General features: G+C 36.2%; 46 protein-coding genes (1 of these 46 running past the window's edge). 5 read left to right on the plus strand and 41 right to left on the minus strand.

All coding sequences use genetic code 11. The annotated features are described in order from the left end of the window. The 13 genes from AACZ92_RS00005 to cyoE all read right to left on the minus strand — a co-directional run. Positions 1-383 (minus strand): TolC family protein (locus tag AACZ92_RS00005; protein ID WP_339695367.1); only part of this gene is annotated, 383 nt, incomplete at its 3' end. Positions 384-445: 62 nt separating this feature from the next. Then, a complete protein-coding gene (locus AACZ92_RS00010) occupies positions 446-1,600 on the minus strand; it encodes an efflux RND transporter periplasmic adaptor subunit (RefSeq protein WP_339695370.1) in 1,155 nt (384 codons plus the stop codon). A gap of 47 nt (positions 1,601-1,647) precedes the next feature. Further along, positions 1,648-2,913: an ABC transporter permease gene (locus tag AACZ92_RS00015; RefSeq protein WP_339695742.1), complete on the minus strand. Its 1,266-nt coding sequence runs from the start codon at positions 2,911-2,913 to the stop codon at positions 1,648-1,650. 1 nt (position 2,914) lies between these two features. Then, positions 2,915-4,159 carry an ABC transporter permease gene (locus AACZ92_RS00020; protein ID WP_339695373.1) on the minus strand — a complete coding sequence of 415 codons (1,245 nt, stop codon included), beginning with the start codon at positions 4,157-4,159 and terminating at the stop codon, positions 2,915-2,917. Beyond that, complete coding sequence (locus tag AACZ92_RS00025) at positions 4,152-4,874, minus strand: ABC transporter ATP-binding protein (protein ID WP_339695376.1); 723 nt, start codon at positions 4,872-4,874, stop codon at positions 4,152-4,154. Before AACZ92_RS00025 ends, AACZ92_RS00020 begins: the two co-directional genes overlap by 8 nt. Before the next feature lie 140 nt (positions 4,875-5,014). After that, positions 5,015-5,239: a hypothetical protein gene (locus tag AACZ92_RS00030; protein WP_339695378.1), complete on the minus strand. Its 225-nt coding sequence runs from the start codon at positions 5,237-5,239 to the stop codon at positions 5,015-5,017. Between the two features lie 4 nt (positions 5,240-5,243). Further along, positions 5,244-5,774: a DUF420 domain-containing protein gene (locus AACZ92_RS00035; RefSeq protein WP_339695380.1), complete on the minus strand. Its 531-nt coding sequence runs from the start codon at positions 5,772-5,774 to the stop codon at positions 5,244-5,246. Position 5,775: 1 nt separating this feature from the next. Beyond that, positions 5,776-6,468, minus strand: coding sequence for an SCO family protein (locus AACZ92_RS00040; protein ID WP_339695383.1), 693 nt, complete (start codon positions 6,466-6,468; stop codon positions 5,776-5,778). 29 nt (positions 6,469-6,497) lie between these two features. After that, the gene (locus tag AACZ92_RS00045; RefSeq protein WP_339695386.1) at positions 6,498-7,157 is read right to left on the minus strand and encodes a hypothetical protein; all 660 of its coding nucleotides are present in this window, start codon (positions 7,155-7,157) and stop codon (positions 6,498-6,500) included. A gap of 134 nt (positions 7,158-7,291) precedes the next feature. Next, positions 7,292-7,678 (minus strand): cytochrome C oxidase subunit IV family protein, encoded by a 387-nt coding sequence (locus AACZ92_RS00050; protein WP_117158673.1) that lies wholly within the window; start codon positions 7,676-7,678, stop codon positions 7,292-7,294. Between the two features lie 19 nt (positions 7,679-7,697). Then, on the minus strand, positions 7,698-8,678 hold the full coding sequence (locus AACZ92_RS00055; RefSeq protein WP_339695395.1) for a cytochrome c oxidase subunit 3: 981 nt from the start codon (positions 8,676-8,678) through the stop codon (positions 7,698-7,700). A gap of 46 nt (positions 8,679-8,724) precedes the next feature. Then, positions 8,725-9,306 (minus strand): cytochrome c oxidase subunit 3, encoded by a 582-nt coding sequence (locus tag AACZ92_RS00060; RefSeq protein WP_339695398.1) that lies wholly within the window; start codon positions 9,304-9,306, stop codon positions 8,725-8,727. Then, a complete protein-coding gene (cyoE, locus tag AACZ92_RS00065; protein ID WP_339695401.1) occupies positions 9,306-10,205 on the minus strand; it encodes a heme o synthase in 900 nt (299 codons plus the stop codon). The genes AACZ92_RS00060 and cyoE overlap by 1 nt, the downstream gene beginning before the upstream one ends. 117 nt (positions 10,206-10,322) lie before the next feature. On the opposite strand from cyoE, the gene AACZ92_RS00070 reads away from it, so the two are divergent. Then, complete coding sequence (locus AACZ92_RS00070; RefSeq protein WP_339695404.1) at positions 10,323-11,300, plus strand: MBL fold metallo-hydrolase; 978 nt, start codon at positions 10,323-10,325, stop codon at positions 11,298-11,300. A 22-nt stretch (positions 11,301-11,322) separates the two neighbouring features. Here AACZ92_RS00070 and AACZ92_RS00075 read toward each other — a convergent pair whose 3' ends face one another. The 10 genes from AACZ92_RS00075 to ruvB form a co-directional block, all read right to left on the minus strand. Beyond that, positions 11,323-13,413: a gliding motility protein RemB gene (locus AACZ92_RS00075; RefSeq protein ID WP_339695407.1), complete on the minus strand. Its 2,091-nt coding sequence runs from the start codon at positions 13,411-13,413 to the stop codon at positions 11,323-11,325. Positions 13,414-13,506: 93 nt separating this feature from the next. Beyond that, entirely contained in the window at positions 13,507-14,298 is a 792-nt protein-coding gene (locus tag AACZ92_RS00080; RefSeq protein ID WP_339695409.1) for an energy transducer TonB, read from the minus strand. Between the two features lie 105 nt (positions 14,299-14,403). Next, the gene (locus AACZ92_RS00085) at positions 14,404-15,129 is read right to left on the minus strand and encodes an energy transducer TonB (protein ID WP_339695412.1); all 726 of its coding nucleotides are present in this window, start codon (positions 15,127-15,129) and stop codon (positions 14,404-14,406) included. A gap of 65 nt (positions 15,130-15,194) precedes the next feature. Next, entirely contained in the window at positions 15,195-15,596 is a 402-nt protein-coding gene (locus AACZ92_RS00090) for a VanZ family protein (RefSeq protein ID WP_339695415.1), read from the minus strand. Next, positions 15,562-15,942 carry a glycine cleavage system protein GcvH gene (gcvH, locus tag AACZ92_RS00095; protein ID WP_339695418.1) on the minus strand — a complete coding sequence of 127 codons (381 nt, stop codon included), beginning with the start codon at positions 15,940-15,942 and terminating at the stop codon, positions 15,562-15,564. Before gcvH ends, AACZ92_RS00090 begins: the two co-directional genes overlap by 35 nt. Before the next feature lie 33 nt (positions 15,943-15,975). Continuing rightward, positions 15,976-23,196 carry a cell surface protein SprA gene (gene sprA, locus AACZ92_RS00100; RefSeq protein WP_339695745.1) on the minus strand — a complete coding sequence of 2,407 codons (7,221 nt, stop codon included), beginning with the start codon at positions 23,194-23,196 and terminating at the stop codon, positions 15,976-15,978. Positions 23,197-23,250: 54 nt separating this feature from the next. After that, positions 23,251-23,832 carry a Holliday junction branch migration protein RuvA gene (ruvA, locus tag AACZ92_RS00105; protein ID WP_339695420.1) on the minus strand — a complete coding sequence of 194 codons (582 nt, stop codon included), beginning with the start codon at positions 23,830-23,832 and terminating at the stop codon, positions 23,251-23,253. 86 nt (positions 23,833-23,918) lie between these two features. Continuing rightward, positions 23,919-26,225, minus strand: a complete 2,307-nt coding sequence (locus AACZ92_RS00110) for an NADP-dependent malic enzyme (protein WP_339695422.1) — start codon at positions 26,223-26,225, stop codon at positions 23,919-23,921. Between the two features lie 100 nt (positions 26,226-26,325). Next, complete coding sequence (queG, locus tag AACZ92_RS00115; protein WP_339695425.1) at positions 26,326-27,249, minus strand: tRNA epoxyqueuosine(34) reductase QueG; 924 nt, start codon at positions 27,247-27,249, stop codon at positions 26,326-26,328. Beyond that, positions 27,246-28,268, minus strand: coding sequence for a Holliday junction branch migration DNA helicase RuvB (ruvB, locus tag AACZ92_RS00120; protein WP_339695428.1), 1,023 nt, complete (start codon positions 28,266-28,268; stop codon positions 27,246-27,248). The genes queG and ruvB overlap by 4 nt, the downstream gene beginning before the upstream one ends. A 112-nt stretch (positions 28,269-28,380) precedes the next feature. Here ruvB and AACZ92_RS00125 point away from each other — a divergent pair, with 112 nt between their 5' ends. Next, on the plus strand, positions 28,381-28,890 hold the full coding sequence (locus AACZ92_RS00125; RefSeq protein WP_339695430.1) for a peroxiredoxin-like family protein: 510 nt from the start codon (positions 28,381-28,383) through the stop codon (positions 28,888-28,890). 330 nt (positions 28,891-29,220) lie between these two features. On the opposite strand, the gene AACZ92_RS00130 is transcribed toward AACZ92_RS00125, so the two are convergent. From AACZ92_RS00130 to AACZ92_RS00165, 8 genes are all read right to left on the minus strand, one after another. Further along, complete coding sequence (locus AACZ92_RS00130) at positions 29,221-31,047, minus strand: cbb3-type cytochrome c oxidase subunit I (RefSeq protein WP_339695433.1); 1,827 nt, start codon at positions 31,045-31,047, stop codon at positions 29,221-29,223. A 20-nt stretch (positions 31,048-31,067) separates the two neighbouring features. Further along, the gene (locus tag AACZ92_RS00135) at positions 31,068-32,144 is read right to left on the minus strand and encodes a cytochrome c oxidase subunit II (protein ID WP_339695436.1); all 1,077 of its coding nucleotides are present in this window, start codon (positions 32,142-32,144) and stop codon (positions 31,068-31,070) included. Positions 32,145-32,168: 24 nt separating this feature from the next. Next, the gene (locus AACZ92_RS00140; RefSeq protein ID WP_339695439.1) at positions 32,169-33,560 is read right to left on the minus strand and encodes a quinol:cytochrome C oxidoreductase; all 1,392 of its coding nucleotides are present in this window, start codon (positions 33,558-33,560) and stop codon (positions 32,169-32,171) included. 24 nt (positions 33,561-33,584) lie between these two features. Then, complete coding sequence (locus tag AACZ92_RS00145; RefSeq protein WP_339695442.1) at positions 33,585-34,274, minus strand: cytochrome c; 690 nt, start codon at positions 34,272-34,274, stop codon at positions 33,585-33,587. A gap of 1 nt (position 34,275) precedes the next feature. Continuing rightward, on the minus strand, positions 34,276-34,812 hold the full coding sequence (locus tag AACZ92_RS00150; RefSeq protein WP_339695445.1) for a DUF3341 domain-containing protein: 537 nt from the start codon (positions 34,810-34,812) through the stop codon (positions 34,276-34,278). A gap of 4 nt (positions 34,813-34,816) precedes the next feature. After that, the gene (gene nrfD / locus AACZ92_RS00155) at positions 34,817-36,586 is read right to left on the minus strand and encodes an NrfD/PsrC family molybdoenzyme membrane anchor subunit (protein WP_339695448.1); all 1,770 of its coding nucleotides are present in this window, start codon (positions 36,584-36,586) and stop codon (positions 34,817-34,819) included. 26 nt (positions 36,587-36,612) lie between these two features. After that, the gene (locus tag AACZ92_RS00160) at positions 36,613-39,696 is read right to left on the minus strand and encodes a TAT-variant-translocated molybdopterin oxidoreductase (protein ID WP_339695451.1); all 3,084 of its coding nucleotides are present in this window, start codon (positions 39,694-39,696) and stop codon (positions 36,613-36,615) included. Positions 39,697-39,770: 74 nt separating this feature from the next. Beyond that, positions 39,771-41,105: a cytochrome c3 family protein gene (locus AACZ92_RS00165; RefSeq protein WP_339695453.1), complete on the minus strand. Its 1,335-nt coding sequence runs from the start codon at positions 41,103-41,105 to the stop codon at positions 39,771-39,773. Positions 41,106-41,319: 214 nt separating this feature from the next. Between AACZ92_RS00165 and AACZ92_RS00170 the strand changes: the two genes are divergently transcribed. Continuing rightward, positions 41,320-41,715 carry an SPOR domain-containing protein gene (locus tag AACZ92_RS00170; protein WP_339695455.1) on the plus strand — a complete coding sequence of 132 codons (396 nt, stop codon included), beginning with the start codon at positions 41,320-41,322 and terminating at the stop codon, positions 41,713-41,715. 211 nt (positions 41,716-41,926) lie between these two features. Here the strand turns inward: AACZ92_RS00170 and infB are convergent, their stop codons facing one another. The 3 genes from infB to rimP are packed head-to-tail and all read right to left on the minus strand — an operon-like array spanning position 41,927 to position 46,480. After that, positions 41,927-44,719, minus strand: coding sequence for a translation initiation factor IF-2 (infB, locus tag AACZ92_RS00175; RefSeq protein WP_339695458.1), 2,793 nt, complete (start codon positions 44,717-44,719; stop codon positions 41,927-41,929). Positions 44,720-44,776: 57 nt separating this feature from the next. Next, on the minus strand, positions 44,777-46,009 hold the full coding sequence (gene nusA, locus AACZ92_RS00180; protein WP_117158649.1) for a transcription termination factor NusA: 1,233 nt from the start codon (positions 46,007-46,009) through the stop codon (positions 44,777-44,779). Positions 46,010-46,015: 6 nt separating this feature from the next. Beyond that, entirely contained in the window at positions 46,016-46,480 is a 465-nt protein-coding gene (rimP, locus tag AACZ92_RS00185) for a ribosome assembly cofactor RimP (protein ID WP_339695464.1), read from the minus strand. Between the two features lie 164 nt (positions 46,481-46,644). Here rimP and AACZ92_RS00190 point away from each other — a divergent pair, with 164 nt between their 5' ends. Continuing rightward, positions 46,645-47,466 (plus strand): universal stress protein, encoded by an 822-nt coding sequence (locus AACZ92_RS00190; RefSeq protein ID WP_339695467.1) that lies wholly within the window; start codon positions 46,645-46,647, stop codon positions 47,464-47,466. Next, entirely contained in the window at positions 47,466-48,044 is a 579-nt protein-coding gene (locus tag AACZ92_RS00195) for a hypothetical protein (protein WP_339695470.1), read from the plus strand. The genes AACZ92_RS00190 and AACZ92_RS00195 overlap by 1 nt, the downstream gene beginning before the upstream one ends. Here AACZ92_RS00195 and AACZ92_RS00200 read toward each other — a convergent pair. The 7 genes from AACZ92_RS00200 to AACZ92_RS00230 all read right to left on the minus strand — a co-directional run. Then, positions 48,041-49,744, minus strand: a complete 1,704-nt coding sequence (locus tag AACZ92_RS00200) for a helix-turn-helix domain-containing protein (RefSeq protein ID WP_339695472.1) — start codon at positions 49,742-49,744, stop codon at positions 48,041-48,043. The genes AACZ92_RS00195 and AACZ92_RS00200 overlap by 4 nt on opposite strands. Positions 49,745-50,008: 264 nt before the next feature. Continuing rightward, the gene (locus AACZ92_RS00205) at positions 50,009-51,298 is read right to left on the minus strand and encodes an AMP-binding protein (RefSeq protein ID WP_339695475.1); all 1,290 of its coding nucleotides are present in this window, start codon (positions 51,296-51,298) and stop codon (positions 50,009-50,011) included. Continuing rightward, on the minus strand, positions 51,298-52,971 hold the full coding sequence (locus AACZ92_RS00210; protein ID WP_339695478.1) for a C45 family peptidase: 1,674 nt from the start codon (positions 52,969-52,971) through the stop codon (positions 51,298-51,300). The genes AACZ92_RS00205 and AACZ92_RS00210 overlap by 1 nt, the downstream gene beginning before the upstream one ends. Beyond that, entirely contained in the window at positions 52,964-53,848 is an 885-nt protein-coding gene (locus AACZ92_RS00215; protein ID WP_339695482.1) for a cupin-like domain-containing protein, read from the minus strand. Before AACZ92_RS00215 ends, AACZ92_RS00210 begins: the two co-directional genes overlap by 8 nt. A gap of 6 nt (positions 53,849-53,854) precedes the next feature. Further along, positions 53,855-56,275, minus strand: coding sequence for an MMPL family transporter (locus AACZ92_RS00220; RefSeq protein WP_339695485.1), 2,421 nt, complete (start codon positions 56,273-56,275; stop codon positions 53,855-53,857). Beyond that, a complete protein-coding gene (locus tag AACZ92_RS00225) occupies positions 56,268-57,497 on the minus strand; it encodes a DUF2062 domain-containing protein (RefSeq protein WP_339695487.1) in 1,230 nt (409 codons plus the stop codon). The genes AACZ92_RS00220 and AACZ92_RS00225 overlap by 8 nt, the downstream gene beginning before the upstream one ends. Beyond that, positions 57,484-57,671, minus strand: partial view of a 3-hydroxyacyl-ACP dehydratase gene (locus AACZ92_RS00230; RefSeq protein WP_339695489.1) — the end only. The gene runs 205 nt beyond the window's last position; the window shows 188 of its 393 coding nt (coding positions 206-393); its start codon lies beyond the right edge, outside the window; its stop codon occupies positions 57,484-57,486. The genes AACZ92_RS00225 and AACZ92_RS00230 overlap by 14 nt, the downstream gene beginning before the upstream one ends.

Below are 57,671 nucleotides of genomic sequence, written 5' to 3' on the forward strand. Positions count from 1 at the left end.
GAAAGCTTGGAGCGTTGCAATTCGCGAACATTTCGTAATCCATCAAACAAAGTCAAACTTGAATTAATACCCGTGGTAAATGATGAGAATGTTTCATTTTCAAAAGCATTGGTTACTGGGTTAATACTTGCTCCTGTATTGGTAGTGTAAGATGCATTACCATTTAAAGAAGGAACAAAATTACCTATCGCTTCTAGTTTTTCCGTATCGGTAACTCTAACGTCTAACTGACTTTGCTTTATGGAAATATTGTTCTCCAACGCATATTCAACACATTCTGTTAAAGTCCATTCTTTATTATCTTGGGCTTGCCCGGTAAATCCGAAAGCAAGAAGTAATACTATAACCGCTAATTTTTTCATATTTGATTGTAGTTGATGCATAAGTCTTTAGTTTCTTGAAAGTGTTACAGGTATTTTAAAAAAATATATAAAACCTATTCTCTTTACATAGATTGTGCAGGTTTTATTTGGTTCCAAACCTTGATTTTATCTTCTTTTGAAATTCCACTTAACACCTCTACTTTTATTCCGTCACTCACACCCAATTCAACATCTTTTCGTTTAAATTCTTGATCACCAGTTTCAACTTCAACATAGGGTTGTTGTGTTTTAGAATCATACTGAACTAAAGCTTCATTAATTGCCATAACATCATCTGCACGCGCTAAAATAATAGAAGCGTTGGCACTTAAACCAGCACGAATAAAAGTGGTAGTATCGATTCTCTTTAAAGTTCCTTTAATTTCAAATTGAATGGCACCGTTTTCGTCTACACCTTTTGGAGCAATATAGTCTAACACCGCATCGAATTTCTGATTTTCAATAGCTCCGACAGTAATTTCCAGAGGAAGACCTTCTTTAATTTTTCCTACTTCGCTTTCATCTACTTTTCCTTCAAAAATCATTTTATCCACATCGGCCAGAGTAGCAATGGTAGTACCATCGTTAAAGTTGTTCGCCTCGATTACCTGATTTCCTGTTTTTACGGGAACATCAAGTATCATCCCTGAAACAGTAGCTTTAATTTCGGTATTTGCTGAAGCCCCTAAACCGCTGGTAGTACCCGTTTTTACAATATCGTAGTTTTGGCGAGCTCCCGTAAGATTTACTTCTTCTTGCTTAAAACGTTGTTGTGCTTGATTATATGCTAATTGTGCATTGTCAAACTCATTCGCCGAAACTACGCCTTTTTCAAATAATTCTTTTTGACGATTGTAAATACTTTTTTGGTTTTCAAAAGCCAATCGCGCCGTTTCCACTTGTGTACGGGCAGCATTAATATTGTTTTTTGCACTAGTTAAAGATGAAACATTAGGAACCACCTTAACCTTTGCTATTAAATCACCACGCTCCACAGTATTCCCCGCTTCAACAAAAATTTGATCTATAATACCTGAAATATTTGGTTTGATCAACACTTCTTCTTTAGGCACAATACTTCCTGTTGCTACGGTCTTTTTTATAATACTATCAGTTGTAGGCGATTGCGTTTCATAAACAATAGGGTCTTCTGCATTTTTTTGCCATAACCAAAACATAGCCACGGAAAATAGCAGTACAATACCAACGAGAATTACAATAGTTCCTGTTTTTTTCATCTTGAATGCCGGTGCAAACCGGTATTTTTAAAGGTTAAACGTTTAATTTATTCAGTCCGTAGCGCATCTACGGGTTTTACTTTTATTGCATTTTGTGCAGGTATTAACCCTGCCAATAATCCTGAAACTATCAATATTATTAGCGCAATCATTACCACACCTATATTTACTGAAGGGTTTAAGAACATCATTTCACTAGTGTCCATTCCTTCCATAACATAATTAACGAGTGCCAAAACTCCGGAAGCCAAAACAATACCAGCCATTCCTGAAATAATGGTTAAGAAAATTGATTCTAATAACACCTGAGAACGGATACTCCAAGGCGTTGCTCCCAACGCTCGACGGATGCCTATTTCTTTAGTTCGTTCTTTTACTACAATCAACATAATATTACTTATCCCGATTATTCCAGAGAGCAATACTAGTATACCCACAAAGTAGGCTACAAAATTAAGTGCTACAAAGAGGCCATTTATTTTACTATACTCTTCATATAAATCGAAATTACCCACTGCACGATCATCTTCAGGATGAATGGAGTGTCGCAGTTTTATAACATCGAATACTTGTTCTTTCAACTTAGTAATAGAAGATCCATCTTGAGCAGTAATAGCCATCCAGCCTACCGTTTCGCCCATATTAAAAGCTTGTGAAAAAGAAGTGAACGGAACATAAATTTCTTTTTGAGCCTCTTCCGCATCTCCTCCACCGTTTGATTTCTTTTTATAAGTGCCAATTACCATAAAGTTTACACCATTGATTTTTATATAGGTCCCTATAGGCTCTTCACCTGGATCATACAATCCTGTTTTCACAGATTCCCCTATAATGGCTACTTTACGTTTTTCATTAATATCAGAATAATTTATAAACCGCCCAGAAGTAATATCCATGGGCTGTTGTTTTATAATTTCAGGATAATCACCATATACATTGTACGCCCCGGTTTTTAAACCACGAGTAACGTTGTTAGCACCTCTAAAGCCACCAAGCTGATTTCGAGGAGAAACGTAGCGTAGATTTGGCACGTTTTGTTTTATGGCAGCCACATCTCCTGTTTTAAAATTGTACCGACGGCCTTTTGGCAATCCCTTGTAGGGTTTTGATGCTGTTTGGGCCCACATAAACATAGAGTTAGTCGCCATTCCGCTAAATCCTTGTTTAACGCCATTTTCAAGACCATTACCAGCAGCTAATAATATAACGAGGATAAAGATGCCCCATAAGACGCCAAAGGCAGTCAAAATCGTCCTAAACCAATTTGAACTTAGCGCTTGTATTATTTCGCTCCAACTATCCCTGCTAAATATCTTACTCATCACGTAATGCTACTATGGGTTTAATAATTGAGGCTCTATAGGCAGGAAAAAATCCAGCAATGGCTCCTGCGATTACCAGAATAATAACCGTAGTGATGGCTACACCAAAATCTACTGATGGATTGCTTATAAAATTGGTTTCTATCAATGGGCCCACAAACTCGATTAGGAGTAGGCCAGAAATTAAACCAATAAATCCAGCAATGGCGGTTACAAAAACCGATTCGTGTAAAATCATTCCTATTATAGACAAGGGTTGTGCGCCAATAGCTTTCCGTATACCAATTTCTTTAGTACGCTCTTTTACAATAATGAGCATGATGTTACTTACACCTACAACTCCAGCAATGATGGTGCAAATACCAACACCCCAAAAGAAATAACGAATCATATCCATAAGGTCGTAAAATCGTTTTGCGTTTTCTAAAGAGTTATTGACGTTTATAGCACGTTCATCAGTGGGAGCAACAGTATGACGCGTTTTAAGATCACTTTCTAATTGATTGGAGAATGCTTCGGAAGCAGCCACGGCATCTTCAAATTTATCTTCAGGTTTTAATGTAAAAACCAAGGAACGCAAGTTATTTCCTGCGTTAAAAACCCGTTGTGCCGTCGTTAGCGGAATAAACATTCGTGTTTCTTCGCGTTCTCCACCCGGATCTGTATAAATACCAACTACTTTAAACTTTATTCCTGTAATTGAAATATACTCCCCAATGGCATTTTTTCCTTTAAAGAGATCTTGATAAACCCGATTTCCTAAAATGGTTACTTTTTCATATCCATCTAAATCACTTTGATTGATGTAACGCCCCGCAACAATGCTTTCATTTTCCAAGAATTGATAATCACCACGAACACCTTCAACTCGGTACGACCCTGTTTCACCATTATAGGATGTTAAGACACCCCAATTACTAAAAACCCCTGATTTGTATTCCAGCTTATCGCTATTTTTGGCTTCGGCCAACTCGTAATCTTGGTTATCTAACTGTATACGGCGACCAGGGTTCATCCCTTTATATTCTTCTGAAGTAACATTTGCCCATACCTGAATTCTATTTGCAGCATCGTTTTCAAATTCCGAAGAGATACCATTTTGCATTCCTTGCCCAATTGCCAAGAGTATGACTAATATAAAAATACCTGAAGCGACGGAAAGACCCGTTAAGAAAGTCCGCAATTTATTTTTGCGGATTGTTTCGAATATTTCTTGCCAGCGCTCTAAATTAAACATGAGCCAATGCTTTTTCTTTTGCTTCTTTAGCGCGCACTTGTTTGACTACGGAATCATCTAAAATAATACCATCTTGCAAGTTTACGATACGTTTGGTCATATGAGCTATATCGTCTTCGTGAGTTACGACCAAAATAGTTTTGCCTTCATCGTTAATGCCTTGTATTAATTCCATTACTTCATAAGAAGTCTTCGTGTCTAATGCTCCGGTAGGCTCATCTGCTAATAGCACCTTGGGGTCGCTGGCAAGTGCGCGAGCAATCGCTACACGTTGTTTTTGACCACCAGAAAGTTCATTAGGTAAATGACCGGCCCAATTTGCCAATCCTACTTTTTCCAGATAATGCATCGCTTTTTCGGTACGAGTATTCCTTTTTTCACCTTGATAGTATAGCGGCATAGCAACATTATCCAGCGCAGACTTATAATTGATAAGGTTAAACGACTGAAAAATAAAACCAAGAAATTTGTTTCTGTATTTTGCGGCTACTCGCTCATTAAGATTTTTAATTTCGGTACCATCTAAGTGGTAAGTACCTTCATCGGCTTCATCCAAAATACCCAAAATGTTGAGTAAAGTAGATTTTCCTGAACCTGACGACCCCATAATAGAAACCATCTCTCCTTCAGAAACATTAAAATTTATCCCTTTTAAAACGTGAAGCGAATTGCTCCCCATGTGATATGATTTATGTAAGTCTTTGATTTCTATCATAGTAAATAAATAAAACACAAAGAAATACTATTAAAGGATTAATTTGTGAAATTTTTGATAAGACTTACAGGCTTGGTTGGCAAGAGTCTTTGTATATAAGACTATTTTAAAACCTTTTTGTTACAGGCTCGATGTTAATTTTAAGCTTTTTTTGCTTTTTTCCGCATTTTGTAAATAGCATAACCAATACCGCCAATTAATAAGTAAGGAAAAATCATAAGGTACACAATACCATTGTTAATCCCTTTGGCCGCACTGCCTCCGTCTTCATTTTCTAAAACTGCACGACACATTGCACATTGAGCATCTGCGGGAAGAACTACTACAAATAGAATAAATATGAGTACAAAAAATTTAGTTTTCATAATCTTAATAATAAGGAGAAATCATTAGATACACGATTACTCCAGTTACTGCAACATACAACCAAAGAGGAAAGGTTATTCTTGCTATTTTTTTATGCTTTTGAAATTGCCCTGAAATTGCCCGGACATACGTTAACAATACAAAAGGTATAACAGTAATTGATAATACAATGTGAGTTATTAAAATAAAGAAATATACATACCGTATTGCTCCTTCCCCTCCATAAGGAGTAGAATCTGAAGTCATATGGTAGATTACATACATTATTAGAAATAATGCCGATAAAACAATACTCGATTTCATTAACAACTCATGCGTATTGCGATTCCCTTTTTTTATTTGAATAACAGCTAGAACCAACAAAATAGCCGTAATGGCATTAGTTGTTGCATAGATTGGCGGTAAAAAATCAAGCCTCTCCACCCCTGGTATCCGCACGGTAAAGAGGACCGCAACCACAATAGGAATAACTATAGACAGTATCCAAATCCAGATATTATATCTTTTTGTGCTTTTTGAAGTATTTTGTGACATGCTACAATAATTTTTTAATATCTTCAATTAGCATCTGTATGCCTTCCTCTTCTAAGCCATTGTAATAGATAATCGGATTTCCGTTTTTATCGATTCTAGAACGGATATTACCTTCTTTATCTATAAGAGCGAACATTCCTGAATGCTCAAAACCACCTTCTGCCTCAGGGCTTTCAGCGGCGTATAGCTTAAAACCATCATTAGAAAGCTTTAAAATGTCTTTTTTGTTTCCAGTAAGAAAATTCCAATGCGGATGCTCGACACCATAACTATCAGCATATTCTTTTAAAACCTGTGGTGTATCGTGTTCGGGATCAATAGTAAAAGAAGCAATTCCAAAATCATTTTCATTTTTAAAAACCTCTTCCACTTTTAGCATATTCGTATTCATAACGGGACAGATGCTTGGGCAGGTAGAAAAGAAGAATTCAACTACATACACTTTCCCTTGGTAATCTTTGTTTGAAATAGTGTCGTTATTTTGATTTACGAACTTAAAATCAGGGATTTTATTGATAGTAACCATCTCATTTTCATCAGCGCTATTAGAAATACCTGAGATATTCGCTTTATTACTCATCCGATCATTTTCAACAACATCTCCGTGGCTTAAGCGATCGATTATTTTTGGAATAGCCCATATCCCAAAAATTAATATAATGGCGGTAATCCCTATGTATGAATACTTTTTCAAAATATATACTCTTTAAGTTTAGTACAAATTTAAATTTCCCGTTTGGCATTATTTTTCTTTAAAGCCAAACGATATTCTGCCAACACTATTTTAATATCGTCGCTCATTTTGTTATTAATCTCAGCTATTTCCCTAGAGTCATAACCATACAACTTACCTACATCTTCATCTTCGTTTCTTCCACGTAAGTTTTGTTCCTTATCTATTATAAAAACATAAGGAGTAGCCAAAGAGCTATTTAAATCAAAGTTACTTTGTAGGGAAGTGAAGACAGTTTCGATTGCTTGTGGAGAACCATAGGCGAATTTCCAGTGGTCTGTATCTACAATTTCAGCTAACTTAGTTTCTAACTCTAGAGATTGTTGTTTTGCTTCTTCAGGAACTATAAAAATAATCTGGAAGTCTTTAAACTCATGGTTTTTTTTATAGATTTTATGAGCCAAGTTATAAGCCCCCACTTTAGCTACCATTGGATCTTTACCAAAGAACCCTAAAACTGTAATGTTATTTTCCAAATGCACTGGAGTACCGTCTTTCAATTTAAATTCATTGAGGCTCTGTACAGACTTTGTTAAAGTAGGAAGTTTCGCAAAGTTATTAACGCCAGAAGCAAAAAACATATAGGCCGTAATAGGTAGGGCAAACAAAATAAAAATAACCAAATATTTCTTGAACGAATGTTGCTTCATAACATCATATTTTGGAATGCAAAAATACAGGGTAAAAGGTGTATGGGCAATCTTTTAAAGTTAATTTTTAAATACTCTAAAAACAAAAAGTCCGGTTTATCACCGGACTTTTTTATATAGATTTATAGAAAAGGCTAGAAGTCAAATTTAACCGCTCCGTTTTTATACACTTCATAAATATAATCCCCTTCAATTAATAATATCAATATAAGGTAAGCTATTAAGAAAATAGCTGTCCATACTACTGAACGACGTAAACCAGATTTCTCGTCGCGCATGTGCATAAAGTCCCAAGTAATATAATATGCCTTAACAATTGTAAGTATTATAAACACCCAGTTTAGCAGTTTCATTGCCAAGAATGTATTCTCGGTTAAAGATGCTGGTTTAATAATACCTAATACAACTTCTATTATAGTAACTATAGAAAGGAAAACGAAGACGCCCCATATTTTCTGTTGGTTACTTTTAAACTTAACTGCTCCTCTAAAGATTGCTAAATTATGATTGTCGTGTGCCATTTTTTAATTTTTAAGCTGCTTAAACAAGGTAAAAGAATGTAAATACAAACACCCATACAAGATCTACAAAGTGCCAATATAGACCTACTTTTTCAACCATTTCGTAACTTCCTCTTCTTTCGTAAGTACCAATAACCACATTAAAGAATATAATAATATTAATTACAATTCCTGAGAAAACGTGAAAACCGTGGAAACCTGTTATAAAGAAAAAGAAATCTGCAAATAGTGGTGGACCATATTCATTATGTTTAAGGTTTGCACCTTCTACCACTAGTTTTCCGTCATTCGCTATTTTATCAACAGACTCTTTTCTAGAAAGCACAGTAGGCTCTCCGTGTTCATTAAGGTATTGTGTTCTAACTAATAAATTATCATTAGCCAAGAATCCAGCTTTCACTTCTTCAAAAGTAAAAGATGTTTGTGTTGGTTCGGCATTATACCAAACCCCTTCACTTTCATTATGAACTTGTCGAGCTGTTGGAATGTGTGTTGCAAAATCTGCAAGAGCCACACGCTCTCCTTCTGTATTTAAAAATTGAAGAATTTTACCTCCATTAGTTTCTACCGCACCATATTCTCCTTTAATGAAAGTATTCCATTCCCAAGCTTGAGAACCTACGAAAATAAGACCTCCAATGATTGTTAGGAACATATAAAAGGTTACCTTACTTTTTTGCATTTTATGCCCTGCATCTACCGCCAACACCATCGTAACCGATGAGAATATCAGTATGAAAGTCATAAAAGCCACATAATACATAGGTGCTTCTACACCATGTAAAAAAGGAAAGTGTGTAAACACTTCATCGGCTATTGGCCAAGAGTCTATAAATTTGAATCTTGAGAATCCATAAGCGGCAAGAAATCCTGAAAAAGTAAGGGCATCAGAGACAATAAAGAACCACATCATCATTTTGCCATAACTGGCTTTTAATGGTCGGTTACCTCCTCCCCAAGTTTTTCCTTCGGTACCTGTTTCAACAACGGTAGCTTCCATACAAAGAATTTGGTTTAAAAATAGGGTTCAAAAATACGATTAATTTTTATCTAACGAAATAGAAAAACAAAAACAGGTAAATCCATAGTATATCAACAAAATGCCAAAAAGTAGCAGCTAGTTCAATTCCAAGGGTTTTGCCGTTTGTATATTTTAGTTTATAATGATTATAAATTACAACTAGTATTGAAATTAGCGCCGCACTAACGTGGGCTAGGTGCAATAACACCACTAAATAAATAAACGAGGTAGTAATAGTACTTTCGCTTCCAGTAAAATAATATCCATTTGCTATTATCTGTGAAAAGCCTCTAAACTGGAAAAAAACAAAAGCCGATCCTAATAAAAGAGTAGCTATTAAAAAGAGCATTCCCTTTTTATTTTGTTCTTTGGTTATGGCCATTTTCGCTAAATGAACCGTAATACTACTTAATAAAATTACTACAAGGCTACTATAAAACGCCTGCGGAATTTGAAAATCGGTTAACCAATCTGGTCGCTCTTTACTTACTACATAAGCACTAGTAAGCCCAGCAAAACTCATTGACAGACTTATAATGCCAAACCAAAGCATCATTTTTTTGGCACGCTTTATTTTATGTTGTTCGGTCCCTTCCGTATAATCCATTATCGTATAAATTTATCTAGCACATACACCACCTGCAGTAGTGTAATATAACTAACACTTGCCAACATTAGCTGTTTGGCAGCTTTATTTGTTTTTTCTTTGAATAGGCGAATAGCATAATATAATAATCCTACCCCCAATAATCCAATAATTACAGCACTTACTGGGGTCACATAAAGTTTACCAGTTACTCCAAAGGCAGGAATCAATGATGCCAATACAGTCCAAATAGTATACAAAACCACTTGTATGGCTGTTCCTTTATCTCTTTTTCCTGTAGGCAACATAAAGAAGCCTCCTTTTTGATAATCTTCATACAAAAACCACCCTATGGCCCAAAAGTGAGGAAATTGCCAAAAAAACTGCACCATAAACAAAGTACCTGGCTCAATACCGAAGTTATTTGTAGCTGCAACCCACCCCAACATATAAGGTATCGCTCCTGGAAAAGCTCCTATAAATACCGACAAGGGAGTTTTAGTTTTAAGTGGCGTGTACAAGCTTACGTACATAAATATTGAAATAGCCCCAAACATGGCCGTAATAGGGTTAATACTATATAAAACCACTAAACCTATAATAGTCAAAGCAATTCCTAATACAAGAGCTGAATTTACCTGCATCCGGCCAGCTGGAATGGGACGGTCTTTTGTCCTATCCATTAAGGCATCCAGATCGCGTTCAATAATTTGATTGAAAATATTGGAAGCTCCTACCATACAATAACCTCCCACGCATAGCAGCAGTAAAATATAGTAATCAACAGTTTCGGCCCCTAACAAATAGCCTGCTACAGACGAAAATACCACACTGACTGATAACCGAAACTTGGTTATCTCGGTAAAATTCCTGACAAGGGTTTGAGGAACAGTTTGTGTTTGTGTTACGGACAAGCTCATTTTTTTTGCGCTGCAAAGATACAGCAACTACCCAATTTCCACAATTTATTCTATCTTTTCTTAGTGCTTTATTTATACTTTTTTATTATTTTAATACCCTAATAAAATCCATAAAAGATGAACATTAACAAAACAATCCTTTCATTACTTCTATTATGTACAACTGTTGTTTTTTCACAAACCGACTCAGGTGAAAAAACAAACCTTAAAATTATTAATGTCAATGGCGATGTATACATGCTGCAAGGGAAAGGTGGTAATATTGGGTTAAGCTTCGGAAAAGAATCTATTTTAATGATCGATGACCAATACGCAGAACTTTCAGAAGATATACTTAAAGCTGTTAGAAAAATCAGTAAAAACCCAATTAAAATGTTGGTTAACACTCATTTTCATGGTGATCATACCGGCGGAAACATGGCGTTTAACAAAGAAGGAGCTGTTATTTTCTCGCATGAAAAAGCACGAGAACGACTCGCTAGTATCGCAAATTCTGATCAAAAGAAAATTGATGAATCTGCTTTACCCATGGTTACTTTTACCAACAACTTAGAATTTCACCATAACAATGAAACTATAAAAGCTTTCCATATTGAAAACGCCCATACCGATGGTGATGTAGCTATATATTTTCCAAAAACCAATGTAATACATACTGGCGATGTTTTTGTTAATGGATCCTATCCTTACATAGATTCCGAAAACGGCGGTTCAATTGATGGATACTTAAAGGGACTGAACACAATAAAAATGATGATAAACGAAGAAACTAAGATTATTCCTGGTCACGGCGGCATAGGATCTATTGACGATCTTACTTTTACCATTAATATGCTTAAAGACATATATAAAGAAGTCAGTTTTCATTACGCAAAAGAAAAACCGCTTCAAGACATTCTTGCCATGAAAGATATCACTTCACAATATGACGAAAAGGGGTATGGAAAAGGTTTTATTTCGACTGATAAAATGCTCACGACTATTTACAATGAAATAAAAAAGACAAAAGGTCCAGTTGACAACCGAAGTATGGAGGAGCGATTACAAGAAAAGTATAAGCAACAGCAGAAAGAGAAAAAAGAAAAAAAAAGATAATTAATTGATTATCCTATTTTATTTAAAAATCATAATACCAATTAAACAGATCGGTGCGTAAACCGAAGTTTAACCAAGTAGTCTGATTTTCAAAAACGGTTTCAGTATCAACCTCCGGTTTAAAATCGCGAACGATTAAACTTGCATATATTTTAAGATTCGTGGCTGGGTTTATTAAATATCCAGCCTGCAATTCGCCGTGGAAAAAATCAGCTGTGTTACCTTGCGCCACTTCATTACCATTATCTGATACTCGATTGTCTTCTGTTCCATAGATGTTTCCGCCGTAAAAGAGGCTATCTTCCTCTGTGTTGAATTCAAAACCTCGCTTGGCAACTATCAACTTTAAATCCCCAAAAATTCGTCCTTTCTGGTACCGAGCAATGCTAATAAATTCTGAAAAATTAGAACCCAACGTATGTGCCATTGATTGGTTGTTATGCCCATAATTTAAAATAATGGAATTGTGCGAATACGTATATGGTCGCACCCGGTTGTATTCTGCTTGTAGATACAAACCATCTACTCCAAAGGCATCGTAATACTTGGCTCCAAGCTGGTAACCAATCTTATTTCTATAACTTCCCTCGCCTCCAAAAATATCGCTGGAAGAAAATTCATCAATAATCAATTGCCCATAAGCATTTATGCGATCGGTAAATTTATATTTTGAAGTAAGACCTATCAAAGCATTTCCACCACGCGGTCCTGTAGAGAACTCAATAGCCCTGTAAAAAATAACTGGATTTATGTAGTTAAAATCAAACCCACGGTCGTTATCATTTTCCCAAACAACAGATTCAAACAATCCAATATTCAACCGTTTTGTTACATTGTAACTTAGGTAATGATTGGCAAAAAATTTGGTGCGAAACGACCCCCCATCTTGAACTTCTGGCCTAACATCGCGCAGCGACATCCAAGTATTGGTGTATTTAAGTTTCCAGAAAGTTGTATTTATCTTTAAATATGGATACGGACTTGCATTGTCGCTTAATAATAACGATCGATACCCATCACCAAAAAAGTTTTTTCCGTGACCCAATTGAAAATTAAAATACTTTGAAGGTGCATAAGAAATATGCCCTGTTGCAATTGGGTAATCATAGGAATCACTCCTGAATTTTTTAGCTATGCCGTGACCAGGTATTAAAGCAGGGTTACCGCCAGCAGGTCTTCTAGCTTCAGCAAAGCGGTTAAAATAATCAGCAAAGCGCCCTTGGCTTTCATAGATTACTGCAAAAAAATTGAAGTTTTTACCCAAACCTCCTTGGGTATAAACCAAACGCGTATTATTATAGGTATCAATATCGGTATCGAAATCTTTTCCTACTTGCAGGTCGACTCCAGCATCTAATGTAATCCAATAGTTTTCATCTTTTATTGTAACCAAATGTTCGTTCCACAATTTCTTACCAAACCAAGACGATTTATCCTTTAGCAGCTTTTGGTTTTCAGCCTCAAAATTGTAGTATTTATTAACTTCAGCATAAACATACGGCTTTTGTGCAGTATGATTGTTTTGCCCTACCCGGTTTAACGCAGGATCGAATAAGCTATAATTATGATGCGAAAAAGGAATGTTTATCTGGCTGGTATATTCTTCGTTGTCATACGGTAGGTTTTTAATTTTGTCGTATTCGTTTTTAAGGGTTTCCACTTTTTTTGTTTCTGAAACAGCTGCTTCATCTTTCATTTGATCGGGCACCGCTATGATAGGAATTGGGATAGACATGGTAAACTGCACATAAGCAGGATTACTGTTGTAGGTAGCAGGTTTTATCTGTGGAAGAGATTCAAAAACACGTCTCGTTTCTTCTTTAAGTTCATTGTACATGGCGTCAACATATAGTACTTTAAACTCTCCTTCTTTTGTGACTTCGAAAAAGACTGATACGTTGCCTGTATAGTTCTCCTCAGTCACTACTTCCGGTACTTTGAAATTTGAAAATACTTTTGATCGCAACGTCATATCAAAACAATTTTGAAGGTTGTCGATGGATTGATTATCGCATTCGGGGAAAACAGGATATTTTTCAAAGGTTCCGCTTACCTTTTGAGCCAACGCGGGGAGACAAGCCAATATGAGCAAAACTGAAAAAAAACGCTTCATTGTAGGATACAAATTTTGTTGAAAGATACGGTTTTTTCGTTTTCTGAAAAGATAAAAAGAAAAAGCCCTTCGAAGAGAAGAGCTTTTAAAATTTTAATACCCCATTTTAAAAACAATGGGAACGTTGTACAACACATCTACGCTTCTGTCACCTTGTTTACCCGGAATTATTACGGGCAGTTTATTAATAACCCGAATGGCTTCTTTTTCAAAAGGTTGATATTTAGACCGTGCTTTAATTTCGGTTACTTTCCCAGCGGCATTAATTTGAAATTGAACATCAATGCGGTGTACCTCACCATTATCGATAGCACCCGAAAATTGTTCAGTTTTAAAGTTTTTATTTATAAACGTTTTGATTTTTGATGAAAAACAAGCAACCCGTTCTTTGTTTGTCTTTAATGCTTCGCAACCAGGAAATATAGGAACAAACTCAACTGTATTCGCAAAATACTTTTTCTTTGACTCCGATGGTTTGCTAGTATGAGACGTAGGTACATTTATAATCGGGCTGTCAGTTCCTGCAGTAGGAGTTTCTGTTATAGTTGGGGTTGTATTGTCTACTACTTTAATTGTATTTTTTATCACAGCGATTTTCGGCCTTTTAGGTTTTTGTATGGGCGTTTGTTTAGGCTTTGGAAGCTCTTTTATAGGCTCTTCCACTACAAAATCCATCATAGCAGGTTCTGATAGATAAAAATCATTATCTGGAACTTTACTTATAGTAGTAGAGCCGATACTGCTTTCAGCAATAAAGAAAACCAATGCCATACTGACTATAATCCCTAATTGAAAAAAAAGACCTGAATTCCATGGAATGTTAATGCTCTTTTTGTCGGCTCTTTTTGAAATGTTTTTTACTTGTTGTTCATTTGAAGATTTCATAACAGTTGTATTTAATGGTTACTATATAAAACCTAATACAAGGGTTATGCCAAATAAAAAACGCCTTCATTTCTGAAGGCGTTTGTAACTCTATATTTAAAGCGTTTAGTTCTGTACTTGGAATAAGATAGGCAGTGAGTATAAAACCCCAACTGCTTTCCCTCTTTGTTTTCCAGGTGTCATTTTAGGTAATGACTTTACAACATCAACTGCTTCCCTTTCTAATCTTGGGTGTGGAGCACGAGCACGTACATCTACTATATTACCACTTTTGTTAATCTTAAACTGAACAAAAATACGTTGTTTCCCGTCCAATCCTAAATCATTAGCAAGCTCTGTGTCAAATTTTTTCTGTACAAATTTTTGTACTTTTTCTGACATACACCTCTTCTTCGCGTTATTTCCACTTTCGTTTTCACAACCTGGGTACACTGGTACGTTTTCAATAACAGCAAAAGGTACATCAGCAATTTCTTCTTCTACTTCTTCTTCTACAATTTCTTCTACTTCAACGATATCTTCTTCTTGACTTGCTTCGGTAGATTCTATAATGGTTTCCTCCACTTCTTCTTCATCTTCCACAACCTCAATCACTTCAGGTGCTGGTGGTGGTGGTGGTGGTGGTGGTGGTGGTGTTAATTGTTGAGTAATTGGTACTTCTTCTTCCAGATCATCACCAACATCAACCATTCCGGCGTCTAGATCTGATTTATCGTACGTTTTCCATTCAATAGCTTGCCATGCTAACAAAAGCATCAAAATCATTCCTATTTGAAAGAACAATGTGCTCTTGCGATTCATGTTCGCTTTAGGGTTTTTCTTCGGTTCCATAATAGAGTATTTATTATATTGCTAAAATATAGAAATTCTAGTTCAATTGAAAACTAAAATACTATTTAGTTGTAAATTTTGTCTTTTACCTTTCTAAAAAGGCCTACACCTATAAGTAGTCCTATTACATTTGCCACTACGTCAAGCATATCTGCTTGTCTATAGGTTGTAAACATATACTGTAGGGCTTCAATTATTATGCCATACAACAAACAAACAGCAAAAACTGCATATATAGTTGTTATTGCCATCATTTTGTTTTCTTTTATATAAAAAAACAAAAGCCAAAACATTATTAATATGCAATTAATAATTAAATGAGCTGCTTTATCAAACGGGATGCCATCTTGTTTAGGCAACAAGCCTTGTGAAGGCACCAGCAACATAATGGTTATAAAAGCTGTATAAGCTATGGCTAGTATGCCAAGCGTTTTAGGCTCCGATAATCTCTTTATAAGCTGCTGCATCTAATAAATCTTCAACCTCTTCGGGATTTGATATTTTAATTTTTATCATCCATCCTTCGCCGTATGGATCAGAATTAACTTTCTCTGGTTCTTCTTCAAGATTTTCATTGAACTCCACAATCTCTCCTGAAAGGGGCAAAAAGAGGTCAGATACCGTTTTAACTGCTTCTACGGTTCCGAAAACTTCTTCTCTTTCCATAGTTTCATCTACAGTTTCTACTTCCACATAAACGATATCTCCCAATTCTCCTTGGGCAAAATCGGTTACACCAACCGTTGCAATATCGCCTTCAATTTTTATCCATTCGTGGTCTTTCGTGTATTTTAGGTCTGCTGGTAAATTCATAATATATAATTCTTAAAAAGTTTATTTTGTTGTTTAGTTTCCGAAGTTATAGCGAAGGGTTATACCGCTTCTAATTGTCGTTTGTGGGAATGCAGTTGAAATGGCATATTCTGAGAACGTATGATCGTAGTAAAACAGTGCCGTCAAATTTTTACTCAACGCATAGTCTGCCGAAAATTGAAGACCATAAATAGTCTGCCCTGCTGTCGTTTGGTTATTTTCAATATCTAAGTAACGAATAATAGTTTTGTTATCCCTTCTAGAAAGATCCATTTTAAAGTTTAAATCACTTTTAAGTATTTTTTTATTACCACCAAAATTAGTTCCAATAGTAAGATCCTTCAACCTATAACCTAAACCAAGAATAATTTCATCTCCTTGTATCTCAGTAAGTAAGTTGTTAGCAAAACTTAAAGATAGCGCTCTGTCTTTTCTATACTCAGCAAGAATTTTTATTGAGTTTTTCATCTCAAAGTCTACACGAAGTAACGGTGAAAATTGTTCAGTAAGGTTTACATTACTTAATAAAGTTTCACTTTTAAAGTTTCCTGCTTGGTCTACAGCACCAGGGTTAAAGCGGTCGTAATCCAAGTTACTTTGAAATTGATTTACTGTGTAACCAGCTCTATAACCGTGTTGCAACGAAAAACGTTTAAATCGTTTTTTAAACCAATCCAAGTTCATTAAACCAGTGTATTTTATATCCCAGTTTGGCAATGGAACGTCTCTTAAAAAGCCTTTCTTTTCACTAGAAGCATCGCTTCCTTTATAAGCTGCTAGAAATGCTGGCAGTAATACATTTTGACTAGTTCTACCAAAACCTACTGGATATCCAGTGTCGGGATCACGTGGAATATTTCCGCCGCCATAATAATCTTCAGCGAGTCGGTTTGCAATAACAAGCCTATTACTTCTGAAATCATCAAATGCTTCAGAACTATTTTCATCACTGGCGCTAAATGCTGTTTTTATTAATAAAGTTGAAATATTAAAGTTTCCAAAAGTATTTGGCGTTAACGAACGATATTGCCCATCTTCAACTATATAGTTTTCGGCATAATTTTCAGAATATAAACGGTTTCCGTTAATATCTATGGTAAGATCATTTAAGGGCTCTAAATTCACTTGAACATCCATTTGCCTATTTTCTACTTCGGTATATTGCTCATTGAATTCCGGATACAACGTAAGCCACCCTTTACGTGCCGCTTCTTCTCTTATTTCAGCTTGGCTACCGAAAGTAAAAGCGGTTGTAGGTCTCAACGTACCAATGAAACCTATGGATTGAGTATATCCTGGAAGGAAAATACCTTGGTTTTCTTGATAATTGAACTTAATTTTCTTAATAGAAGTAACCAACCCAATAATAGTATTAACAGCTTTATCGCCAGTACTTAATGAACCGCCACCTGTTTGAGCGCCACCTTGGTTACCCAATACATTATTATTTGTACTAACAGAAAAAGAGTTGTTGTTTTCTTGTTCTTCTCCGTCTTTACCGGCTTTGCCGCCATTGCGCAATCCTTCCATACCCCCACCAGCGGGATTACCCTGTCCTGCACTACGGGCGTTTGCTCCATTATTGCTTTTAGTTTTCTTAGTAAGACCGACATAACGATAAAAGCCACTCATATCAATATTAGAATTAATGGCATGCGTCATTGCGTTTTGGACTGAGTTTCCTAAATCATACACTTGACTACCTGTACCATCATTATTTGGTATTGAAATATTGTTAAACAAATCACTACCATCCTGCCATTGGAAATCGCCCGTATAGGAGTAAGTTGCCCTAATAAATTTCAAGAACGGAAATTTGTCGAAAGGTAAATCGTAATTCAACTGTAAAGACTGAAAATGTTGATTAGGCTCTCCAATATCAAAAAATCCATCCCATATACCAATACTATCATCTGAAAAACCTTGATCATCCAAATAATTGGTTACAAGCCTGTTGTTTGATGAAGTAAAATTGAAACGTAGTGATTTAGTTAAATTATAATTGATATTGTACTCCCAATCAAACAAGAAATTACGTTGATATAATGTAGGAATACCAATGTTACCTGGTAATGTGTTCAATTCCCTAAATTTCTGTTCATTATATTGACGAACTATGTTTGAACTTACCGATACATTTGTTGGTTTATAATTGATATTAAAATCTTTCAAAAACTGCCAATACTTGCCAGTAAAAAGAGAATCATTCTTTTTAAAAGGTTCGTAAGGTTTTTGATCAAAATTAAAATTATACGTTCCACCTAAACGCACATTTTGATCCAAGGCATCTTCGATTTCAAAATCATGGTGATCTACCTGATTGTAAGAATATGAAAAGGTAAAGTTTTCAATATCATACGGCATAGGCTTTTTATCACCAGTCCTATCTTTCCGAACACCTATAAAGTTTATACTTTGTCGCTTAGTATAATCTACAGATCGTTGCCTAATATCTTCTTTCTCATCTTCATCGTCGGTATTATCAAGACGCGTGTCTAGTTCAATATCCTGAAATTCGGGATCGTATTGTGGGGTAATCAATTCTTCAGAACGACCGTAGTTAAATGGCAACTGGATACCCCATTTTTCTGGAAGTAATTGTCCTAAGTTAAAGTTAGTAACAACATCATACTGTTTTATGTCTTCACGGCTTCTTTGGTTTGGTCCTTGTTCTACAGAGCCGAAACCAACGGTGCTTCTTCTTCCAGTTGCACTTACGTTCATAAAGTCGGCCATATTCGCATCAAGCGTAGCAACTGCTGCCCAACCGCCTTCATTTTTAAGTTCAGAAAGGCGCAATTCGTTAAACCAAACTTCTCCAGCAATATCGCTAGTATTGGTTTCTCTATTTTTCATACCCAACATAATAGTACGTACATTACCAAAACTCGGGTTTCCTTTAATACCAATACGCATTTCATTTTCAGGACCTGAGTAATTAGGGTCGAGTTCCGACTGATCAAAATAAACAGGTTGCGTTAGATCTTCAGGTGGTTCTGTTGCTCCCAATACGCGTGTTTTTACTTCTTGAAGCAACGCCAACGGTAAGTTTATTCGGTTTTCAGCAGGCCATACTTCTTCTCGAGAAGTTGATCCAAAAGAGGTTGGGTTTAACGGGATTTCAATTTCGTAGTAGTTTTGTGAAAGGTCATTCCCCAAGCGCATAAACGCAACCATTTCACCATCAGCCAAAGCTGCTTCATTCTGTAACGACTCTGCGTGGATAAACATTTCTAAGTTTTTATACTGACGCATATCCACGTTGAAATTTTTATAAACTCCACGGCCATCGCCAGGCTCCAATCCATTAACCCGTAGCGCAAGGGATTGCTCGTTTTGACGAATCAAGTTGTTGTTGTTATTCAATTGTTCACGCAACACTCCAGGAGGCAACACATAAGGAATTGGTTGTCTGTTCTCGTTTTCTTCAATATTAACTGCTTCACTTTCAAAGACAGTATCATCCATTTCAGGATCTTCTCCGGTTAAATCGAGTGTTTGTGTATATCTTCTATAATCACCTCGCACCAATTCTAGCGTACCAAAACGTAACACTGTCGCTTCAGAGAACTGTGAAAGATACATTCGCATAAAACGGATAGATCTAAAATCTGAAATTCCATTAATGGTCTGGTCTGGGTCACTAATTGGTATTTTAAATTGTACCCAACGAGCATCGATTGTTTCGTTGTTAGGTGTGGTTACTTGTATTTCTTTTACATCAGTAATATATTCGTTATTACTTTTATCCATCCCTGGAAATACTGGAACGTTATATTCAAAATAGGCATCTACCGTATTCATGGTATTATCACGGTTAATGTCTTCCACGTCTGGTTGTGTGGTTGAACCGCGATTAACGTCTGTAACTTCTACAGGAGAGTTACCTTCAGTTCCGTTATATTGACGGTATCTATTAATCACATCGCCATCTGCTTGTAGAAAGTATTGATAATTATCATTCGCAGGATCGGCAAGGTTACCGAAGTCTGTGAACATAGCAGCCTCACCTGCATCATTAAGCCCATCATAACCTATGTCTTGATTGGTACGTTCTTGTCCCTCGGTATCAAATGTATAAACAAGTGATTGATTGGTTGGTACTTTTCCAAAAATGGTAGGGATGGTATTCTCATCACTGCCATTTTCAGGTAATCCGTTTTCATATTGCTTTCTTCCATCTTTCAGTAAATCTTCGGAAATATTACCTAAATTAAAATTGATGGATCCACCAGTCTGTCCGCTTGTTTCTTCATAGATATAGGGATCCATTACCCAAAATTGAATATACTCTACATTAGACCGTTCAAAATCTGTGGTGGTCAATTGTCTAGAAATACCTGCAAACCTATCTTGAGGGTTTGGCAATGTATTTCCGCCTGAAGCTTGTGGGTTAAAGTTATATGGTCCTCTTTCAGAAGGAAAATAAGCTAAATCCAACGAAAACAAAGCCTGTGTTTGCCCTTGTATAATATCTTGTTCAGGAAAAATTTCGTCTCTAAAAATTCTTCTTGTAAAAGGAGATGAAAGGTCTTCATCTGTTATTCCTTCTGGACGTTGTGAACTATAAAAAATAGGGTCTATGGTATACCAAGCCAATCGTGCCCGATTGTAGTTATAGGATAATTCGTTTGAAATTTCTCCACCAAAACCTACTGGGGTGCTTCCTAAGAACCACGTGTTTGGTGTACTAATATCTAACTCGGTCTGTGAGGCTTCAAAATCATCAACATATACTGTCGCTTTTCCATCAAAATCTGAAACTTTTGGTGCTCCAGGCATTAGATAAGCAAATTCACCTCGTAATGATACGTTCGATTCTACATCGGTATCAATATTAGGTAACTTATTTACCAATCTTGTTAAAAATGGAACTTCGGTAGAATAATTTGCATTGAACCCAAAAACAGTATTATTAATAGGCTCTGCATTGTAAGAAGACTTTTGCGTTAAAGGACGTTCGTTTAAATTCAAGTACGTAGCTCCAACTTGAAATTTATCACTGAATTTGTGTTCTACATTTAGACCTGTGAAACGTTTGGTCTGCTGCCCGAACAACGTATTATTTTCAGTAGAAATCTGTATAGGCGTATTAGAATTCAATAATGACGGGTCTAAAATCTGAACCCTTCCTAGTTGATAATTTACGGTGTAATCTACGCCTTCAACTAATTCACGCCCTCCAGCTGTAACTGTAACCGAACCTTGTGGAATATTAAAGGCTCCAATTGGGATACCATCTGCTCCAGTAGATTTATAACTACCTTTTAACTGAAACTTGTTTTTATCGCTGTCTTCTTGTTCTGCTTGTGTTTTTGTAGAAGTATATAAAGTTCTAAACACGTATTTATTTTGATTGGCGTTATAAGTAGATGGCACATTATAATTTTCAACACCTCCTGGTGTATTATCTAACTTGTCGAATAAGTATTTACCAAAAGGTTCTACTGAAGTAAATATTATTTGACCGTTTTGTGTATCAACTGTAATATTTGGCAAAAAGTCAAAGAAACCGTCTCCTCCTTGTTGTGGATCTCCGTTAAAATTTAATCTATCTAAATTAAACACTCGAAGCAATGTTGTACTTTCAACGTCTTCCGGCAACGGCACACCATCTACACCAGTAATATAGTTAAGTGGAGAAGGGTCAGTATAAAGAATATTCATTTTAAAATCTTCTTGCTCTAATTGAAAAGCACCAATAGAATAGATGTTTTTCATCATCAAGTCCCAAACCGGTTCTTCAACATTGGTGATGTTACTTTTCAACATTTTAACCACTAAGTTTTGAGCCACTCCTTCTATACCTCCTTGAGGTGGAACATTTGGATCATTGTCACCACCAGTATTACCGGTACCTGTAGCTTCTACTCCATCATTGGAAAATTCACCCACTTGATAGACTTCTCCATTTACGGTAAATTGATATGACACCCCGAGTACTTCATCATTACTCAACCGTTGGTTTAAAGAGACATAACCCAATTGTGGATGTAAAGTATATTCACTTGGCTGTAACTTTCTTACGTTTTCCTGAACTACATAATCAACTCCTTGTTGAACAGGAACGCCTCCAAAACCAGATTGGACTGTCGCCACATCACGTATTGCACTGTTTAAAACAGAAGGTACGGAAGGATCATTTATACCAAAGGGATTAAAGTCGTTATTACTATTATCTGGAAATGAACTTCGAGGCTTATTGATAAACCCTCCTGGTGGTACAGTAAGACCAATATTTTCTGAATTTGATTCCCCAATATCTTGTAAAGCAACAATATTACGAACGTTTTCAGTATTATTACTACGGTTGGTAATCCATATTTCTACCCTAGTTACTTGTACGTTTGAGTTGATGAAAGGGTATTGTTCTAAAGTTCTATCATAATTATCCCTAAAGTAATGCGCTAAGAAAAAGTGACGATTTTCATCATATTCTGAAGCAAAAAGCTCATAATCTGTAACGGTAGCACCACCCTCTGCAGTTACGGTACGGGTTTCAGACTTTTGTTCAGAAAACACTCCTGTAATTGTTGTTTTCCCAAACTGTAATTGGGTTTTTACCCCGAACAGACTTTGAGCACCTTGAATTAAAGAACTGTTAAGTGGCATACTTACGTTACCTACTTCAATCTTTTGAATGATATCGTCTTCGGTAGGTGTATATTCTAATTTTATTTGATTCTGAAAATCAAAAGTTGATTGGGTGTCATAATTAGCGGTAATCTGAAGCCGCTCCCCTACTTTCCCTAATAAACTAAGGCTAATACGCTGGTCAAAATCGAAAGACAAATTGCTTCGGTTTCTAGGAGAAAAAGATGGATTGTCTTGTTTAGTATACAAAAGACCAAGGTCGATTTCTACCGAACCCTGTGGAATTACTTCAATTGTATTTCCGCCAAAAATAGATTCAAAAAAATTAGAGTTTACATAAAATGTTGGCAATAAGTTTTTTTGTGCTTCCTCTGAGCCCTCTTTTCTTCCATCGGCCGCATCAATTTTTTCCTTAAAATAGGATTTCATATCCTGTTCCAAAATAAGTTGTTGATATTCTTCTGGAGTCAGGATAATAGGATAAGAGATTTTAAAACTTCCTAATGTTCTAGTGTAAATATACCGATCAGTAACTGGATCGTAGGTATATAAATCTTCAATACTTGTTGGTGGTAGGTCTATTCGTCCTTCAGCATATCCAGTCTTGGTAGAATCTTGTGAAAAAGCAGTTGTTGTAGTTGCAAAAACAGCTCCAATAATTAATAATAACCTATAAAACTTATGAATGTAATTGTAATTTTTTGCGCCCAATTGTTATAAATTTTTTAAAGCTTGTTTTATAATTTCTTCAGCAGTTGCCTGTGGGTTTTGCTTTATTATTTTTTCGCAAATTTTCTCAGATTGTTTACGTGCAAATCCCAGCGTCTCCAAAGCAGATAACGCTTCATTTTTGTTCGTATTGCTTGAACTAGAAGAAATACCCGATAAGCCTTCTACTTTTAGTACTTTGTCTTTTAAATCTAATATCACCCTTTGTGCGGTTTTTGTGCCTATCCCCTTAACAGATTGAATAACTACTGCATCTTCTGTAGCTATAGCATCTTTTACTTGATCAGGTGTTAAAGATGATAACATGGTACGAGCTGTGCTAGCACCTACCCCAGAAACCGACACCAACAACCTAAAAATCTCTCGTTCTGCTTTTTCATAAAACCCAAATAAGGTATGTGCATCTTCACGCACTTGTAGGTGAGTATAAACTTTTATATTTTCAGAATTAGGAAGTTGAGAAAACGTATGTAGCGAAACATTGATAAAATAACCAACACCATTACAGTCAATCACTATATCAGTTGGATTTTTTTCTACTAATTTTCCCTCAATGTGGGTTATCATACGTTATAAAAATGTTAAAGGCCAAATATAGCATAATTATTTGCATCTGCCCATCTGAAAAATGTGAAAATATAGAAGGAAAAAGTTTAGTCTTTTTGCTGCTTTAAAGCTTCTTTTTCACGCTTTTCTTTCTGTTGTGCATCTACAACTGAAACGGCAGCCATGTTCACCATTTCTTCAACACTAGCACCTAATTGAAGGATGTGTACAGGTTTTCGCATACCAAGCATAATAGGACCAATAGATTCTACTCCATTCAGTTCTTTTAAAAGCTTGTAATTACTGTTTGCAGAGTCTAAGTTTGGAAATATTAAAGCATTCACTTTTTTACCAGCCAATTTTGAAAAAGGGAATTTTTTTTGAAGCAACGTTGGATTTAACGCAAAATCTGTCTGCAACTCTCCATCTACGTGCATATCTGGCGTTACTTTATGAAGATACTCCACAGCTTCTTTTACTTTAGTGGCGTGTGGATCTTTTGACGAACCAAAATTAGCATAGGAAACCATCGCAATTACTGGCGTTAACCCAAACATTTTCATCGTGTAGTTGGTCATCTGTGCAATTTTCGCCAACTCCTTGGCTGTAGGGTCTATGTTTATAGAAGTATCTGAAATAAATAAAGGTCCTCGTTTTGTTAACATTAAATTGGTAGTGGCTACTTTACTTACCCCATCAAACCTACCGATAGTTTCTAAAACTGGCCGAACTACTGAAGGATACGCTCTTGAATATCCTGAAATCATGGTATCTGCATCCCCTTCATTTACCATCATGGCAGCAAAGTAATTACGTTCTCGCATTATTTTTTGCGCATCATATAGGGTAATACCGCTCCTTCTTCGGTTTTTCCAGTGCTTTTCAGCATAATAATTTCGTTTTTCTTCTTGTTCGTCAGATTTTGGATCGATAATCTCTAAATTTTCTATATCGAATTCGAGTTGCTCCATCAATTCGAGAATAATCTCTTTTCTTCCCAATAACACCGGAATACCAATACCTTCTTCGTATACAATTTGAGCAGCTTTTAAAACATCTAGATGATCTGCTTCAGCAAATACAATTCGTTTCGGATTTGTACGGGCTCTGTTCAATAACAATCGTATAATTTTATTGTCACTGCCCAATCGCTCGTGTAGCTCATCTTCATATTTTTGCCAATTGACAATATCTTCTGTAGCTACTCCACTTTCCATAGCTGCTTTGGCAACAGCTGGAGGTACCGCAGCAATTAAACGAGGATCGAAAGGTTTTGGAATAATATAATCCCTTCCAAAAGTTAATCTTGTTTCACCATAAGCTATATTCACCTGTTCTGGAACCGGCTCTTTCGCTAATTCGGCCAAGGCTTTCACTGCGGCCATCTTCATTTCTTCGTTAATCTTGGTAGCACGAACATCTAGCGCACCTCTAAAAATGAAAGGGAAACCAAGTACATTGTTAACTTGATTAGGATGATCACTTCGGCCAGTCGCCATAATGATATCTTTACGAGTTTTAATCGCCAAATCGTAATCTATTTCAGGATTCGGGTTGGCCATGGCAAAGACAATTGGATTGTCTGCCATGCTTTTTAGCATATCTGGCGATACGATATCAGCAATTGACAATCCTACAAATACGTCTGCATTTTTCATGGCTTCTTCTAACGTATCAATTTTTCGAGCAGTTGCAAACTCTTCTTTTTCTTTAGATAAGTTATCGCGATCTTTTCTGATAACACCTTTACTGTCGAGCATTACAATATTTTCAGCTTTTGCACCAAATGATTTGTAAAGCTTCGTACATGAAACTGCTGCTGCCCCAGCACCACTAATAACGATAGAAACTTCTTCTATTTTTTTATCTGCCAACTCTAATGCATTCAATAAAGCGGCAGCTGAAATAATTGCCGTTCCATGTTGATCGTCATGCATTACCGGAATATCGAGTTCTTCTTTTAACCTACGTTCAATTTCAAAAGCCTCGGGAGCTTTAATATCTTCTAAGTTAATACCGCCAAACGTTGGGGAAATATTTTTAACGGTTTCAATAAACTCATCTATATTTTCGGTGTTTACCTCAATATCAAACACATCTATGTCTGCAAATATTTTAAAAAGCAATCCTTTTCCTTCCATTACGGGTTTTGAAGCTTCAGGACCAATGTTGCCTAACCCTAGCACAGCTGTACCATTAGATATTACAGCTACTAAGTTTCCTTTGTTGGTATACTTATAAACGTTATTGGTTTCTTTTTCTATTTCCAAACAAGGTTCAGCAACGCCTGGGGAATACGCCAAAGAAAGATCTCTTTGGGTCGCATATTTTTTTGAAGGCACTACTTGAATTTTACCTGGTTTTGGTTTTGCGTGGTATACTAAAGCCTCTCGGCGTCTGCTCTCTTTGCTCATAGTCTGAAGTTTTAATCGTCAAAAATTAAATTGATGACATACAAAGTTAGCCGAGTAAGTGGAATGATGAAACTTTAAAGGTTGTTTTTTATAAGAAATATTAGTTTTTTAAATACTGAATATTTCTTTTTAACCCCTCATATTTAGTACGTTTTACAGCACTTTTTCTGAAAATTTCATTAAAAACCTCTTTAGTGATTTCCTCCCAATCCTTTTTAGTGTTTTCTAATAGCTCAGGATGTGGATTAAAAAGTGGTTCGTTATGGGGTTTGCTGAAGCGATTCCAAGGACATACATCTTGGCAAATATCACAGCCAAACATCCAGTCTTCCATCTTGTTTGAAAACTCAGTAGGTATTTCGTTTTTCAACTCTATGGTTAAATAGGAAATGCATTTACTACCATCCACTACATACGGGTCAACAATAGCTTGGGTGGGACAAGCATCGATACAGGCTGTGCAACTTCCGCAATGATCTGTAACTGGAGTGTCGTATTCAAGATCGAGATCAACAATCAATTCGGCTATAAAATAAAAGGAACCAGTTTGCTTTGTCAATAAATTGCTGTGTTTACCAATCCACCCCAAACCGCTTTTAGCTGCCCAAGCTTTGTCTAAAACCGGAGCAGAATCTACAAAAGCACGGCCATGAACATCGCCTATTTCATCTTGAATATGGCTTAAAAGTTGTTTTAGTTTGTCTTTAATCACAAAATGATAATCTCTACCGTAGGCGTATTTTGAAATTTTATAACTGTTCTCATTTTGTTCTTCAGAAGGATAATAATTCAACAATAATGAAATTACACTTTTACTATCTGGAACCAATTTTGTTGGATCCAACCGCTTATCGAAATAGTTTTCCATATACCCCATCTCGCCATGCATATTCTGGTTGAGCCATGTTTCGAGCCGTGGGGCTTCTTCTTCTAAAAATTCAGCTTTGCTAATGCCACAGGACAAAAAACCGAGGCGTTTGGCTTCGGTTTTTATAAGTTGTGTCTGTTTTTCTTTTAAACTCAAAACAAGCCTCCTTGTGTTCCTCTTTTAGTTTTCCCTAGGTGTTTGTATGCTGCTTCTGTTACTTCCCGACCACGCGGTGTCCTTATAATAAACCCTTGCTGTATTAAAAAAGGTTCATAAACTTCTTCAATAGTTTCGGGACTTTCTGAAACAGCCGTAGCAATAGTAGATATACCTACTGGACCACCTTTAAATTTATCGATTAAGGTGGTAAGGATTTTATTGTCCATTTCATCCAGACCAAAAGCATCCACATTTAATGCTTTTAGGGCGAATTTTGAAATTTCAATATCAATTTTACCATTCCCTTTTATTTGAGCAAAATCACGCACCCTTCGCAATAAAGCGTTGGCAATACGCGGTGTTCCCCTACTTCTGCCAGCAATTTCAATCGCTGCTTCCATTGAAATAGGAATGTTTAATATTCCTGAACTTCGTTGAACGATAGAAGTAAGCAATTCAGTAGTGTAATATTGAAGCCTTGAGGAAATACCGAAACGAGCCCGCATAGGAGCTGTTAAAAGACCCGAACGGGTTGTTGCTCCTATTAGCGTAAATGGATTGAGATTAATTTGAACCGTACGAGCGTTAGGGCCCGTTTCAATCATAATATCAATTTTATAATCTTCCATTGCCGAATAGAGATACTCTTCAACAATAGGACTTAATCTATGGATTTCGTCAATAAACAACACGTCTCGATCTTCTAGGTTTGTAAGCAGTCCTGCAAGATCTCCAGGCTTATCCAACACAGGGCCTGAGGTAACTTTAATACCTACTTCCAATTCATTAGCTAAAATATGAGCCAATGTGGTTTTTCCCAAACCAGGAGGGCCGTGAAATAGCGTATGATCTAATGCTTCTTCGCGCAAATTAGCAGCTTGCACAAAAATCTGCAAGTTTTCCAATGCTTGGTCTTGCCCAGTAAAATCATTAAAGGTGAGGGGCCTTAATTTTTTTTCCAGATCAATTTCTTGAGGGGAAAGATTATCGCCGGTTGGATCCAGATTTTCGTTCATAAAAACAAATATACAAAGTGTATTCAAGTAAGCTTTGGAAATATTTAACAAGATTTAATAATGCCTTATTACAGAAGCTTAATATCAATAGCTATCTTACAAAAAAAAAGATATGAAAAAGCCAAAAGAAAAAACACCAGCGTTGAAATTAGATTTAATTAATGGAACAACTTGGGACATTGAGAAACAAGAACCTGAAAATTTTACAATGATGATTTTTTACAGAGGTCTTCATTGTCCTGTATGCAAGAAATATTTAGAAGAGTTACAAACTAAAATTGAAGATTTTAGAAGCAAAGGAGTAAACGTAGTAGCTGTTAGTATGGATACTGAAAAAAGAGCAACTATTACCACTGAAAAATGGGACATTGAATCCATTCCACTTGCTTATGGAATGTCTGAAGAAAAAGCTAGGGAATGGGGATTGTTTATTAGTCACGCAATTAAAGACGCTGAACCAGACGTGTTTTCTGAGCCAGCACTATTTTTAATTAACAAAGACACAACTATCTATAGTGCTTCTATACAGACCATGCCATTTGCCAGACCAGGATTTGATGATTTGTTAAAATCGATTGACTTTGTATTAAAAGAAGACTATCCTGCAAGAGGTGGTAAATAAATAAACCGCACTCCTCCTCAGTAAGCGCGGTTTATAAAATCAGTAAACTCCCCATTTTACTAATTAAAATCTCCTCCAAATATAGAAGAATAAATGGCCTACAGTCAATACCCAATTGTGGGTATTTTTACTTACAATTTAAAAATATAAAAGCCGTACTTTTTTATAGTACGGCTTTTACAGTCACAAAGTCCCCACTCTTTGTTCCTTAATCGTTAATCAAAGATACGAACAGGAAGCAGTATAGTCAATACGTAATAACACGTAAATTTTATTTAATAAAAAAGCCTTTCTTTTCAGAAAGGCTTTTTTATATATAACTTAATTGATTTAGTGGTTTAATTCATCCTCGTTTTCCTTTAAAGGAATGTTCTGTGGAATAAAATCCTGTCCTGGTATTACATAGCCGGTTTCATCTTTATTCAGCTTACTGTAATCATAAGGCCAACGATATACGTGTGGTATTGGCCCATCCCAGTTTCCGTGAATATGTTTGATTTCAGCTGTCCATTCTAAAGTAGTGGATTTCCAAGGGTTTTTTGGCCCTACTTTTCCGTAGAAAATTGAATGGAAGAAGTTATATAAAAACACCACTTGAACCGCTGCCGTAATGATAGCAAAGATGGTTATCACCACGTTTATATCAGCTAAGTCATCAAAATATGGAAAGTTAGTATTTGTATAATATCTTCTTGGTAAACCTGCCATTCCCACAAAATGCATTGGGAAGAAAATTCCATATGCTCCTATTGCGGTTATCCAGAAATGGACATACCCCAAGTTTTTATTCATCAATCGCCCTTCAAACAGTTTTGGGAACCAATGATATACTCCAGCTAATAAACCATATACAGCTGAAATACCCATTACCAAGTGGAAGTGTGCAATTACAAAATATGTATCGTGTACATTAATATCTAAGGCACTATCACCAAGAATAATTCCTGTTAACCCACCTGTAATAAAGGTAGAAACAAATGCAATAGAGAATAACATAGCGGGGTTCATTTGCAGGTTGCCCTTCCAAATTGTTGTAATCCAGTTAAATGCTTTTACTGCTGAAGGAATTGCGATTAACAATGTTGTAAAGGTAAACACAGAACCTAAAAATGGATTCATACCTGATACAAACATATGGTGACCCCAAACAATAGTAGATAAAAAGGCAATTGCAAGTATAGAGGCAATCATTGCTCTATATCCAAAAATTGGTTTACGTGAGTTGGTAGCCATAACTTCTGAAACAATACCCATTGCTGGTAGAATTACAATATATACTTCAGGGTGACCTAAGAACCAAAATAAATGCTCAAATAATACAGGTGAACCTCCTTGGTTATGTAACACTTCTCCTGCAATATATATATCAGAAAGGAAGAATGATGTACCGAAACTTCTATCCATAATTAACATCAGCGCTGCTGATAACAATACAGGAAACGATACCACACCAATAATAGCTGTTACAAAAAACGCCCAAATAGTAAGTGGAAGTCTTGTCATGGACATCCCTTTGGTACGTAAGTTTAATGTTGTTACAATATAGTTAAGCGATCCTAATAAAGAGGATGCAATAAATATAGCTAATGATACTAACCATAACGTCATTCCTGTACCAGATCCTGGTATTGCTTGTGGCAAAGCACTTAAAGGGGGATAAACAGTCCATCCAGCTGATGCAGGTCCTGCTTCAACAAATAAGGAAAGTACCATAATCACACTGGATATAAAGAAAAGCCAGTATGACACCATATTTAAAAAGCCTGAGGCCATATCTCGAGCCCCAATTTGCAACGGAATCAACAAGTTACTAAAGGTACCACTTAGCCCTGCTGTCAACACAAAGAATACCATTATAGTACCATGTATCGTTACCAATGCTAAATAAACACTTGGGTCCATTACGCCGCCTTCGGCCCATTTTCCTAAGAAAATTTCAAAAATTGTAAATGGTTCTTCAGGCCATGCTATCTGCATTCTGAAAAGAACGGACATTAATATCCCTATTATCCCCATGAAAATACCGGTGATAAGGTATTGCCGGGATATCATTTTATGATCTGTACTAAATATATATTTAGATATAAAGGTCTGTTTGTGATGATGCCCGTGATCATCGTGGTGATCTACTGCTAAATCTTCTGTGTGTGCTGACATATCTCTTGTAAACTAATTTCTTATCTGTTCTCTTTCAATTGTGCAAATGTCTCGTCAAGTTTTGGCTGTTCTGCCAACCAAGCTTCATAATCTTCTTGTGATTCTACCACTATTTTCATTTGCATGTTATAATGGCTAATTCCACATATTTTATTACAAAGCAATAAATAATCAAACTCGTAAGACTCTAAAGGTTGCTCCCCTTTTGCTGCTAATTCTTTACTATTTTCCCTTCGTATTTCATTAATATGCCTTACTTTTTCTACTACATCATCATTTTGTCTCATTTCTTCAGTAGTGATCGTCGGGGTAAATGCAAATTGGGTAACCATACCAGGAACTACGTTCATTTGAGCTCTAAAGTGTGGCATATAGGCTGAGTGTAATACATCTTGAGAACGCATTTTAAACAACACTTTTCTACCTACTGGCAAGTGTAATTCATTTACTACAATATCATCTTGAGCATTAGGATCTGAAGCGTCAACACCCAGTTGATTAACCCCTTCAATTAACCGTACATTGGCTTCTCCTAAGGTATTATCATCACCTGAGTATCTAGCACGCCAATCAAACTGATAAGCATATAACTCAACAACTAATGGATCATCCTCTTCACTTACATTCATAATATCTGTCCAAGTGAAAAGACCATAGATAATAAGCCCTGCTAATACAATTACCGGGATTATAGTCCATATAAACTCCAATTTATCATTATCTGCATAGAATACAGCTTTTTTACCTTTTTCGCCTCTGTACTTAAATGCAAAAGAAAGTAAAAGCCAGTGTGTTACTATACCCACAAAGAAAATAAGAATCATGGATATTAACATTAAATTATCTATCTGTGATCCATGTTCTGAACCAGCTTCAGGAAGGAGTACATCTCCCCATTTCCAAAAGCAAACAATAGCTAGCACATACAAAAAGACCAAGAACATCACCATTAGGTATCCGTTTACTTTATTGTCTTTGTCTGATGCTATATCGCCAGTATCTGTCTGTTTGGTTTTAGACATTTCAAAAACCTTGGTCATTTGCCAAACGGCAACTCCAAAAAGAATAATTACTAATACAACTAAAAATGCGGTCATCGTTATCTGTCTCTATTCAATTAATTAATAATGATAATGTTTACTTTCCTTCATAAACGGATTTCGTTTAGCAAGTAGAGGCGCTTTTGTTAATGCTGTGAACACAACAAATACAAATAAGCCAAAGAAAAACAATATGGAACCTATTTCTGGTAAGCCAATAAACCAAGAGGTTCCTACGGTACCAGGCATAACCATAACAAATAGGTTTATGTATTGTCCTGCTAAAATTACTACCCCTGTTAAGATTACAAACCAGTTTACACGTTTGTAATCACTATTCATTAATAACAATACAGGGAATACAAAATTTGTTACTAACATCCCGAAGAATGGTAATTTATAATCTTCTATACGTGTTACAAAATAGGTTACTTCTTCAGGAATGTTTGCATACCATATTAGCATAAACTGTGAGAACCAAAGGTAGGTCCAGAAAATACTAAAGCCAAACATATACTTTGCTAAATCGTGAATATGGCTATCATTTACAAATTCTAAATATCCTTGTTTCTTTAAAATGATAGATACCATTGCTATTACTGTAATAGCCGAAACCATCATTCCTGCAAAAACATACCATCCAAATAAAGTACTAAACCAGTGCGGATCAAAACTCATAATCCAGTCCCAAGACATCATAGACTCAGTTACTATAAAAAACACTAAAAATCCAGCTGACATTTTAAAGTTCTTTTTGAACCAACTGTTATCATCAGCAGCATCTTGTTTAATAGAGTTTCTTCTTGAGAAGTATCTATATAGGTTCCATCCAGCTAAGAAAATAGCTGCTCTAATTAAAAAGAAAGGAACATTTAACCATCCGCTTTTTCCAGCAATTAACTTATCGTAATGTGGACTATTAGGATCAACTAATTCTGGATCCATCCAATGGAAAATATGATTCACGTGGAAAGCAGAAAGTAATAACAATACAAATAGTATTACCGAAGCTACTGGCAAATAAGCCGTAATTCCTTCCATTACTCTAAATAAAACAGGGGACCAACCAGCTTGTGCGGCATATTGTATACCATAAAAAGCCAAAGTTCCTAATGCAATAAATAAAAAGAATAAACAAGCAATATATAATGCTGACCAAGGTCTATTTTGCATTTGATGCAAGGTATGCTCTAAATGTGCTTCTTCACTATCGTGTGCATTTTCACCGTGTTCGTTAGCAGCTTGAGCGTGTTCGTCGCCAAGGTTTTCTTCTGCATTATAATTTTCATTTGTACTGTGTGATTCTTCGGCTGCTGAATGGTCTGACCCATGTCCATCCCCATGACTAGCCATCATTTCTTTAACCTCGGCTGTGGTTGAGGGAGCAGTAAGGAAACCTGATACTATTCCTATGGCTCCAACGACCATAAAAATAATTGCAAACAGTTTTAATTTACTTGGTAGCGTGTACATATCTTTAACTATTCTCTTTATTCTTTAGTTAGTTTCGTTTTCTGATGCTTCTGAAACATCTTCACCTTCGGTATCAGTTTCATTTTGTTCCACTTGAGACGTTTCGGTATTACTTGAATCTGCAGCTTTAACACCTACTGTTTCTAATAATGAAGGCTCCCCATTTAAGGCTGCTTTTAAATCCATTACGTGCATTGCAATTTGCCAACGCTCTTTTTCATTAGTTTGTGATGCATAAGACCCCATAGCATTTAATCCGTACATTTCTACGTGATAAATACCTCCCATAGTAATTTCTCTTCCCGGATCTGCATAGCTAGGAATACCCAGAAATTTTTCTCTTTCCGCTAATATACCTTGTCCATCTCCTTTATCACCGTGGCATACTGCACAATAAATAGTATAGAGTGCTTCTCCTTCTGAAATATTATCTTCTGTAATTTCTAAAGGATTTTTTAACTCTGCTTTGGCTAAATTTAATCCTTCTGTTGTATTGTCATACTCGTAAGGTGTCCATCCTCTAGGGATAGAGCCTTCGGCAGGAAGTTTTGCCTCTTGTTCGTTTTCAAAAACATCATACTCACCGTAGGTTTCATATCCAACAGGTTCATACATATTAGGCATAAACTGATAATTAGGTTTTTTATCATTAAAGCAAGAAACCAAACTGAATGCAGCTACAAGCGCTATGGTTATGTTTAAACTTTTTTTCATATTAGTGGTCTTCTTCATTTTCAATTAAACTAATCTCCATGGCTCCCGTATCATATAAAAACTTGGTAAGTTTCTTTACATCGTGTGATCCTGCATCTATAGCCATTAAAAAATGGTCATCGGTAGTTCGAACATCAGGATTTTCAGCTTTTTTGAATGGCCATAATTTACTTCTCATATAAAAAGTAATTACCATTAAGTGAGCTGCAAAGAAAACAGTTAGTTCAAACATAATAGGTACAAAGGCTGGCATGTTTTCTATATAACTGAAACTTGGTTTACCACCAATATCTTGTGGCCAATCTTCAATCATAATGAAGTTCATCATTAAAACTGCTACTGTAAGTCCTACTAATCCATACATAAATGATGTTATGGCAATTCTTGTAGGAGCTAAGCCCATTACTTTATCTAGCCCGTGAACCGGAAAAGGAGTATACACCTCTTCAATATGATAATGCTCTGCACGTACCTGCTTAACAGCTTGCATTAACAGGTCGTCATCGTTGTAAATAGCGTGAATTGTTTTCGATGCCATCTTACTAATTGTTTTTAAGTTTTGTTGCCTGGCCTGCCCAGTCATCACGTTTTGCTCTTCCAGGGAATTCGTCTATAATAGTATCAAGAAGGTCATACTCTCTGTCGGTCATTTTACTTACCTGATCAAATGTATAGATACCTATTTGGTGTAATTTCTGTTCCATTATAGGACCAACTCCACTTATCTTTTTAAGATCGTCTTGGGTTTCGGTTTCAGGGTCAAAACGTCCAATTCCATCTAAAAGATCCTCTATTTTTTCACGTTCTACATCATTTTCAGCAACTTCACCAGCATGTACGGTATCCGTTCCTGTTTCTTCCGTGCTTTTTAGAAATTCATTATTAGCAGCAGGTGCTACGGCAGCGTCGTAATGTTTTACATCATCGCCGTGTTCAGCTCTTAGTTTTTTATACTTTTCACCTGAAGACTTCAAGATAGATTTCACCTCTGCTTGAGCAATTACAGGGAATGTTCTTGCATATAATAAGAATAATACAAAGAAGAATCCTATTGTCCCAATGAAGATACCTATATCAACAAACGTTGGTTGAAACATTGTCCAAGATGATGGTAGGTAATCTCTGTGAAGAGATGTTACAATAATAACGAAACGCTCAAACCACATACCTATGTTTACTACAATCGAAATAAAGAAGGAGAACATAATACTTGTACGCAATTTTTTAAACCACATGAACTGTGGAGAGAACACGTTACACGTCATCATAGCCCAATATGCCCACCAGTAAGGACCGGTTGCACGGTTAAGGAAAGCGTACTGTTCGTACTCTACACCTGAATACCAAGCGATAAATAGCTCAGTAATATAGGCCACCCCAACAATAGAACCTGTAATCATAATTACAATGTTCATCAATTCGATATGCTGAATGGTAATATAATTTTCAAGATTAGATACTTTACGCATAATGATAAGAAGCGTATTTACCATTGCAAATCCTGAGAAAATTGCTCCCGCCACAAAATAAGGAGGGAAAATGGTAGTGTGCCACCCTGGTATTACCGATGTAGCAAAGTCAAAAGATACAATGGTGTGTACCGAAAGTACAAGTGGTGTTGCCAATCCGGCTAATACTAATGAAACTTCTTCAAAACGTTGCCAGTCTTTTGCACGACCACTCCATCCAAATGATAGGATGCTATAAATTCTTTTTGTAAAAGGTGTAATTGCTCTATCGCGAATCATTGCAAAATCTGGAAGTAAACCTGTCCACCAGAAAACTAACGATACTGATAGGTAGGTTGAAATTGCAAATACATCCCAAAGTAATGGCGAATTAAAGTTTACCCATAACGAACCAAACTGGTTTGGAATAGGTAACACCCAATACCCTAACCATGGACGACCCATGTGGATAATAGGAAATAATCCCGCTTGTATTACAGAGAAAATTGTCATAGCCTCTGCCGAACGGTTAATTGCCATCCTCCATTTTTGGCGAAACAATAAAAGTACTGCAGAAATCAGTGTTCCTGCGTGACCGATACCTACCCACCAAACAAAGTTGGTAATATCCCAGGCCCAGCCTACTGTTTTATTCAATCCCCATACACCAATACCGGTGGATACTGTATATATTATACAACCTAGCCCCCATAAAAATGCTATTAGGGAAATTGTAAAAACAATCCACCACGATTTATTGGCTTTTCCTTCCACAGGAGCAGCAACATCCACAGTTACATCGTGGTAGTTTTTATCTCCTACAATTAAGGGTCTTCTAATAGGTGCTTCGTAATGCGACGCCATATCTTTACTACTGTTACTTAGTTAGTTTAAACTTCTTCTGTATTTCTTATTTTAGTCTTGTAGAACACATTTGGTTCGGTTCCTACATATTCTAATAAGTGATACATTCTTTTATCTTTTTTCTCTTTATATACCTCACTGTCGTGATCGTTAATGTCTCCAAATACCATTGCACCAGTTCCACAAGCTGCAGAACAAGCTGTTTGGAATTCAACGTCTTTAACAGGACGTCCATCACGTTTCGCATCAAGGATTGTTTTTTGTGTTTTCTGAATACACATAGAACATTTTTCCATCACCCCTCTTGAACGTACTACTACATCTGGGTTTAACACCATACGACCAAGATCATTGTTCATGTGGTAATCAAACTCATCATTTTCATTATACAAGAACCAGTTGAAACGACGTACTTTATAAGGACAGTTGTTTGCACAATATCTTGTACCTACACAACGGTTGTATGCCATATGGTTTTGACCTTGTCTTCCGTGAGAAGTTGCAGCCACTGGACAAACTGTTTCACACGGAGCGTGATTACAGTGTTGACACATTACTGGCTGAAAAGCCACTTGTGGATTTGCAGATGGATCTTCTAACTCTCCAAAACCACCTAATGAACCATTATCTCCAAATAAACCAGAGAATCCTTCTTTTTTATCTTGATCAACTTCTAATGATTCTTCTGCTGAATAGTATCTGTCAATACGCAACCAGTGCATATCGCGACTTCTTCTAACTTCAGATTTACCTACAACAGGAACGTTGTTTTCAGCGTGACATGCTATAACACAAGCCCCACAACCTGTACAGGCATTTAAATCTATAGAAAGATTGAAATGATGACCTACTGAACGATCAAAGCTTTCCCAAAGATCTGCATCTGGTGATGTCACCGGAATTTCTTGATGATCTTTAGATACTTTAGGAACTGCGTTCCATTCTTCAACATTTTTCGTATTGAATATTTCAAGAGTCGTTTCACGAATAATATCGCGACCCATCATAGTATTATGCAATTGAACACAAGCAAATTCGTGAACACCTCCTACTTTCTCTAACGTAACGTTTTGTACTGAAGAGAAATCTTTATATAAAGGAAAGGCATTTACACCTGTTTGCATTTCTTCTTGAATAGCAGCAGTTTTTCCGTATCCGAAGGCTAAACCAACAGATCCTTTAGCCTGTCCAGGCTGAACAAGAACAGGAACTTTATTTACAACAACACCATCCATCTTCACATTAACGTACCCGCCGTTTAATGCTCCGTTTGCTACATTTTCATTCTCAACACCTAATTCTTTAGCATCTGCTGCCGAAATAGTTAAATAGTTATCCCAAGATGTACGAGTAATAGGATCTGGCATTTCTTGCAGCCACGGGTTGTTGGCTTGCTGACCATCGCCTAAAGCAGTTTTGCTATACAATGTCAACTCATATCCGCCTCCGTTTTGAGCTGAAGCAGCTAATGCACCATTATTGGTACTGCTTTCTAAAGTCATATTAGCTTCATCTGCAGTTGCATCTTCCATAGAAACTTCAACACTGCTTTCAACAAAACCATCATGAAGCGCTTGATTCCAAGAACCACCAGCTAACACAGAAGAAGTCCAAGTTTCTTTTATATAATCGTAATAATTTTTAGTATTTCCGGTCCATTTCAACAAGCAATCTTGAAATTGTCTAGTGTTAAACAACGGACGAATAGTTGGTTGCATTAAGCTGAAACTTCCTTTTTTCATCTGTACATCTCCCCAAGATTCTAAATAATGTGGAGTTGCAGCGACCATTTGTGCTAAAGAAGCTGTAGCATCTTCTTTCATAGAAAACGCAAGACTCATATCTAGTTTTTGATATGCTTCTTTAAATGCTTTATTATTTGGGAATGAATACACAGGATCTACTCCTACTGTAATTAACCCTTTTACACTTCCTGAAACAACGCCGTCTAATACGCGCATTACTTCAGCAGTATTTCCTTTACGAGTCATTTTTGGCTTTGCAGTATCCATTACCACACTACCCTTAGATTCGTTAAAGTCTAATACCATTTTCTGAGCAGCAACATTAGGCAATCCTGTTACTAGAACACCTTTGCTACCTGCTTTATTTAATTGTGCTTTTGCTTTAGAAACAGCATCAGCTATATTTTCCGGTAAACCAGAAGCACTTCCACCTGTTAAGGCTTTTAGAATTTGAAGCTGTTGAGAAGGAGTAACTGGCACACGCTTATCTGCGTTTGCACCAGAAAGACTCATATTAGACTCAAATTGGACGTGACGAGACATTTTTCCGTTCTTAGGTACACGCCCTTTAGCATAACTACCCTCATAGCCTCCACCTTGCCAATCTCCTATGAAATCTGCACCAACGGAAACAATTACTTCAGCTTTAGAGAAATCATAATCTGCTAAAGCTCTAGTACCATATTTATTTTGAAAAGCATCAAGTGCTTCAGAAGAAGACACCGTATCATACACTACGTGGCGTACATTAGAATATTTTGCAGTAAATTCTTTAATAAGCTTTGAAGTTGACGGACTAGCAAAGGTTTGTGTAAGCAACACAACATCTTTACCACCCATTTCATTCATCTTTTGAGCTAAAGAAGTGTCAAAATCACTCCAAGACACTTCGCTCCCATTAACTAGAGGAGCCTGTAAACGATTGTTGTCATACAGAGACAAAACAGAAGCATGCACTCGAGCATTTACGCCATCACCGTATTTTGAAAGATTATTTCGCTCTATTTTAATAGGACGACCCTCTCTTGTTTTTACTAATACATTAGCAAAATCGAAACCGTCTGCAATTGTAGTAGCATAGAAATTTGCTACTCCAGGAACTATTTCATCTGGTGCAACTACATAAGGAATTGATTTTACCACTGGCCCCTCACAGGCTGCAAGCGAAGCAGCTGCTGTAGTGAAACCAACGTACTTTAAGAAATCACGACGTGTAGTTGAAGAAGCTTCAAGCGTTTCTTTATTACCTAAAAATTCATCTGTTGGAATTTCTTCTACAAATTCATTTTCTTGCAACGTCTTAACAACAGAGCTATTTTCATTAAGCTCTTCAACACTTTTCCAGTATTTCTTGTTTGATGCCATTTATTTTTATTTAATTTAATAATCGTTTATTCAAAATACTATTTGAAAGCACGATTTCTTTAATCATTTTAAGTTTAGTAGTGACATTTACCACATTCAAGGCCACCCATTTGTGCAGCAGTCACTTTTTCAACGCCGTATTTCTTAGCAAGTTGCTCATGAATTTTTTCATAATACTCATTACCCTCCATACGTACGTTAGTATCACGGTGACAGTTAATACACCACCCCATTGTTAATGGAGAATGTTGTTCCATTATTTCAAATTCCTCTACAGGACCGTGACATTCTTGACACGCTATTCCAGCCACGGTTACGTGCTGTGAATGGTTAAAGTATGCGAAGTCCGGTAAATTATGAATACGAACCCATTTAACCGGCTTTTCTTCACCCGTGTAAGCTTGTTCATCCACATTCCAACCTACTGCATCGTATAATTTTTGAATTTCAGCGTCATAGAATTCTTTTGAGTATTCTTCAGTAGCAGTTTCGGGAGCTACTTCAGCAATGTTTTTATGACAGTTCATACAAACATTTAACGAAGGAATACCTGATGTTTTACTTTTTCTTGCTGAAGAGTGACAGAAGTTACAATCTACTTGATTATCACCTGCGTGAATTTTATGAGAAAAATGAATAGGCTGAACAGGAGCATATCCTTGATCTACACCCACTTGCATCATAAACCCATACATAAAGTACCCTGCTGTCAACAATAAGAAAACAGATGTTACTAACACCAAAAATTGATTTTGAACAAAAGCTTTCCATATTGGGGTGCGAGCTTCTTTTTCTGGGTAGACAACGCCATTTGCCGCAGCAATCTTTTTAAGTGTGTTTGTTACCAAGAACAACATTACAACTAGCAACAAGAACACTAAAGCAAGAGCACCTAACACAATATTGTTTGAGACACCACTTCCTCCTTCGCCACCACCATTTGTTGGTGTTTGAGCAACAGTTGGCTCAGGTTTTGGGGCGCTAGTATACGCTAATATATTATCAATATCACCATTACTCAACTGCGGAAAGGCAGTCATAACAGAGTTATTATGTTCTTCAAAAAGCTTAACAGCCTGAGGATCTCCAGACTTAATCATTGCCTGACTATCTTTTATCCATTCGTACAACCAATCACGATCATATTTATCAGCCACGCCACGAAGAGCAGGTCCCGTCGCTTTACGATCTAATTTATGACAAGCGGCACAGTTAGCCTTAAACAAATTTTCCCCGGCTGCCACATCACCACCAGACCCTTCAGCCGAAGCAGCTTCACTAGATGCAGCTGCGGTTGTATCAGCAGCAGATTCATCTTGCGCTGAAACGGTAGTGGAAACTGTTAGCAATAGAGCCAACAAAAGAAATGACAAACAGGAGGATAGATTTCGGTAATTCACCTTTTTCATACTGACAGTTAATTATTGTCCATAAGTTTGGTACGTAATTAGTTACTAAAATTAGTGTTTTAACGTACCTCAAATAACGGCACAAAAATACATTATAAAGTCGATTTTAGAAATCCAAACAAAGTGTTAATAACTAATTTATACTAGTTCTAAATAATATTGGAGTCGGTTTTATAGTTATTATCAAGTACATTTGCACCATATAAATTAAATCATGAAAACAGCTTATATTTATAAATTAGTTATTGCCAGTATTTTATTCAGTTTTTTTTCAAATACATCCCAAGCACAACAAGGAAAGGTGACCATTGATCAAGACCAAAAAATCACGAAACTGTTGGAAATGAAAAAAAGCTTGGAAAAAGACAACAAGCTATCTAACGGCTATACCATACAGTTGTATTATGGTGAACTTACAAAAGCCAACACTTTTATAAAAAAATATCGTGGTCTTTACGGAACCTGGCCTGCCTCTATTGAATACGAAACACCTAACTACAAAGTTTGGGTTGGTAGTTTTAGCGATCGTTTAGACGCCGATAGAGCATTGATTGAAATTCAAAAAGGGTTTCCTTCCGCTTTTATTTTAAAACCACAGAACAGAAGCTAATTCAGCTTCAGAATTCAATTAATTAAGTCACTTATTTATAGATTCAAAACCATAGGTTAAACTGAAGTAACCACTTACTTAGTTAACTAACAACTATTAATGAAGCTAGTAAACGAAAGCTTGTAATTTCGCTGTTATAGGTTTACTGAAACTAAAAAACGACCTCAAATTGAGGTCGTTTTTTTATATATAAACTTGAAGTCTACTAAAACTATTTAAGTTTCTTTTTAACCGCAACTTCTTGGAATGCTTCAATTACATCGCCTTCTTTTATATCGTTGTAGTTTTTAACTTGAATACCACAATCGTATCCTTTAGCAACTTCTTTCACATCGTCTTTAAATCGTTTTAAAGAAGCTAACTCTCCTGTATAGACAACCACACCTTCCCGTATTAAACGAATACCAGAGTTACGGTATATTTTACCGCTCGTCACCATACAACCGGCAATTGTTCCGATTTTAGATATTTTGAAGGTTTCTCTTATCTCAGCATTACCCGTAACCTCTTCCTTAATTTCAGGAGAAAGCATACCTTCCATTGCATCTTTAAGATCGTTGATGGCAGCGTAGATAATAGAATACATTCTGATATCGATTTCTTCCTTATCAGCTATCTGACGTGCATTACCCATTGGGCGCACATTAAATCCTATTATAATGGCATCTGAAGCTGAAGCTAACAACACATCACTTTCGGTAATGGCACCAACCCCTTTATGGATGATATTAACTTGTATTTCTTCTGTAGAAAGTTTTTGGAAAGAATCTGTCAAGGCTTCAACCGAACCATCCACATCACCCTTAAGGATAATATTAAGCTCTTTAAAGTCGCCTAAAGCAATTCTTCTACCAATTTCATCAAGTGTAATGTGACGCTGCGTTCTTACTGACTGCTCACGTTGTAATTGAGTACGTTTATTTGCAATATCTTTTGCTTCACGCTCGTCTTCAAATACATTAAACTTATCACCTGCTTGTGGCGCTCCGTCCAATCCTAAAATAGAGACTGGCGTTGAAGGTCCTGCTTCTTTTATATTATTACCCCGTTCATCTTGCATCGCTTTAATTTTACCGCTATGCTGACCGGCTAATACATAATCACCAATTTTTAACGTCCCGCCTTGTACTAAGATTGTAGAAATATAACCACGACCTTTATCCAAGTAAGCTTCAACAACGGTACCGTTTGCTCTTTTATTTGGGTTTGCTTGTAGCTCTAATAATTCCGCTTCTAGCAATACTTTTTCCAATAACTCAGGAACACCCTGACCTGTTTTTGCTGAAATATCCTGCGATTGGATTTTTCCACCCCAGTCTTCGACTAAGAGATTCATACCAGCTAAACCTTCTTTAATTTTTTCTGCGTTTGCAACAGGTCTATCAATTTTATTTATTGCGAAAATAATAGGCACTCCCGCTGCTTGCGCGTGACTGATTGCCTCTTTGGTTTGTGGCATAATATCGTCATCTGCCGCAATTACAATAATTGCAAGGTCGGTAACTTGAGCACCCCTAGCACGCATCGCGGTAAACGCTTCGTGTCCTGGTGTATCAAGGAATGATATTTTCTGACCATCTTCTAATTGTACGGCATACGCACCAATGTGCTGTGTAATACCACCAGACTCTCCTGCAATTACATTCTCTTTACGTACGTAATCCAATAAAGATGTTTTACCGTGATCAACGTGACCCATTACAGTAACGATAGGAGCACGTGGCTCTAAATCTTCCGGAGCATCAACTTCTTCTTGAACACTTTCTTCAATATCGGCCGTTACAAACTCTACTTCATAGTCAAACTCTTCTGCAACAATGGTAAGAGTTTCTGCATCTAAACGTTGGTTCATCGTTACCATCATACCAAGAGACATACAAGTCGATATAATCTTGGTTACTGGAACATTCATCATCGTAGCAACTTCACTTACAGTTACAAACTCGGTAACTTTAAGCAATTTGCTATCTGCTTCTTGTTGTGCTAGATCGTCTTCCGTTTTTTGACGGTGGGTATCTCTTTTATCTCTACGATACTTAGCTCCTTTTCCTTTTGAGGATTTCCCTTGAAGTTTTTCAAGAGTTTCCCGTACTTGTTTTTGGATTTCTTCTTCGGTAGGCTCTTCTTTTGGAGCGTTCGATCTTCCTTTTCCGCGGGCTCTATTATCTTTAAAGTTTCCTTTATTAGGAGCTTTTTTACTAATACGACGTCTACGGCTTCTTTTACCTTTTTTGTCGTCTTCTTTCTTCTCTTTCTTTTTCTTTTCAGGTTTCTTAAACTTAGAAAGGTCTATTTTTTCACCTGTAAAGTTAGGACCGTCTAATTTTTTATAATTAGTCTGAACTGAGTTGGACTCTTTCTCCTTTTCTTCTTCTTTCTCTATTTTTTCAGCTTTAGGTTCCTCTTTTTTAGGCTCCTCTTTAGGTTTTTGAGCTTCAGGCTTTTCTTCTTTAGCTTTTGGCTCTTCCTTTTTAGTAGCTTCTTTTTTAGGAGCCTCTTTTTTAGTAGCTTCCTTTTTTGAAGTACCTTCCTTAGTTTCAGGTTTTACCTCTTCAGCTTTTTCCGCCGGCTTTTCTTCTACTTTCTTTTCAGCTTTTTCTTCAGCTTTCTTGGCAGGTTCAGATTCTGGCTTCTCTTTTACTTTTTTCTTATCAGCATCTAAGTCAATTTTCCCTACTTGTTTAGGACCATTGAGTTTAGCTTCAGCTTTTACAACCTTTTGAGCTTCTTTCTTTTGCTTTTCTTCTAGCTCACGTTCTCGTTCCAAACGAAGTTCTTCTTTCTCTTTACGTTTTTCTTCACCAACTTCCTTAGACTCCATCTTCTTACTCTTGTCGGTTTCGAACTCGTCAAAAAGCACTCCGTATTCTTCATCTGAAATTTTCGTGGTTGGACGTGCGTCCACCTCGTAACCTTTAGAACTTAAAAATTCCACGGCACGATCCAGCGAGATGTTGAATTCGCGTAATACTTTGTTTAGCCTTTTCGATTTTACTTCAGCCATATAAATGCTTTCTCCTTTTTGTCTTATAAATATGTGTAAAAGTAGGTAAAGTTACAACTACTCTTCAAATTCTTCTTTTAAAATGTTAATAACGTGCTTAACAGTTTCCTCTTCAAGATCGGTTCTCTTAATTAAATCGGCCATATCATACTCAAGAACACTCTTGGCTGTATCCAAACCAATTTTTTGAAATTCTTTAATAATCCAATCTTCGATTTCATCGGAAAATTCACGTAATTCTACATCTTCTTCTGCGCCTTCACGCAACACATCAATTTCGTAACCAGTTAGTTGCCCGGCCAACCTGATGTTGTGACCGCCACGACCAATAGCTTTTGAAACTTCTTCTGGGCGCAATAAAACTTCTGCGCGTTTGGTTTCTTCATCTATCTTGATTGAGGTCACTTTTGCAGGACTCAATGCTCTTGTGATAAACAAATTAAGGTTATTGGTGTAATTTATTACATCAATATTTTCGTTACCCAATTCACGAACTATGCCATGAATACGAGATCCTTTCATCCCTACACAAGCTCCTACAGGGTCGATACGATCATCGTACGAATCTACAGCAACTTTTGCTTTTTCACCTGGTATTCTTACAACTTTTTGAACATTTATTAACCCATCAAACACTTCAGGGATTTCTTGTTCAAATAATTTTTCAAGGAATATAGGGCTTGCACGTGACATGATAATAACCGGCTTGTTTCCTTTAAGCTCAACACTTTCAATAATTCCTCGGACATTGTCTCCTTTTCTGAAAAAATCTGAAGGAATTTGCCTGTCTTTCGGCATAATGATTTCGTTACCTTCATCATCAAGCAAAATTACAGCACGGTGACGAATGTGATGTACCTCAGCGGTGTAAATATCACCTTCTAGCTCTTTAAACTGCTTGTAAATGTTTGTATTATCGTGTTCGTGTATTTTTGAAATTAAATTTTGACGTAGCGCTAAAATAGAGCGGCGTCCTAAATCTATTAATTTTACTTCTTCTGAAACATCTTCCCCAATTTCAAAATCGGGTTCAATTTTTTGTGCTTCAGAAAGTGATATTTCTTCATTACTATCTTCAACTTCGCCATCTGCAACCACAATTCGGTTACGCCAAATTTCTAAATCACCTTTATCAGGATTTATAATTATATCAAAATTATCATCACTTCCGTATTTTTTCTTCAAAGCGTTTCTAAAAACGTCTTCCAGTATCGCCATAAGCGTTACCCTATCTATAAGCTTATCGTCTTTAAATTCCGAAAAAGAATCGATTAACGCTAAATTTTCCATGTCATTCTAATTAAATGTTATCATCACTTTTGCTTCAACAATATCGTTATAGGGCACAACTGCTTCTTTTTTAACAGTGTGCTTCCCCTTGCCAACTGGTTTGGGTTCGCGGGTTTTCCATTTTAAAGTAACCTCCTGCTCTGTAGCTTCTGTTAACTCTCCTTCAATGGATTCTCCAGATTCGGTTTTAACCTGTAACTTTCTTCCAATATTTTTTTTGTATTGGCGAGGCGTCTGTAAAGGCTGTGAAACCCCAGCAGACATAACCTCTAAAGAAAAATCAGTTTCATCCCTATCTAGATTATGCTCAATAGCGCGACTTACAGCAATACAATCTTCAACGGTAACACCATTGTCACCATCTATGGTTATCCTAATCTGATTAGTTTCAGTAATAGTAAAGTCAATTAAAAACAACGATTTGTTGTCTTCAAGAGCTCTTTCCAATAATTGTAATACCTCTTCACGCATAAATTTAAGCTATAAAAAGAGGGGACTTTTTTGTCCCCTCAGCTAGTTGCTTATCTAATTCGCTGCAAATATAATACAAATTTTAATATTATAAAAATGAGCAGCTACCAATTTATTTTTGTATTTTAATGGTACGAAAAAACACCTTCCAAAAAACCATGTCTATGAAACGAATTTTAGTACCCACCGACTTCTCGCCCCAAGCAGAAAATGCACTAAAAGTTGCCGTTCAAATGGCAGAAAAACATGATAGTGAAATTTATTTGTTTCACACTGTAGAGTTGCCAAGTCATCTTGCAACTACTGCTAATACAAGCGCATTACCAGAATCTATTTATTTTATAAAACTCACCGAAAAACGGTTTGCAGACATTATGGAACGCCCTTATATTGAAAATGTAAAAATAAGCCAAACTATTGGTCACGGCGAAATCTACGAAGACATTCTAAATGCGGTTAAGGAAAGAAATATAGACCTTATTATAATGGGGTCACACGGCGCTAATGGGTTTAAAGAAATGTTCATAGGTAGTAATACTGAAAAAGTAGTTCGGACTTCAGAAATCCCTGTTTTAGTAATTAAAAATGAACACGAAAAATTTGAGGTTAATGACTTTGTTTTTGCAACCGATTTTTCTGAAGAATGTCGTTCGCCATTCAATAAAGCTCAAAAATTTGCAAATACATTGGGAGCCAAAATGCACTTACTCTATGTTAACACACCCAGCGGCTTTAAAACCTCGACCGATGCCCATAAAATAATGAATAACTTCATCAAAGGTATGGGCACCGAAAACTACACCCTGAACATTTATAATGAAACTTCAGTAGAAAAGGGAATTTTAAATTTTACCAAAGAGAACAAATATCATTTAATTGGGATGAGCACACATGGCCGAAAAGGACTATCACACTTTTTTAATGGCAGCATTAGTGAGGATTTAGTAAACCACGCCAATATGCCTGTTATAACGTTTAAAATTTAATGAAACATACGCTACTATTCTTCTTTTATGTTTTTTTAATAAGTTGCGGAACTCCAAAAAAGAAAGAAAATAATATTATTGGCGACCCAAAACCAGTTAACCCTGAAACCTCAAAACCTGAAATTCCTGAAGGTGCTATTACAGCAGATTTTAATGGCGACAAAAGTCCTTTTTATGGGTTTGTACAAAAGGTAGATTTACAAAGAGGTATAACAACAGTTGGTTTTGAAAGAAAGCAGTATCCAGTCATTGAAATTCCTAAAAGTTATGGTGCTACTTTAGACACCCTGAAAATGAAAGGAATGGACAGAGATGTATTACTAGCTACCGTTAAGTTAAAAGACACAAACTTTAACAAATACTTTCTATACAAACTACAAAACAACCAATGGAAATCTGTTGTAAATGGTTTTGCCATCCATAAAGCCAACCGGCCAGACACGTTACAACCCATAGTTGTGGACCCGAAAGATTCAACTAAAGTAATCCGCTATTATTCAGTTTTTGATATGGATAAAAACTCTGAAACAGGATATAAATGGAAGTTGTTACAGGAAACTATACCGATAGAAAACTAATTATCATTTAATTTTTTTATAAAATAAGAAGGATAGATACCTGTTTCTTGATGAAATGCTTTCGAAAAGGATTGGGCAGTTCCAAAACCAGCTTCTTTGGCAATTGCTTTTATAGTATATGAGCGTGTTTTTTTATTTGTCTTTAACCGCTCTACCATATAATTTATACGCAATGTTTTCAAATACTGACTAAAATTTTTCCCCTCTTTTTCATTAATCACCTTGGACAAATAAGAAGTATTTGTATCCAGTTTTTTTGCTAATTCAGCAAGAGTAAGATTTTTAACAAAACCATTGTTTTTTTCAAATTTCTCTAAATTTAAAGAGATGGTTTTGTAAACTTCTGGCGGAATATTATGTACACTATTTTTTGCTTCAACAACTTTTTTTGATGTTTCCGTATTGTTTAATAACTCCTCAAAATTCTTTTTTTGTATTTTTTGTTTCAGTCGAAAATAGAAAACCAGTAAAATCAAAACAACCGCGACTATAACAAGACCAGCTATTGCTGTATTCCCAAATTTGTTTTTTCTTGATAATTCATCAATCGCTTTTTGCTTTTTTTTGAGCAAAAGCGGAGTGTCATACTTTTTCACCAAATCTAGCTTCAACTCTTTTGATTGAGAAAGAGCACTATCAATTTCTAGCGTCTTATTTATATATTTTAATTGTTGGTCAAAATTTTCCTTTTCTTCATAGTATGTTATTATATGCTCGTAAGCATCTCGAAGTTCTGTGAATGAAAAATCTATTGATTTTGCAATAGAATCAGTTTTTTTAAAATATCTAAAAGCGTTTTGTTCTCTACCTTGTTTTTTAAAAATTTCTCCCATATAGTAATATGCTATTGCTTTTGAGTAATCATCAATATGTGGAAGAGACGTTTCAAGACCTTCAAATGCTTTTTTCTCTCTTCCTGAAAAATATGCTATAACACCTTCAAGAAAAACAAAATTGTAATAGAAACTACTATCCTCTATCCTTATACTTTCTGTTCTTCCTTTTCTGGAATAAATTTTTGCTGAATCATTTTTTTTAAGTTTTATATATACATTAGACGTGTTATAAATTATACTCAGGTAATCTGCATTATCAAAATTCTTTTCATATTTGATAGTTTCCATTGAGTCTAATATTTTCTTGTACATAACAAGTGCTTCGCTATGACTACCTGCTCTGTCTTTTAAAATAGCAATCACTCTATAATTATATGATTGTTGTTGTTTATTACCTCTTTGTTCAGCAATCGAGTCCCCTTTTAAATAATCACTAAGCGCTTTCCGGTATTCACCCACTTCATTGTGCCAATATCCTCTTAAGAAATATCCGGTGGCTGGAAAGTTTTTGTGTTGCAAATTTTTGGTGTACTGAACTATGGTATCAGCATAAGCGACCCCTAGCTCAGGCTCGCCATACATAGTGGAAAAATAATAATACCCTCTTGCAATATTAACACTGTCATTATTCTTTTTTGCTTTGGCAATATAAGCAGCAGCTATTTTTTCTTTTAAAGCAATCGAATCTTCGGAAACATTTAAGTAGAACTGCTTGATTTCTTCGTATGATTTATCAATTAATTGATCAGTTTCTTCATTTTGAGAATGAATAACTCCAGAAGCTAAAAAAACAAATAAAAATAGCATTTGTTTATATATAACAGAAAACTTAAATGAATGGAAACAATATATTTTACTGGGCATTAGGAATGTTTTAGGCTTTTAATTACTATGACTGTAAATTTACGAACTACAACTGTAAATTTATAAATATCAAGATAAGCGAATTGTTTTTCTAAAAAAAAGATCGAATATTTGAAAAATAAAAATCAACCGATGGTTTTTGCTTTATATAAATTAACTGGGGAGTTACAAAGCAAAATACTTAAGGTTGTTTTTTTTTATAGAAAAGCAAAACAACACATAAAGTAATTAATAGATTATCTAATTGAATTAATTTATTAAAAACTACTTCCTTTTATCGATAATTAATTCTGGTTTCCTATCAGTTTTCGACTTTCTCAATTTTTCAATCACTTCTAGTTTTTCAAAAATTAATTGCGGTGTAACCCTTAACTTAGCTCTAAAATGATCTTTAATTTCTGTAGTTAATTTGTCTGAAGGATCTTGTGCAGCTATTTTTAATAAAATTTCATCCGTACCCAAATCGTTGGTTGAAATTTCAATTATAAAAGTTTCTACAGCTTCAAAACGTTGTAACACATTTAGCATAGCTGGTGGATAAAGAGTAGTTCCTTTATATTTTATCATCTGTTTTTTTCTACCAACAATAGGTCCTAAACGCTTTGTATTCCTTCCACAGGAACACGGTTCAGGATGTACTTTAAGCATATCGCCGGTTTTAAAGCGCAATAACGGCATTCCTTCCACGCCTAACGTAGTAATAGTCAATTCGCCTACCTCGCCTTCTTCAACAGGTTTATTTTCGTCGTTTAAAATTTCAGTAATAATCAACTCTGGATGATGATGCCCGCCAAGATGGACCTCGCATTCATTAAAAGCAGTGCTCATTTCGGTAGAAGCATACGTAGAAAAGAGCTCAATGTCCCATTTAGATTTTATTTTTTCGGAAAGAACATTCAAGGTAAAATCTTGGTTTCTGATGGGTTCACCAATACAAATAGCTGCTTTTACACTTGTTTTGTTTATATCAATATTGTGGGTTTCGGCATAGGTTATTAGTTTCAGTAAAAAGGAAGGTACCGTAATCAAATACGTGGGTTGAAATTTTAAAATAGAATCCCATTGCAATTCGGGCACACCAGAACCTACACGAATAATTCCGGCGCCTAGTTTTCGAGCCCCTAAAAAATAGGCCATCCCTGCCATAAAGCGACGATCCATCGTAGTCATTAATTGAATGGTATCGTCTTTCGTTACCCCTGAACACGCAAACGAAATTGCTTCGTTATACGCCAACCTATCTAAATCGGCGTCGGTTAAACCAATTACTACCGGCTCACCCAGGGTTCCAGAAGTGGTAACATAATCTATTATTTTCTGCTTAGGGACACATAAAAAATCTTCATTATGTTTTTGTAAATCATCCTTGGTGGTCACCGGAATACGCTGCAAATCTTCTAAGGTTTTTATATGCTCTGGCAGAATGTTATGTGTTTCAAATAGCCTTTTATAAAATGGGGAGTTGCCATTAACATAACTCACTACTTTTTTAAGCTTTTCTTCCTGAAAGCGTTTAATCTCTTCATTTGATGCTCTTTCTATTTCAGGGATCATTAGCGTAATTTTCGTTTTGTTTTTTTAAGATACTTCTCCACTTCTTTTTCATCCGGAACTGTGGTTATCTCTTTGCTTTCTGCCAAAGTAAGAGCTTTTAAGGCTTTTTCGTACTGTTTATGCTCGTAATAATACTTCCCTACTAAAAAGTGTGCTTTCCAATATTCAGGGTTTAAAGACTGTAAATTCATTAATTGAGCAGCGCCTATTTCAGATTCTTCTTCTAAGGCTGTTTCTACTTTACCTTCTAAAATACGATAGGCTTCATAATCTTTAAATTCTTGAGAATGTACAAAAGGATCTTCAGCAATAGTTAAGTTTTCTTCGGAAATGGGCTGACCTGAAAACTTCCTGTCTTCATTAAAAACAGCGTTTAGATCATACGCAATAAATTCCCCTAATTGATATGGGTTTGAAGACACCCAAACAGTTAAATCTTCTGGCTGAAAAACAATCCCGTGATGCGCCAATAGTTGATTTAATGCTTTTTCATTACCAAAACCCAAAGCTGCATCATTCAATCCTTTTTTATTCCGAAGAATAGCTACTGCTTCTTTCGGATTAATTTTTGAATTTTTATCCAATAACTCTTCCATCCGCTCAAATCGATATTGTGAATGGCTTTCTTTAATCCATTTCACGTTTTTTCGGTCGTTAGCAAAGGTTTCACTCTGAAAATGATTGGAACAAATTAATTCACTCGTATTCACCACTTCATAGACACCTAAATCATTTGGCGACACTTCTATAATAGTTGCTTTTCCATCGTTGGCGCTGCCTACAAAAATAGCTTCCGAAACAAACACTTCTCTCTTTTTTGCAATTTCGATGGCTTCATCAATCGTAGAGGCATATTGCAAAATTTCTCGCGTTACCAATGAAATTGGTGTTTTCGCTACTAACGGAATATCCGATTTTCCTGCATTGATCGTTACAGTTAATCCTTGATTGTTCATCCCTGAAACCACACCCATCATCCCGCCCCAAGTAACCGACATAAATGGATAGCCTTGATCGGGTTTTACAAAGGCGATTATTTTATCTTCGGCAAATGCATCGCCAGCGTAAAAATCGAAATTACGAGCGATGAGTAGGTTGCCGTCTTCCGATTTATCACCCCAAACAGCAAAAGAGCTACAGCCTACCAACGCCAAGTCTTTTAATGCGTGCCCAATGTCGTGCGCGCCGTGCAAATACAACGCTCTTAAATACGGTGGCGCGATGTTGTTAAATTCTCCAGAAGCATAACGGGAAACGCCATAAATTTCAGTTTTGTATTCTTCAGTCACGTGTTTGTAGAGCTTGCGATTGTACCACGATAGAAATTTCCGAAGGAATTTTTGTTTCCCTTTTGAAGGAACCATTTCTTCAACTTTATTTAAGAACACCCGCTCTTGTTTTTGAAGCAATTCTTGAGTCAAACTTCCGGTTAATAAACCTATTTCCAGTGGGTCGCCTTCTACGTACAACTCCCATTGGCCGTGTTTGTTTTTGGTAAGAAAGTTGTTTCCGGCAAGGTAGGTAGAATCGTTGATAATTTCCCGTTCGGGAATATTAGCATTATACTGACTGATATCTGGTCGATCTTCTAACGATTTTTTCACACCACAAGAAGCCAGCAACAAAAAAAGTGCAGACCAAATAAAATAGTTTATAGCAGGTTGATTACGCATGGTGATTGCGCTTTTTATACTTCTTATTCACCCGTTTTATCATACTACTTTCTTTGTAATCTACCCATTTACTACCTGCCACATACCGCATGATGTTTTCGAAATTGCGCATAAACAACAGGTTTGAAAGCAGTTCTCCTAGTTTTTTAAGCTTCCGTGGAAAGGCGCGAAGCGTAATAGAAAAACCAGCATCTTCATACGTAATATAATGCCAATAACCACTTGGCATATATAGCGCATCGCCGTGTTTCATTTCTACTGAAACCCCTTCCGCTTGTTGCAAAGCAGGATACGTTGAAAAATCTGGATTGTCCATGTCAATCGCTTCAATATTATGAACGGTAAAGGGCACTCTGTAAAGATTCTTTGCTTGTTTAGGTTCAAACAATACAGCCTTTTTGGTTCCGTGGAAATGCACGTGTAACAAATCGGCCAGATCCATATCGTAATGCGCCAATACTTTTGAACCTTTCCCGCCGAAAAACATCACGGGAAGCTTTTTAAAAAACGGTAACCCAATATCAGGATAATCAAAATCTTTGGTCAACTCTGGCATTTTCTGAAGCACGTTGTAAAAGAACATTCGCAGATCGGTTGGACCCGCTTTTAATAGTTCGATATAATCGTATAACTTCATTTTTTTAGCTGGCACGACAGACTTTTTATGTCCTTTGGTGGGTTTGTTGTTGTACAGCGGCACAATTTGGTCGCCCGCTAATTGCTGAATATACTCCAAGTTCCATTTTTCATAAGCGGGCCATTCTTTTGCAAAACCTTCAATTAAAACAGGACGCTGCGGTTTGTAATGGTTTTTTACAAATTCCTCTTTTGTGATGGATGGCACACGTTTTATTGGTGTAGTTTTAATGGTTCCCATTACGTATTATTTCTTTTTAAAAATAAGAAGATTAAACAACAAAGGCTGAACGATAAACGCAATTAACACAGCCGAAAAAATACCGATTACCGAAACCAAAGCAACCGAATGCAAGGCAGGATGTTTGGCAAAAACCAAGACCCCAACCCCCAAAATAGTCGTGATTACTGAAAACAATATAGCCGTTTTATGTGTTGCTAAGGTATTTTTGCATTCTTCATTTAACAAAGCATTGGTGATAAAAATGCTGTAATCTACTCCCAACCCAAAGATAAAAGCTGAAATTATACTGTTAAACACATTAAATTGTAATTGGAACACTCCCATAACCCCAATGGTCAAAAGCCACGTTAGGCAAATAGGAACGGTTGTTACAACAACTAATTTCCAGTTTCGGTAAAACAACAATAACGCTAACACGACCACGCCGAAACAATACCACAGCAGAGTGTTAAAATCATTTTGTAAAGTATTTAGCAAGGTTTCGTTTAATTGTTTCCGGTCAATCACTACTGTATTTTGAAGTTGCTCCACCTTTGTTTGAAACGCTTCTGTTTGGTTTTCATTTGTTTTTATTACTGAAGTCACTGTTGCAAACTCGTTCGTTTCTGAAATGTAATCAGCAATCATATTGCTTCCAAATTCAGGGTAATCAGATAGCTTCAAAAGCTCAAAATTTGAATTTAAATGGTTGTAAAATGATGCAAATGCATTCGGTTTAAATCCTAATGCTTCCGAAGTGTTGTTAATGGAACTTGCAACATTCTCAAGTCGTTCTGATTTCCAAAACTGATTCCATTCCTGAATCTTCTCGCTTTGCTTTTCTTCCGAAGCAACCAATCCGCCTACTGAGTTAAACATTTCAATTTCTGAGCTTTTTTCTAAGCCTTTCAGTAAATTATAAACTGAATCGTTTTGCTGTAATGCTCTTTCTAACGTAGCTCCATACGTGGCGACATACACCGACTTTGAAACAGAATTCGTTATGCTTTCAAGTTCTTTTTCGGCTTTAACGAGCTGCTCTGGTTTATAGTTTAATTGTTCTAAATCTTTATTGAATTCAACCGAGTTATAACTAAAGCAACTTATCACTAACAAAACAGCTAGGCAAACGACCACCGCTTTGTTTTTATGCGCCGGATAAGTTGTAATACGATTAAAACCAGTTTTCTTTTTTGTATTTGAAACCGCCTTCTTTTTATATACTTGCGGAATAAACAACAAGGCCATAACCGAAGCACCCAACACACTCACAGCGGCGAAAATCCCCAAATCTTGCAACGCTTCCGAATTTATAAAAAGCAGACAAAGAAAGGCCAAAGCTGTCGTCAAACTGCTCATCAATATGGGCTTAGTAATGCTTTTGTATAATTGCTTACCCGTCTCACCGTTTTTAATATGCGTTAAAATATGTAAAGAATAATCTAAGGTTATTCCCAATAAAATAGAGCCAATCCCCAACGAAATAGCCGAAAGTTGCGGCCTAATCAACACCAAAAAAGCAACCGATACTAACGCGCCAAATATTGTAGGGAATAAAATAATTAACGGAATCCAAACACTGCGATAAAAGCCGATAAAGATTAACAATAGAATGGTTAATGCAATCCCGATGGTAAGTTGAATATCACTCTTTACTTGTTTTGCGTTTGCAGCAGCAATAAAAACAGCTCCATAATAATCACCTGTTACTTTTGAGCTGAACTTTTTATTTAATTGCTCTTGAAATAGGTATAATCTCTCTGTGAAAATGGTGTTTTTTTCAGAATCTGAAGAAGGAAATTTTGGGGTGATGAATAACAGAATATGTTGTTCATCTTCAGTCATTATAAAACCATTTTTCAATTTAAACCCTTCTTCAACTCCTAGGCTTTTTAGGTTTTGCAATGCTAGGTTAGTAAAATGAAGCGGATCTTTTAGAATTTGTTTTTTAGCAATCATTCCAGAAGGGGAAATCAAGGTTTTGTAATTCTCTTCCATGGTTTTGGCAATGCTATCCTCAGACAAACTCCTTTTCAGAATTGCATAATCTGTTTCTGTAAAAAACAATGGAAGATTATCATATACAAAGTCCAAAGTTTCAAAAAGCGCTTCTTCTTTCGCAGTACCTTGAATGTTTTTAATGTAGTCTCCTCTAAGTGAATCTAGACTGTCCTTTAGTTCCAAAGCATAATTAACCAGATCCTCGGTCGTCCCGTTTTCTTTTTTGATGTTTACGATCACTTTATCGGTAAAACGGATGTTCTTTAAAACCTTCTGAAATTGTTCATTTTCTGAATTTGAAGGGATTAATTTAGAAATATCTTCTTCAAAAGAAACTTGAAATGCTATAGAAGCCAATCCGGTACACACTAAAGCCAAAACAATAAAAAAGACTGCTTTCTGTTTCTGAATCGATGTGTATAACTTGAAGAAGAATCTATCCATCTGGCTGTATTTTCTTAGTATCAAAAAGGTAAAAACCTAAATATGACACACTTCCCAAAATAACTGCAGCTCCAACCGAAAGCGTGATACTACCAATAAAATAAGCCTTTAACGAAGTAATCACTTCAAAATTATTGGTTACACTTGCTAATGTAACTTCATTGTCTTGTCCCAAAACCCAATATCCTGTGGTTAAACTAGCTAAAAACACAAACGGAATAAATGGCGGCAAGCTTATGTTTGAAAAAGCGAAGGCAATCACTTTGTTCAACTTTAAAACTATCGCGAGAAATATGACGATTACGGTATGAAAACCCCAAAGCGGCGACAACCCTATGAAAAGTCCCAACGCTACCGAAAGTGCTTTTTTTTCAGGGGAATCGTTGTTTCTTAAAAACTCTTCATTCAGGAAGCGGCGGATTCCTTTTTTTTTTAGTTTTCTAAAGAAATCACGCGGACGGATATAAAAATACTTAACAATCAAGAACCAAATAATCAAAATGGTAATTCGGGCAATATCCATAAACGGCCTGAAATGCGAAACGCGTTCTTCTAGATCATACAATACTTGAATAGGAACATTTTTCACTGAAATTCCAGCCCAATGTGCTTTAACGAGCACCTCAACCTCAAATTCAAATTTTTTAGTATTTCTGAAAAAATTAATATCCTTCAACGCTTTTATTGGATACAGTCTAAAACCAGCTTGTGTATCGTGCAATTCCAAATCGGTTACTGCTTTTACCCAAAAACTAGACACTTTATTGCCTTTTCGGCTTTGGGCGAGCACATCGGCTTCATTCATATTTCGGTCGCCAATTAACAACAAGTTTTTAATTTCCGAAGTATCCAATGCATCAATAAAAACTGAAATATCCGATGGAAAATGTTGCCCATCACTATCTAATGTAATGGCATAATCAAAACCCAAAGAAACGGCATGTTTAAAACCTTTTTTTAGCGCATATCCTTTTCCTTGATTTTTGTTGATATGAATTTGTTCAATTTGCGGGTAAGCTGAGAGAATTTGAAGTGTTTCATCGGTAGAACCGTCATTGACCAAAACCACATCGTCAGTATATTCCAGAACACCGTCCAAAACACGTTTTAGCGTTTTATAATTATTGTACGTTGGTATCAACACACAGCAGTTATACTGCTTCAGTTTTTGGATTATTTCAGGATGAATGTGTTGAGTTGTATGTTGTTCAGCCGTTTTCATGCACACGGTTTGTTTCCACAAAAATAGCATTACATTTTAACACTACCGTCCCATCTGGAAACGTACTCGTGCTTTTTATTTTTATTGATCCATTTTCTCGAGTAAAAGACAAGTCTACAGAGAGTTTTGATTGAACTTGAGGATTCATCAAAGCTGTAAATTTTACATTCGATG

This window comes from uncultured Marixanthomonas sp., from assembly GCF_963974425.1.
In the GTDB taxonomy this organism is placed as follows: domain Bacteria; phylum Bacteroidota; class Bacteroidia; order Flavobacteriales; family Flavobacteriaceae; genus Marixanthomonas.

What these genes read in the sequence shown, in the direction of transcription:
- AACZ92_RS00135 (WP_339695436.1), bottom strand. Translation starts at nt 32,144, where the DNA reads ATGACCGCATTTTTAGTTGTATTAGTAATTATTCTTTTTGGAGTTGCC.
- ruvA (WP_339695420.1), bottom strand. Translation starts at nt 23,832, where the DNA reads ATGATAACCCACATTGAGGGAAAATTAGTAGAAAAAAATCCAACTGAT.
- AACZ92_RS00090 (WP_339695415.1), bottom strand. Translation starts at nt 15,596, where the DNA reads ATGCAGCAGCTTATAAAGAGATTATCGGAGCCTAAAACGCTTGGCATA.
- AACZ92_RS00070 (WP_339695404.1), top strand. Translation starts at nt 10,323, where the DNA reads ATGAACATTAACAAAACAATCCTTTCATTACTTCTATTATGTACAACT.
- AACZ92_RS00210 (WP_339695478.1), bottom strand. Translation starts at nt 52,971, where the DNA reads ATGCGTAATCAACCTGCTATAAACTATTTTATTTGGTCTGCACTTTTT.
- ruvB (WP_339695428.1), bottom strand. Translation starts at nt 28,268, where the DNA reads ATGAACGAAAATCTGGATCCAACCGGCGATAATCTTTCCCCTCAAGAA.
- AACZ92_RS00075 (WP_339695407.1), bottom strand. Translation starts at nt 13,413, where the DNA reads ATGAAGCGTTTTTTTTCAGTTTTGCTCATATTGGCTTGTCTCCCCGCG.
- AACZ92_RS00050 (WP_117158673.1), bottom strand. Translation starts at nt 7,678, where the DNA reads ATGGCACACGACAATCATAATTTAGCAATCTTTAGAGGAGCAGTTAAG.
- AACZ92_RS00080 (WP_339695409.1), bottom strand. Translation starts at nt 14,298, where the DNA reads ATGAAATCTTCAAATGAACAACAAGTAAAAAACATTTCAAAAAGAGCC.
- AACZ92_RS00145 (WP_339695442.1), bottom strand. Translation starts at nt 34,274, where the DNA reads ATGAAAAAAAGTTTAAACATAACCATAGCGCTTGTAGCTGCATTCAGT.
- nrfD (WP_339695448.1), bottom strand. Translation starts at nt 36,586, where the DNA reads ATGGCGTCGCATTACGAAGCACCTATTAGAAGACCCTTAATTGTAGGA.
- AACZ92_RS00035 (WP_339695380.1), bottom strand. Translation starts at nt 5,774, where the DNA reads ATGTCACAAAATACTTCAAAAAGCACAAAAAGATATAATATCTGGATT.
- AACZ92_RS00195 (WP_339695470.1), top strand. Translation starts at nt 47,466, where the DNA reads ATGAAACATACGCTACTATTCTTCTTTTATGTTTTTTTAATAAGTTGC.
- AACZ92_RS00225 (WP_339695487.1), bottom strand. Translation starts at nt 57,497, where the DNA reads ATGAAAACGGCTGAACAACATACAACTCAACACATTCATCCTGAAATA.
- AACZ92_RS00025 (WP_339695376.1), bottom strand. Translation starts at nt 4,874, where the DNA reads ATGATAGAAATCAAAGACTTACATAAATCATATCACATGGGGAGCAAT.
- AACZ92_RS00055 (WP_339695395.1), bottom strand. Translation starts at nt 8,678, where the DNA reads ATGGAAGCTACCGTTGTTGAAACAGGTACCGAAGGAAAAACTTGGGGA.
- rimP (WP_339695464.1), bottom strand. Translation starts at nt 46,480, where the DNA reads ATGCGTGAAGAGGTATTACAATTATTGGAAAGAGCTCTTGAAGACAAC.
- AACZ92_RS00150 (WP_339695445.1), bottom strand. Translation starts at nt 34,812, where the DNA reads ATGGCATCGAAAACAATTCACGCTATTTACAACGATGACGACCTGTTA.
- AACZ92_RS00140 (WP_339695439.1), bottom strand. Translation starts at nt 33,560, where the DNA reads ATGTACACGCTACCAAGTAAATTAAAACTGTTTGCAATTATTTTTATG.
- cyoE (WP_339695401.1), bottom strand. Translation starts at nt 10,205, where the DNA reads ATGAGCTTGTCCGTAACACAAACACAAACTGTTCCTCAAACCCTTGTC.
- AACZ92_RS00045 (WP_339695386.1), bottom strand. Translation starts at nt 7,157, where the DNA reads ATGAAGCAACATTCGTTCAAGAAATATTTGGTTATTTTTATTTTGTTT.
- AACZ92_RS00160 (WP_339695451.1), bottom strand. Translation starts at nt 39,696, where the DNA reads ATGGCATCAAACAAGAAATACTGGAAAAGTGTTGAAGAGCTTAATGAA.
- infB (WP_339695458.1), bottom strand. Translation starts at nt 44,719, where the DNA reads ATGGCTGAAGTAAAATCGAAAAGGCTAAACAAAGTATTACGCGAATTC.
- AACZ92_RS00170 (WP_339695455.1), top strand. Translation starts at nt 41,320, where the DNA reads ATGAAAACAGCTTATATTTATAAATTAGTTATTGCCAGTATTTTATTC.
- AACZ92_RS00030 (WP_339695378.1), bottom strand. Translation starts at nt 5,239, where the DNA reads ATGAAAACTAAATTTTTTGTACTCATATTTATTCTATTTGTAGTAGTT.
- AACZ92_RS00220 (WP_339695485.1), bottom strand. Translation starts at nt 56,275, where the DNA reads ATGGATAGATTCTTCTTCAAGTTATACACATCGATTCAGAAACAGAAA.
- AACZ92_RS00215 (WP_339695482.1), bottom strand. Translation starts at nt 53,848, where the DNA reads ATGGGAACCATTAAAACTACACCAATAAAACGTGTGCCATCCATCACA.
- AACZ92_RS00020 (WP_339695373.1), bottom strand. Translation starts at nt 4,159, where the DNA reads ATGTTTAATTTAGAGCGCTGGCAAGAAATATTCGAAACAATCCGCAAA.
- AACZ92_RS00010 (WP_339695370.1), bottom strand. Translation starts at nt 1,600, where the DNA reads ATGAAAAAAACAGGAACTATTGTAATTCTCGTTGGTATTGTACTGCTA.
- nusA (WP_117158649.1), bottom strand. Translation starts at nt 46,009, where the DNA reads ATGGAAAATTTAGCGTTAATCGATTCTTTTTCGGAATTTAAAGACGAT.
- AACZ92_RS00200 (WP_339695472.1), bottom strand. Translation starts at nt 49,744, where the DNA reads ATGCCCAGTAAAATATATTGTTTCCATTCATTTAAGTTTTCTGTTATA.
- gcvH (WP_339695418.1), bottom strand. Translation starts at nt 15,942, where the DNA reads ATGAATTTACCAGCAGACCTAAAATACACGAAAGACCACGAATGGATA.
- AACZ92_RS00110 (WP_339695422.1), bottom strand. Translation starts at nt 26,225, where the DNA reads ATGAGCAAAGAGAGCAGACGCCGAGAGGCTTTAGTATACCACGCAAAA.
- AACZ92_RS00125 (WP_339695430.1), top strand. Translation starts at nt 28,381, where the DNA reads ATGAAAAAGCCAAAAGAAAAAACACCAGCGTTGAAATTAGATTTAATT.
- AACZ92_RS00190 (WP_339695467.1), top strand. Translation starts at nt 46,645, where the DNA reads ATGAAACGAATTTTAGTACCCACCGACTTCTCGCCCCAAGCAGAAAAT.
- AACZ92_RS00130 (WP_339695433.1), bottom strand. Translation starts at nt 31,047, where the DNA reads ATGTCAGCACACACAGAAGATTTAGCAGTAGATCACCACGATGATCAC.
- AACZ92_RS00085 (WP_339695412.1), bottom strand. Translation starts at nt 15,129, where the DNA reads ATGGAACCGAAGAAAAACCCTAAAGCGAACATGAATCGCAAGAGCACA.
- AACZ92_RS00205 (WP_339695475.1), bottom strand. Translation starts at nt 51,298, where the DNA reads ATGATCCCTGAAATAGAAAGAGCATCAAATGAAGAGATTAAACGCTTT.
- AACZ92_RS00165 (WP_339695453.1), bottom strand. Translation starts at nt 41,105, where the DNA reads ATGAAAAAGGTGAATTACCGAAATCTATCCTCCTGTTTGTCATTTCTT.
- AACZ92_RS00060 (WP_339695398.1), bottom strand. Translation starts at nt 9,306, where the DNA reads ATGGATTATACGGAAGGGACCGAACAACATAAAATAAAGCGTGCCAAA.